Below are 55339 nucleotides of genomic sequence, written 5' to 3'. Positions count from 1 at the left end.
GCTTCACCGGTGCGTTCGTCCCGATGTGGGTGGCGCTGGAAGCGGAAGGTGTAACGGAGGAGTATCGCGAAACGCTGCGCAAGTTCGGCCGCAGCTTTGTCGCCGAGCGCCATGAACAACTCGAGGCGATGATCGGCGACAGCGACTACCTGCTCGGCGACAGACCGACGCTGGCCGATGCGGTGTTTGCCGGCGTTGCGCGCTGGGTGGACTTCCACAAGGCCGTCGACCCACGCGACTATCCCCGCATCCTGGCGCTGCGCAAGCGCATCGAAGCCGATCCCGCGTTTCGCTTCGCGGTAGCCATCGAGGACGGCAAACAGGCGGCAGGCAGTGGCGCGATGAAGGGTCTCGTTCCGCTCGCCGATGTCCTGCGCAACGCAGACGGCGTACTCGCGGCCTGAGACGCATGAGAACTGACTGCGCGCCATGGGTGGTGGCGCGCAATCCCCCTCTCCGCTCAGGGCGTGCGGGGGCTTTCGTTGAAGGCCCGGACTGCTGCAGCGGCGAGGTCGCCGACCGATCTGGAAGGATCTGACATCAAACGAGCCACGATCCCTCCAAGCCTCGCCTTCGCAGCTTCGGCCTCATCTCCGGCAAGATCTGGGTCGCTTCTTACAGTTTCCCATGCTCGGGCGTGGATGGCCTCTGCGATAAGCATCTCTTTTGAATTCAAGACGCCGGGAACACGGAAATCGAGGGGCAGCATAGAAAGGGTCTCGGTGAACCCGCGCTAGATAGTCCTCGCATTCCGAACGGCAAGGGCTCCGCCCTCCGTCGCCGGGGCGGGGCTCGACTGGATTCCGGCTGTCTGCCGCGACCAGCGCGGTGAGAGTGCGAGAGGCACGTCAATCGCACACAAGGGCGAGCCTGACCGGCCCCGAATGTGCATGATGCGGACTAATGCTTTGACAGCACCCGGCGCGACGCGCTCAATCCCGCGGCAACCGGAAACCCTGCCATGCCTCGCCTTGCCTTGACGTCGACTGCTCTCGCCACAGCGCTGCTGCTCGCGCTACCGGCGTCAGCCAAGACGCTGAAGCCCGTCCGCAATGTCGAAGCGACCGAGGATTTTGCCGGCAAGAAGCCCGACAAGGCAGCCAAGGATGTCAGCGGCCTGGCCTGCCTGCCGGCGAATGGCGAGGAGCGGCGCTGCCTCCTGGCGAATGACGAGAACCGCTCGGCCCAGTTCGCTATCCTGACCAAGGGGCGCATCAAGCCTGCCGGCGTGGTCGAGCTGATCGGGGACAGCCCCTCCCCGACCGCGCTCGGCGCGATCCCCGCGTCTCCTTGTCCGACGATCGGCGGTTATGGCGAGTTCGACGGCGAGGCGGTCGCCTACGCCGCGCCCTATTTCTACATCGCCGGTTCGCATGGCTGCTCGCGCAGCAGCAGCGAGTTTCGCCTCTCGTCGTTCCAGCTCGCGCGGGTCAAGGTCGATACGGCCGGCACCCCCATCGGCCAGGTTGAACTGACCTACCGCCTGAGTGATCTGTTGCGTCGTGCCGGCGAGGTTGCGCCCTTTTTCGGCAAGCCCCTGACGGATGGCAACGGCCTGAACATCGAAGGCATAGCGACCGCTCATGACAGGCTCTGGATCGGGCTGCGGGCGCCGTCGCAGAACGGTCGCGCCTTCCTGCTAGAAACAAATCCGGACGAGCTCTTCGCGCCCGGCAATGAACCCGCGCAGGGCACTCCGACTGTGATCGCTTTCCCGGCTGGCCCGAATCGCGGCGTGCGCGACCTTGCTGCACTGCGGGACGGACGCCTGCTGGTCCTGGTCGGCCCTGCGCAGGAACAGGACGTTCCCTATGGCCTGCTGCTGCTTGACCCTGCCGCGCCCCAGTCACCGAGGGATCTCGGCACACTTGCACCGCCCAAGGATGCCAAGGCGGAGGTCGTGACCATTCTCGAGGAAAGGCCTGGTCGCCTGCGCTTCCTGATCGGTTATGACGGCATCAAGAATGGTCGATTCCAGGAATACGAGCTGCAACTGCCATGACTATTTCCTTCCGGTCTTGCCTTGAGGGCGTAGTGACGCGCTATCGCGCCGAGGTCGCCTCGCGGCGTGAGCATCTGTCGCTGTTGCGCTGGCAGATTGCCGCAGGCCATGCGCTCGACGAGCGCGACACCTTTCCGGGCCATGTCACGACCAGTGCGATCGTCCTGTCGCCGGATCACGCCCAGATACTGCTGATCGACCATGTCGTCATCGGTCGCTGGCTGCAGCCTGGCGGCCATTACGAAGAGGCCGAAGCATTCAACCTTTCCGCTGCGCGCGAGGCCATCGAAGAGACCGGCGTCAGCAGGCTTGCCCTGCATCCCTGGCATCGCGGCGACGATCTGCCCTTCGTCATCGACAGCCATGACGTCCCCGGAAAACCCTCGCGCGGAGAGCCGGACCATATCCATCACGATCTGCAATATCTCTTCGTCGCCGATCCCGCGGTGCCGCTCGTCGCGCAGCTCGAGGAAGTTCACGCCGCAGCCTGGAAGCCTGCCGCCGAACTCGCCGGCATTGCGCCGCTCGTTGCGGCCCGCCTCGCTTCGGTTGCGGTGCGATAGCAGTGTCGCTGCAAAGATGTAACTTTATTATATTTTGGGAAGCCGGCGCAGTCTCGCCATTCCCGACCAATTTCGCGAGGATTCTCCCCGCAACGATTCTGGCGGCCAGTTAACGCTCTTGCAAATCATTTGCATCTGATCGATCTTGGGGCATCGATACCCGAGGACTGACTGATGCTGCCGAAGATTGCCGCCGCTGCCCTTGCCCTGAGCGCTCTTTCCGCCAACGCCTTGGCAACCGACCTGCCTACCCGCAAGAGCGTGCCTGCCGCCCAGCCGACGCTCTCAGCCTGCGCCGAGAGCGAAGGCATCCCGACCGACGCTTTCGGCTTCACAACCGGTTCGGACGTGGCGGAGCTCGGTTCGTTCGGGCCGAGCCTGACCTATGGCGGCGCCTTCGGCGCGCGCAGTGGCCGGTCGAACGCCCACGGCGCGCAGCTCCAGGGCTCCTATGGGCTCTTCTCCTGCTTCGAGATCGGCCCCTATCTGCTCGGTGGCTACATCAATGCTTCGGCCGGGGGGATCAGTGCTAATTCAAGCAATAATGGTGCCGGCGTCGAGATGAAATACCGCCTGCTCGGCCGTGACTTGCACGGCATCGGCCTGACGGTGGTGCTCGATCCGAGCGTCAACCGCACTGATCCCGACGGCGCCGGCCGCTTCACCACTTTCAATACCGGCATCCGTCTCTTCGCCGACACGGCGCTGGTGCCAGGCAAGCTCTATGCCGCGCTCAATCTCTCCCAGGACATGACCTGGACCGGCCCCGACCCCTATGGGCGCTCCTCGACCTTTACGGCCTCAGGATCACTGGCCTGGCAGGTCGTCGACGGCCTCTATGTCAGCGGCGAGGTCCGCCATCTGCGGCGCTACAACGATCTCGGCTTCGGCAACGAAGCGGGCTACGCCACATTCGCCGGCCCCGGCATCTACTGGCAGGCGACGAAACAGCTCGCGCTCTCGGCCGCCTACAACATGCAGGTCGCCGGCAAGGCCAAGGGTGAACCCCGTAATCTGGACCTCACCAATTTCAGCCAGCATCCCGTCAAGGTGAAAGCCGCCTACAGCTTCTGATCAGCCTGCATTGGTCAGCGCAGCAGCGATCGGCCGGTCATCTCGTCCGGCTGTTTCAGCCCCATCAATGCCAGCAGCGTCGGCGCGACATCAGCGAGCCTGCCATCGGCCAACGCCTTCGCATCGCCACCGATCAGCATCACGGGCACCGGAAACGTCGTGTGGGCGGTATGCGGCTTGCCGGTCACCGGATCGACCATCAGCTCGCTGTTGCCGTGATCGGCCGTGACGAGCAGGGCACCCCCCATCTGCTCGATTGCCTTGGCAATCCGGCCCAGGCCCGCATCGACGGTTTCGACCGCCTTGATCGCCGCCGAAAGCACTCCGGTATGCCCAACCATGTCGGGATTGGCAAAGTTCAGCACGACGAGATCATATCGCCCCGAAGTGATCGCCGCGACGGCGCGGTCCGTCAGCTCCGGCGCAGACATTTCGGGCTGCAGATCGTAGGTCGCGACCTTGGGAGACGGCACCATCACCCGGTCCTCGCCGGGATAGAGGCGCTCTTCGCCACCATTGAAGAAATAGGTCACATGCGGATATTTCTCGGTCTCCGCCATGCGGACCTGCATCCGCCCTGCCTTGGCGACGGTCTCTCCGAGACCGTTCGAGAGCGTCTGCGGCGGAAACAGCGCCGGCATGATCTTGTCGAGTTCGGCGCTGTAGGAGGTCATGCTGACCGCCCTGGAAAGCTTCGGCACGCGAGCCCGAGTAAAGCCCGTGAAATCCGGGTCGAGTACCGCGGCCAGAATCTCGCGAATCCGGTCCGAGCGAAAATTGAAGCTGAGCAACCCGTCGCCGTCCCGCATGCCGGCATATCCAGCGATCACGGTTGGAACGATGAACTCGTCATTGACGCCCTCCGCATAGGCGCCGGCGACCGCCTCCCCGGCCGTCGCGAAGGCCTTGCCCTCGCCCAGCACCATGGCGCGCCAGGCCTGCTCGACGCGCTCCCAGCGATTGTCGCGATCCATCGCGAAATAACGGCCCGACAGGCTGCCGATCACAGCCTCCTTCGGCAGGGCCGCGGCGAAATCGCGTACATACTCTGCCGCCGATTGGGGTGGGGTGTCTCGTCCATCCGTGAAGACATGGACGCAGACCGGGATACCCTGCCCGGTCAGAATCCGGGCCAGCGCCACGGCGTGATCCTGATGGGCGTGCACCCCCCCGGGCGAGACGAGGCCTAGCAGGTGGCAGGTGCCCCCTGTATCCCTGAGTTTCGCGACAAGCCCGGTCGCGTCCAGCGCCTGCGCGATCGACTTGTCCTGGATCGCCTGGTTGATCCGCGGCAGGTCCTGCATGACGACGCGCCCGGCGCCGAGATTGAGATGGCCGACCTCGGAATTACCCATCTGGCCTTCCGGCAAGCCGACATCGAGCCCCGAAGTCTTCAGGAAAGCGCGCGGCGCACTGGCCCAATAGCGATCGAAATTCGGCGTGTTCGCCAGCTTCACCGCATTATTGGTTTCATCCTCGCGCCAGCCCCAGCCATCGAGGACCATCAGCATCACGGGGCGGTTCGACATGCGGCAACCTGTGGGCATCAAGGAAAAACTGCTTGTGCGGATATCACGCACCGCGCCGCCAACGCGAGTGCTAAGAAGAAGCACCGATCCCCGACCCCACGGCAAGGGAACCGCCCATGGCGCTCAAAGCCCTCGTTTTCGACGCCTATGGCACCTTGTTCGACGTCCAATCCGTTGCCGGCGTCACTGACGAGGCGTTTCCCGGCCATGGCGAAACGATCACCCAGATCTGGCGGCTGAAGCAGCTCGAGTACACCTGGCTCAGGGCGCTGATGGGCCGCTATGAGGATTTCTGGACGGTCACGCGCGACTCGCTCGACTTCACGTTGGCGACACTCGGGCTGGTGGCGACGCCCGATCTGATCGCCAGAATTGCGGCAGCCTATGACGCGCTCGCGCTCTACCCGGAGGCAAAGCAGGCACTCGAGGAGCTTGCGGGCTTCCGCCTCGCCATTTTCTCGAATGGCAGCCCGGCCATGTTGAAGCGCCTCGTCGCCCAGGCCGGAATCGACGAGTTGCTGGAAACCGTGATCAGCGTCGACGAGATCGGCGTCTACAAGCCGGACCCCCGCGGCTATGAGCTGGTAGAGAAGCGACTGGGCCTTGCTCGCGAGGAGATCCTCTTTGTTTCCTCCAACGGTTTCGATATCGCCGGCGCCAAAGCCTATGGCTTCACCGTCGCGCGCATCGAGCGCATTCCCGCAACGGCCTTGCGTGCCGAGCTGGCGGCCCCCGGCGGGATCGGCCCCACGGCACTGTTCAAGGCTCTGCGCATGCAACCGGAACGGCTCGGGGCGGGCGCCGACCTCACTATCGCCAGGCTGACGGATCTTGCAGCTTACGCGACGAAACAGCGGTAAGACCCGCTCGATCACCCTGCGCCAGGAGACCCAATCGATGATCAAGTTCTACTATCATCCGTCGCCGAACCCCGCGAAGATCGCGCTCTTCCTTGAGGAAGCCGGGCTGCCCTACGAGATGGTGCCGGTCGATACCCGGCGTGGCGACCAGTTCAAGCCCGAGTTCCTGGCGATCAATCCCAATGCCAAGACGCCAGCCCTGACTGATGGCGACGTCACGATCTTCGATAGCAACGCGATCCTGCTTTATCTCGCGGAGAAGACCGGCAAGTTCCTCCCCGAGAGCACACCGGCGGCACGAGGCCAGATGCTCTCCTGGTTGATGTTCGTCGCCACCGGCATCGGCCCCTATTGTGGACAGGCCGTGCATTTCACCCGTTTTGCGCCTGAGAAGATCCCCTACGCAATCAACCGCTACTCGCGCGAGGCCGAACGGCATTGGGGCATCATCAACGACCAGCTCGGCAAGCATCGTTACATGCTGGGAGACAGCTACACGCTGATCGACATGTCGGTCTGGGGCTGGTCGACGCGCGCAGCCTTCGCGCTCGGCGAAGAGGCCTTCGGCAAGCTGACCAACGTCAAGCGCCATCTCGATGAGATTTCCGCTCGCCCCGCCGCTCAGCGCGCGGTGGCATTGAAGGATCAGTTCGCCTTCAAGACGGAATTCGACGAGGAGGCGCGCAAGTTCCTGTTCCCGCAGAACGCCCATCTCGTCGCGTGAGCCAAACCCCGAGCGGGCCGGCTCACGCCGGTTCGCTCAGGCCGCGATCACGAAATCGAACCGGCCGAGACGCCCACCTTCGGCAGCGCGGATATCCATCAGCAGCGCGCGGTCGAAGATACCGTCGCGCGCATTGCCGGGCTCGCTCGGGAAATAGAGCTGGGTCGTCAGGACCGGCCCCTGTCCCGCCCGAACCTTCACATGAAAATGCCGTGTCCGGCCGGGATAGAGGCCGGGCATGCGGGTGATGAACTGGTACCGGCCCTGCGCGTCGGTGAACTGGTGGCCTCGGAAGAGAAAGCCCGCATTGTCGTAGTCGCCGCTCGCATTGGCATGCCAGAGATCGACCAGGGCTCCGCCGACCGGGCGGCATTGCGGCGTCAGCACGAAACCGGACAGCACCAGCATCTCGCCTGGCCCATCTCCGCGCAGATCCCGCTTGAGCGGGGAGGACGGCGTGAAATACGGCCCCTCGATCTGGCGCCTGGTAACCGCCGCCCTGCCCTCGCAGGCAGGCGTCATCGGAAGTTCCGTTCCTTCGGCCCGGGCAGGTTCGGGACGAGACAGCGCCGCGAGCCCGGCCGCAGCGAGCGCGGAAGCGACGAGATCACGGCGGTTGAACCCAATTTGCGGCATCGCGCACTCCCATCCCGGATCCCAGTTTGGTGCCCCTCCCCTTGGGGTGAAGACCGGAGCCTTGCCAAAATATGGACGCAGCGTTCCGGGAAAGCAGTGGCAGAATGGCCCGTTTCACGGCACTGTGACCGCCGATTCCGCGTGCTCCGGTCTGGGTCGCGACGCGGCGAAGGAAACCGTATGCCGACCGATATCGAAATTGCCCGCGCAACCGAACTCACGCCCATCCCCAGCATCGCCGAAAGGGTCGGGATTCCCGAAGAGGCCCTTCATCCCTACGGCAAGTACATCGCAAAGATCGATGGCGCCGCGATCCCGGATTTCGAGCAGCGTCCAAATGGAAAGCTGATCCTCGTCACGGCGATCAGCCCGACGCCCGCCGGCGAGGGCAAGACCACCACGACGGTTGGCCTCGGCGACGGCCTGTCTCGCCTCGGCAAGCGTACCATGATCGCGCTGCGCGAACCGTCGCTCGGTCCCTGCTTTGGCATGAAGGGCGGGGCCGCCGGCGGCGGCTATGCGCAGGTCGTGCCGATGGAACAGATCAATCTGCATTTCACCGGCGACTTCCACGCCATCACCAGCGCCCACAACCTGCTCGCTGCGCTGGTCGACAATCATATCTATTGGGGCAATGCGCTCGACTTCGATGCCCGCAATGTCGCGCTGCGCCGCGTCATGGACATGAATGATCGCGCCTTGCGGCAGATCGTGTCGTCGCTGGGCGGCAATGGCAACGGCTATCCACGCGAGGACGGCTTCGACATCACTGTCGCCTCTGAAGTCATGGCGATCTTCTGCCTCGCTCGCGACCATGCCGATCTCGAGGACCGGCTCGGCCGCATCGTGGTCGGCCGCAGCCGCGACAAGCGCGCGATCACTGCCGCCGAGCTGAAGGCGACCGGCGCGATGAGCGTCCTGCTCAAGGATGCGCTCATGCCGAACCTCGTGCAGAGCCTGGAAGGGACGCCAGCCTTCGTCCATGGCGGCCCCTTCGCCAATATCGCCCATGGCTGCAACTCGGTGATCGCCACGCGCGCCGCACTGAAGCTCGCCGATTATGTCGTGACCGAAGCCGGCTTCGGGGCCGATCTCGGCGCGGAAAAGTTCTTCGACATCAAATGCCGCAAGGCCGGCCTCAAGCCGGCCGCGGCGGTCGTGGTAGCGACCGTCCGCGCGCTGAAGATGCATGGCGGCGCAGCCAAGGATGCGCTCGGCCAGGAGAACCTGAAGGCGCTCGAAGCCGGGCTCTCCAACCTGACGCGCCATGTCGTCAACATCCGGAAATTCGGCGTTCCGCCGATCGTCGCAATCAACAATTTCGACAGCGACACCCATGCCGAGCATGAGCTGATCCGCCATTATTGCCGCAACCATCTTGGCGTCGAAGCCGTGATCTGCCGGCACTGGGCCGAAGGCGGCGCGGGCGCCGAGGAGCTGGCGCGCAAGGTCGCCGCACTGGCCGACGATGACGAGGCGGATTTCGCGCCGCTCTATCCAGATGCCATGCCGTTGCGCGACAAGCTGCAGACCATTGCCGAAGAGATCTACGGCGCGGCTGGCATCTCCCACGACGCCAAGGTGGGCGCGCGCTTCGCGGAACTCGAAGCTGCCGGGCATGGACACCTTCCCGTCTGCGTGGCCAAGACCCAATACTCCTTCTCGGCCGACCCCACGTTGCGCGGCGCACCCTCGGGCCACATCGTCCCGGTCCGTGAACTTCGCCTCTCGGCCGGGGCCGGCTTCGTCGTCGCGATCTGCGGGGACATCATGACCATGCCCGGTCTGCCCCGGGAGCCCGCCGCAGAACGCATCCATATCGATGCGGAAGGACAGATCGAAGGCCTCTTCTAAGCTTTTGCAGCTGGATTAGACACTGGCACGGGTGATTTCTACCTTCACCCGTGCAAGCATCGTGACAGAAAAAGGCCGAATCAAACGCGTCGAATCACGACATCCAGTTAGGTTCGGCGGACGCTGTCGGGGCACTGCTCGGGATGAGGGCGAATATCGCGCGGCCGGCCTTCACCTCGGGGTTGAGGGGCCGGGTTCTCGTCTTGACCCTGGCCGCCCTGCTTGCGGTCGCCATCCCCTCGACCGCAGCTTTTCTCTGGATCGTCAACGCGACGGTCGAGAAACTCGGCACGCTCTTCGCCGAGAAGCAGATCCTGTTCGATCGCTATCGCGGGCTGGAATCCCTGATGCGGGAGGTCTCGCTGGCCGAAACGGTGGCGCGCTCCCCAGCCATTCTTGCCTGGGCGGCAGATGAGAACGATCCCGAGAAATCCGCGCGCGGGCTCGCCGAACTTGAGCATTACCGGCTCTCGTTCAAGGATCGCAGCTATTTCGTCGTGCTCGACGGCTCCGGCAACTACTACTTCAACGACAAGCAGAACACTTACGAGACCGCCCGCAGGCGCTACACCCTCTCACGCGAGAACCCGCGCGACGGCTGGTACTACAAGACGGCGGCGCTCGGCTCCGGCTGCCACCTCAATGTCGACCACGACGACAATCTCAAGGTCACCAAGGTCTGGATCAACTGCATCATCAGCAAGGGGGCCAAGCAGCTCGACATCATCGGGACCGGCGTCGATCTCAGCCAGTTCATTCGCGAAGTCGTCGATATCCCGCAGGTCGGCGTGCAGAGCATCTTCGTCGACCGCAACGGCGCGGTGCAGGCGCATCGCGATCCGCGCCTTGTCGACTTTCATAGTCTGACAAAGGACCTCAAGGCCAAGAAGACGATCTTTGCCCTTGTCGACGAAGAAGCCGACCGTGCGGCGCTGACCGGCATGATGGCTGAGGTCGCGCGGGGTGAAGCCCCCGTCCGCTCACGCTTCATGACCGTCAGCGGCCGCGAAACGCTCGTCGGAGTGGGCTATCTCGACCGCCTGGGCTGGTTCAACATCAGCCTGATGGATGTCGACAAGATCATCGATCGAAGGCTGTTTCTTCCGATCGCATTGCTGCTGGCCACCATCCTGATGACTGCCGCCACACTGATGACCTTGCTGTTCAAACGCAGCGTTCTCGACAGGCTGGCGCGGATGGAAGCCTCCGTGATGCGCGTCCGCGCCGGCTCGTTCACACCTTCCGATACTGACGCCGGCCATGATGAGATCGGCCGCCTGTCGCGCGCCCTCGAGGAGATGGCACGCGCGGTTGGCGACAATACCGACCGACTCGAGGCAATGGTACGGGAGCGCACCGAGACGCTCGAGCATCTCGCCCATCACGACCCGCTTACCTCGGTGCTGAATCGACGTGGCTTTGAAGGAGCCTTTGCCCAGGAGCAGAACCGGGCCCTTCGCACCGGGCGCCCGACGGCGCTCGCCCTGGTCGATCTCGATGACTTCAAGACGATCAATGATACCTATGGCCACCAGGCCGGTGACCGGGTCATCATCGAGGTCGTACACCGCATGTCCGCCGTGCTGCGCAACTATGATATTTGTGCCCGCTGGGGCGGCGACGAGTTCATCCTGCTGATCGCCGACAGTTCGCTCGCCTCGCTTTCGGCGATTGCCGCCAAGATCGTCAGCGAGATCAGGGCAGCCCCGATCGAGCTTAATGGGGCGCAGGCGATCACCGCGACCGTGAGCATCGGCGCCTGCATCGTCGGCCCGCTGGAAACCCTGTCGAGCGCGGCCGCCCATGCCGATGCCGCGCTCTATGCCGCCAAGCATGGCGGTCGCGACACCTTCGTCGTCTACGACCCCGCGCTGCACGGCCAGACGGGCCATCCGACGCTGCGGCTCGGCTGATCAGGCGAAGGCGAGCTGCACCTTCATCGCCCGCGACTTGTCGCCAGCCAGCTCGAAGGCCTCGACGGCCCGCTCGACCGGGATCGACGCCGTCAGCAGCGGAGAGAGATCGACGCTGCCCGAGCCGATCATCGCCACGGCCCAGTCGAACTCCTCATGGAAGCGGAATGAGCCCCGCAGATCGAACTCCTTGGCGACCAGCACGTTCATCGGCAGGGTGAAATTACCGCCGACGCCGATCTGTACAATGACCCCGCCGGGCCGCACCACGTCGAACGCACCCGTCAGCGCATGCTGGTTACCCGAGGCCTCGAACATCACGTCGAAGGCCCCCTTCTCCGCGCCGTACTCCGCCTTGAGCCGCTCCGGCTCCGCCATGACGTTGATCGCGCCCGTCGCGCCCATCTTCAATGCCGTCGGCAGCGGACCGTCGACAACGTCGGTCGCGACGATCTCGGAGGCTCCCGCCGCCCTGGCAGCGACCACGGTGAGCACGCCGATCGGCCCGGAGCCGGTCACCAGGACCCGCTTGCCGAGGAGGGGGCCAGCGCGCTTGGCGGCATGGAGGCAAACCGAAAGCGGCTCGGCGAAGGCGGCCTGCGCCGCCAGCACATGCGCAGGCAGCTTCACCGCCTGCCGCTCCTCGACGACGAGCACATCGCGAAACCCGCCCTGGACATGGGGGAAGCGCATGGCGCTGCCATAGAACAGCATGTCGGTGCAGTGTTGCTGCTGGCCTGCCTGGCAGTAGCGGCAACGCCCGCAAGCCCGGCTCGGATTGACGGCGACACGGTCCCCCGGCCTGACCCGCGAGACCTCGCCGCCGACCGCCTCGACCGTCCCGGCGATCTCGTGGCCGAGGATCATCGGCTCGCGCACGCGAATCGTACCGAAGCCACCATGCTGGTAGTAGTGCAGGTCCGAGCCGCAGATCCCGCCCGCCTCGATCCGCACGCGCACATCCAGCGGTCCGAGTTCCGGCACGGGCCATTCCTCGACCCGCAGGTCCTTCGCGGCGTGGATGACGACTGCGCGCATGGCGGTTCTCCCAGGGAAGGCCTTGTCGGATTCGGCCGATCTGCAATTGTCTAATCGATTGAAAGATGCTTACCCAAGCTATGCGGGCCTGCGCAAATCGAATTTCTTCGGCCATACCTGCGCCATCGAGGATACGCCATGTCGCTTTCGCTGTTCAGCCTTGAAGGCAAGATCGCACTCATCACCGGTTCGGGCCAGGGCATCGGCCTCGCCATGGCCGAAGGTCTGAGCGAAGCTGGGGCACATGTCGTGCTCAACGGCCGCGACAAGGGCAAGCTCGAGACCGCACGCGCCGCGATCGCCAATTCCGGCCGCAATGTCTCGATCTCTGCCTTCGACGTCACCGAGCAGCAGGCCGTCGAGGCGGCCATTGCCGCGATCGAGGCCGAGGTCGGGCCGATCGACATCCTGATCAACAATGCCGGCACGCAGAAGCGGGCGCCCTTCACCGAGTTCCCCGCCGAGGACTGGCATTACCTGATCAATACCAATCTCCATTCGGTCTTCTATGTCACGCAGGCCGTGACAAAGCGGATGGTGCCGCGCGGCCGGGGCAAGATCGTCAATATCGGCTCGGTGATGAGTGAGCTCGGCCGGCCCACCATCGTGCCCTACACCGCCACCAAAGGCGCCGTGAAGATGATGACACGCGGTCTCGCCGCCGAGCTCGGCAAACATAACATCCAGACCAACGCGATCGGCCCCGGCTACATCGTCACCGAGCTCAACAAGGCGCTGATCGCCGACGAAACTTTCTCAGGCTGGGTCAAGAGCCGGACGCCCGCCGGGCGCTGGGGCGAGACTAAGGAACTGGTCGGCGCCGCGATCTTCCTCTCATCGGCAGCGTCCGACTATGTCAACGGCCATCTGCTGATGGTCGATGGCGGCCTGACATCGGTGGTCTGACCTCCGGTTCAGCCCGCAGCATTAGCCTCGCTCTGCCGCATCCGGCTCGGCGGCAGACTATGGAAGCGCCCCCAGGCCCGCCGCAATTGCCGAGGTGAAGCAAAGCCGGCGCGTTCAGCGACCGCCTCGATGTCGAGGCGGGAACCGGTCAGCAACTCTCGCGCAACGGCAACCCGCATCCGATTGACATATTCGGTGACGCTCATGCCCGCATGTTCGTTGAACAGGCGCGAGAGATTGCGCGGGCTCGTTGCGGCGGCATCGGCAAGCGTACTCACCGACCAGTCGCGCACCGGGTCGGCCGCCACCGCATCCTGTGCCCGGTGCACGGAAGGGTGGATGTGGTTGCGGCCTTCGAGCCAGGGCGAAAGCTGCGGATCGGCGCCGGCACGCCTGAGATAGACGACGAGATAGCGTGCAACTGCAAGCGCGCAGGCATGCCCCGCCATCCCCGCCACGACATGCAGCATCAGATCGATACCGGCTGTAATCCCGGCACTGGTCAGGCGCTCGCCATCCTCGACATAGAGCCGGTTCTCAAGGATTCGGGCCGCCGGCGCAGCCTCAGCGAGTTCGCTGAGGCAGTCATAATGCGTGGTGCAATCATACCCGTCGAGAAGCCCGGCGCGGCCCGCGAGCAGGGCTCCGGAGCAGATCGAGATGAAGCGGATGCCCGGACGAACCGCCCGCCGCAGCCACTCGACGATCTGCCCCTCCTGGACCGCATCCTCCTCCCGGCTCGACCCCTGATGGCCAAGAGGCGCATCGGCACTGCCGGGCAGGACAAGCAGCGAGCCGTCTGGCAGAGAGGCTGGTAAGGGACCGATGGCTGTCATGCCAAGGCCGATCGAACTCCCGACATCAGGCAGCGGCCCGACATAGGTCACGGTGAAGCGCAAGGCGTCCTGTTCCAGATTGGCCCGGCGCAGCACCTCGATCGGTCCGGCGACATCGAGCAGCAGCACGCGCGGTGGTACGAGCACATAGACCGGCACCTCGACGGGCTGCTGCTCGCGCGTCATGCTGCCAGCTTCTTGCTGCGCTGAGTGAGAGCGTCCTCGACGGTGGCGATGCGCGCAAAGCGATCGGCCAGAACAAGCTCCGTCCGCGCCCGTATTTCGGCTGCGCTCCACTGGCGGCCGGCGGCATCGGTCATCGGGAAGGTCAGGGTCGCCTCGCCGACATAATCGACCTCATAGCCGAGGTCCGACGCGTGGCGGGTCGTGGTCTCGCAGCACTGCTCGGTGCGGATGCCGGAGACGATCACGCGGCGAATGCCATTCTCGGTCAGCCAGACATCAAGCCCACTGCCGACGAGTGCGCTGTGCCGCCCCTTGCGAAAGACGGCATCTGGTTCGAGCGTGAGCGGCGCGAGGGTCTTCACGTAGCCGGAACTCTCGGCGAAGGGACCGGTCGGGTCGACGTGGAAAATCTGGACGACAGGGATGCCAGCTTCCTTGGCTCCGTCGACGAGCGCCTGAAGCCGCGTGATGAAGGGCGACACATAGGTCTCTTCAAAATAGGCACGCTGCCGGAAGGATTCCTGGACATCGATAACGAGCAAGGCGGTATCAGAGGACATTTTGCATCTCCCACTTGAGGTATGGGTTCATGCTAAAGCTCTGAGCAATTGGCGAAATACCAGATCGAGACGAAGGGCGGACAAATCACGCCATGACGATAGACGATGCCTCGCTCTCCCGGCAAGCCGGAGCTAGTCACCGTTTTTCTCCCTCGCCTTCCTCGCCAGCCTCTCGAACTCCGCGCGCATCGCCTCGAGCTTCTCCTCGTCGAGTTCCTCAAGGTCGAGCAGCTCCTCCCGAGCCCCCTCAAGCCGAAGAATAAGCTCGTCGAGCTTGATCTGCATCGCTGCGGTGTCGCGGTTCTGGCTGTTCTGGATGATGAAGACCATCAGGAAGGTGACAATCGTGGTCGAGGTGTTGATCACGAGTTGCCAGGTGTCATTGAAGCCGAAGAAGGGCCCCGACGCTGCCCAGACGATGATGATCGCCAGCGCCAGGAAGAAGGTCTGGGGCTTGCCGGCCAAATGGGCCGTGCTCTGGGAAAGGCGCGTGAAGAAGGAGCGTTCCGCGATCGCAGAGCGGCTCGATGGCATGATTGCTTCCCCCGCATGCGGAACGGTTACGTTCATCAACACGGGGCGGGCCAGTCCGTTCCCGGCGCCTGGGAACGGCTGCGATCCACGTCAGGGGGTCAGGCGCTGGGCGTGCCAGGAGATGTGCTGCGCCATGAAAGTGGAGACGAAATTGTAGGAATGGTCGTAGCCATCCCGCATGTGGAGCTCGAGCGGAATCCCTGCGCTGACGCAGGCCACTTCGAGCAGCCAGGGCCGCAACCCCTCCTGCAGGAAGCCGTCGGCCGTGCCCTGGTCAACCAGGAGGTCCTTGACCCGGTGGCCGTCCGCGATCAGCGCAGTACTATCGTAACGCCGCCAGCCCGCCTCATCGGAGCCGAGATATTTTTCAAAGGCCGGCCGCGACCAACCCGCCGTCGAAGGCTGCGTGATCGGTGCGAAGGCCGAGACCGAATGAAAGCGATCGGGATTTTTCAGCGCGAGGGTGATCGCGCCATGCCCCCCCATGGAATGGCCAAAGATGCCCTGCCTGCTCATGTCGACGGGAAAGTTGTGAGCGACGATCTCGCTCAGCTCTGTGAGGAGATAGCTCTCCATCCGGTAGTTCCGGGCATAGGGCTCCTGGGTCGCATCGAGATAGAAGCCCGCACCGGAGCCGAACTGCCAGTTGTCGGGCTCGTCCGGCACGCCGTCGCCGCGTGGCGACGTGTCCGGGCATATGATCGCGATGCCGTTCGCGGCAGCGGCAGCGCGGTACTCGCCCTTGTCCATGACGTTCTGGTGCGAACAGGTCAGCCCCGACAGATACCAGAGCACCGGAACCGGGCCATCTTCGATCTGTGGCGGCAGGAAGATCGCGAAGGTCATCGGACAGGCGCAGACCGCGCTCTCGTGTCGGAAAACGCGCTGCGAGCCGCCGAAAGCCTTGGAGTTCGAGAGGAGTTCCATGATGTCCCTTTCGGTCGTTCGCGACGCGCAGTCCAAGCCTGATCCACATCATCATCCCTGCCGCGGTGAAGCGGAGATCAGGGATGATGACGGGTTTCCATGGAGGGTCGATGCGGCGGAAGAGCGGCCGGCTCAGTACACGACGACCGAGCGGATCGACTTGCCCTCATGCATCAGGTCGAATCCGTGATTGATCTCATCCAGGCTGAGCTTGTGGGTGATCAGATCATCGATGTTGATCTTGCCCTCCATGTACCAGTCGACGATCTTCGGCACGTCGGTGCGCCCACGGGCGCCACCGAAGGCCGTGCCTTTCCAGACCCGCCCGGTGACGAGCTGGAACGGCCGGGTCGCGATTTCCTTGCCGGCTTCGGCAACCCCGATGACGATCGATTCACCCCAGCCGCGATGGCAGCATTCCAGCGCCTGGCGCATCACGTTGGTATTGCCGGTCGCGTCGAAGGAGAAGTCGGCGCCGCCGCCGGTCAGATCGACGATCGCCTGCACCACCTTGTCGTTGCCGATCTCGGCCGGATTGATGAAGTCGGTCATGCCGAATTTCTCGGCCATGGCGCGCTTGCCCGGATTGATGTCGACACCGATGATCTTGTCGGCACCGACCATGCGGGCACCCTGGATGACGTTGAGGCCGATGCCGCCGAGCCCGAAGACCACGACATTAGCGCCGGGCCAGACCTTGGCGGTGTAGATCACCGCGCCGATCCCCGTCGTCACGCCGCAGCCGATATAGCAGATCTTGTCGAAGGGCGCGTCCTCACGAACCTTCGCCAGTGCGATCTCGGGCAGCACCGTGAAATTCGCGAAGGTCGAGCAGCCCATATAGTGGAAGACCTCGCCGCCATCGCAGGAGAAGCGCGATGTGCCGTCCGGCATCACGCCCTGGCCTTGTGTCGAGCGGATCGCGGTGCAGAGATTGGTGCGGCGTGACAGGCAGCTTTTGCAATTCCGACATTCCGGCGTGTAGAGCGGAATGACGTGATCGCCGACCTTGAGCGTGGTCACGCCGGCGCCGACCTCGCGGACGATGCCGGCGCCCTCATGGCCGAGGATCGCCGGGAACTTGCCCTCCGAATCCATACCCGACAGCGTGTAGGCGTCGGTGTGGCAGATGCCGGTCGCCATCACCTCGACCAGGACCTCGCCCGCCTTCGGTCCGCCGATCTCGATGGTTTCGATGGTCAGCGGCTTTCCGGCCTCCCAGGCAACGGCGGCGCGTGTCTTCATGATCATATCCTTGCAGAGGGCCAGCGCGAACGGCGATGGCGCGTGGGCTGGAAGCCTGGTCAGTGGAGGCGTGTCCCGACTGCGAACGCCTCGGCCAAGCACAAATAGGGCGAAGGGATGGAGGCTTTGTCAACGCGGCCCGACTTGGAGCCTCACAGTCTTGCGGAGTTGCGAAATGCAAACGGCGCGGATCGATGATCCGCGCCGTTCCTTGCGAAGCTGGAGAACCAGATAGTCAGTACTTGCGCACGACGGGCGCCTGGTAGGCGACCGGAGCCGGAGCTGCGCAGCAATCGGGATCGCCGAAATTCCAGCGCATGCCGATGCGGATGTCGTGGCTCTGGATGTCCTTGGCCTTCAGCGGCCCATAGGATTCCGTCAGGAATGCATTTTGAATGCGCCCAGACTGGGCATCGCCCAGATTGAGGTAGCGATACCCAACTTCAAGGGTCAGGTTCTTGTTCACCTCATAGCCGAGCCCCGCCATGAGCGCCCAGGCGACGCCGGAACGGGTGCCGTTGCTCGCGGTGCCCAGCGTCGGGGAAACCGGACCGAAAGGCTCATTGGCAAACACGATGCCCTGTTCGGTCAACCCCGAGATGCGGTTCTGCGCATAACCGATACCGGCGCCGATATAGGGCGTCAGGCAGTTCCAGGTGCCGAGATCGACATAGGCGTTGAACAGGGCCACCATCGAGGAGAGGTTGCCCTTGTAGGTATTTGTCTGGGTGCCATTGGCGAAGGAGTTGAAGAGCTTATCATTGACCCCAATCGTCCCTCCGCCGCGATACTCCCATGTACCATCGATGCGGAACCAATTGTTGAAGCGGTAGCCCACGCCGACGCCACCGAAAAAGGCCGTTTGATCGGTTTTATTGAAAAGCACGCCGCCGACAGCCGCAAGGTCGTCCTGCTGGTACTTGCCGACGGTCTGCAAACCGACACCTACATCACCGCGCAAATACCAACCGGACCCAATCGTCCCGCGCAGGGCAACAGGCTCAGGCGGTGGAGGCAGCAGAGGGGCGAGGTCGGCAGCGGAGGTCACGGCGGAGCCTCCGAAGGCCATGGCGCCCGCTAGTGCGAGAATTTTCAGGCTGCCCATGGCAGAGTCCCTCGAGTTTGCGCGACGCGATACGCAGCTCGCGCGTGTTACCGACGGGAAGGACCCTGGCACGAATTCCTTAAACGACGCTTAACCTTACCGCTTAACCACGAAATCTCGCAGGAACGAGCAAATCCCGCGCAGCCCAAAGATGGAATGCGCGGGGACACGTCCTACCTTCATGATGATCTTTGATCGAAGACGTAGCCGGCCAGCTGCGTCAGGCTGCGGCCTTCGTCACCGCATCGACGATGTCGTCGACAGCGCGCATCACCAGGTCGCGGTCATCGCCTTCGGCCATCACCCTGATCACCGGCTCGGTGCCTGACGGACGAATGACGAGACGCCCGCTATCGCCGAGCATTTGCCTGGCGGCCTCGATCGCGTTGACGACCGGCTTCTCCGTCAGGGGCTGGCCCTGCTTGTAGCGCACGTTCTTGAGGATCTGCGGCAGCGGCTCGAAGCAGTGGCAGACTTCCGAGACCGGCTTGTCCATCCGCTTCACCACCGCGAGCAGCTGCAGCGCCGCCACGAGCCCGTCTCCGGTCGTCGCGTAGTCGGAGAGGATGATATGGCCGGATTGCTCGCCGCCAAGGTTGAAGCCGTTCGCCCGCATATGCTCGAGCACATAACGGTCGCCCACAGCGGTGCGCTCAAGGCTCAGGCCGAGTCCGGCGAGATAGCGCTCCAGCCCGAGATTCGACATCACGGTCGCGACGATGCCAGGCGCCGAGAGACGACCGTCCTCCTGCCAGCTGCGCGCGATTACGGCCATCAGCTGGTCGCCATCGACGGCATGTCCCTGCTCGTCGATGATCAGCACGCGATCAGCGTCGCCATCAAGGGCAATGCCGATATCGGCGCGCAGCTCGCGCACCTTCTGAGCCAAGGCATCCGGCTTGGTCGAACCGACATCCTTATTGATGTTGAAGCCGTCCGGCTCGACCCCGATGGCGATGACCTCGGCCCCGAGCTCCCAGAGCGCCTCGGGCGCAACCTTGTAGGCGGCGCCGTTGGCGCAATCGACGACGATGCGCAGCCCGTCGAGATTCATGTTGCGCGGCAAGGTGCGTTTGGCGAATTCGATATAGCGCGCATGGGCGCTGTCGATGCGCTTGGCACGGCCAAGCATCGCAGCCTCCGAAAGCTGCGCTCCGAGATCGGAATCGATCAGGGCGGCGATCTCGCTCTCGACCTCGTCATTGAGCTTGTAGCCGTCGGGACCGAACAGCTTGATGCCGTTATCCTCATAGGGGTTGTGCGACGCCGAGATCATCACGCCGAGATCCGCGCGCATCGAGCGCGTCAGCATCGCGACCGCCGGCGTCGGCATCGGACCGAGCTGCAGCACATCCATGCCGACCGAGGTGAAGCCGGCGATCAGCGCCGTCTCGATCATGTAGCCCGAGAGCCGCGTATCCTTGCCGATCACCACGCGGTGGCGGTACTCGCCGCGCCGAAACGCGATACCGGTGGCCTGGCCGACCCTGAGCGCCAGATCGGGCGTGATCACGCCATTGGCGCGGCCGCGGATGCCGTCGGTTCCGAAATATTTGCGCGTCATATCCAGTCGATCCAGATGGCGGCCATGATGGGAGCTTCGCGGACAACCGGGGCGCGGTTGCAACCAGCCCGCTCCCGGCCCTGTTGAGTTCTTCTATAGCGGGACATGCGTTCCGCCTTCTCACGTTTTATGACGAATTTTATCATGGGCAACGCCGCCGGAACGAAGACAGGAACGATCGCGCGGGTCTCGTCCCCAACTCGGTCACACGCAACAGCCCCACCTAACCATTGATCGCAGGCAAAGAAAAAGGCGGCCAATATGGCCGCCTTCATGTGTCTGGTCCGACCGAGGCCGTTCAGACCAGCGGCTGCGGCTCCAGACCAGCGTCAGGCTCGTCGCGCTTACGGCCGCGGCCGGCACTCGGCACCGCCGAGCCGCGCGGCGCCGACGGCGTATCGTCAGCATCGCGGGTCGGGCGCTTGCCGGCGATCAGATCGCGGATCTCGTCGCCGGTCAGCGTCTCGAACTCGAGCAGCGCCTCGGCCACGTGGACGAATTCCTCATGGTGTTCGTTGAGGATCTTCTTGGCGTCCAGATAGCCCTGGTGGACGAGTTTGCGCACTTCGCTATCGATCTTCTGCGCGGTCGCTTCCGACACGCTCTGGGTCCGGCCCATCGACATGCCCAAGAAAACCTCTTCCTGGTTGTCGCCATAGGCGACCAGGCCGAGTTCATCGGAATAGCCCATCTGCGTGACCATGGCCTTGGCCATCTTGGTCGCCTGCTGGATGTCGCCGGTGGCGCCTGAGGTGATGTTCTCCTTACCGAAGGTGATCTCCTCCGCAACGCGACCGCCCATGGCCACGGCGAGCTGCGAGGTGAACTCCTTGAACTTCATCGAATAGCGATCGCCCTCCGGCAGGAACTTCACCATACCGAGCGCGCGACCGCGCGGGATGATCGTCGCCTTGTGGACCGGGATGCCGGCCGGGACATACAAGCCCACGATGGCGTGGCCGGCCTCATGATAGGCGGTCAGCTTCTTCTCTTCCTCGGACATCGCCATGGATTTGCGCTCGGCGCCCATCATGACCTTGTCCTTGGCATCCTCGAACTCGGCATGGGTGACCATGCGCTTGCCGCGACGGGCTGCCAGCAGAGCCGCCTCGTTGACGAGGTTCATAAGATCGGCGCCCGAGAAGCCAGGCGTTCCGCGCGCCAGGATCTTGAGATCGACGTCGGGAGCCATCGGCACCTTGCGGACATGCACGCGCAGGATCTTCTCGCGACCGGCGACATCGGGATTCGGCACGACGATCTGGCGATCGAAGCGGCCGGGACGCAGCAGCGCCGGATCGAGCACGTCTGGGCGGTTCGTGGCGGCGATGATGATCACACCCTCATTCGCCTCGAAGCCGTCCATCTCGACGAGCAGCTGGTTCAGGGTCTGCTCGCGCTCGTCATTGCCACCGCCGAGACCGGCGCCGCGGTGACGACCGACCGCATCGATTTCGTCGATGAAGATGATGCAGGGCGCGTTCTTCTTGGCCTGCTCGAACATGTCGCGCACGCGGCTCGCGCCGACGCCGACGAACATCTCGACGAAATCAGAACCCGAGATCGTGAAGAACGGCACATTGGCTTCGCCGGCGACGGCACGCGCCGTCAGCGTCTTGCCGGTGCCGGGAGGACCGACGAGCAGCACGCCGCGCGGGATGCGCCCGCCGAGCCGCTGGAACTTCTGGGGATCGCGCAGGAATTCGACGATCTCCTGCAGATCCTCCTTGGCCTCGTCGATGCCCGCGACATCCTCGAAGGTGACGCGACCATGCGCCTCGGTCAGCAGCTTGGCCTTGGACTTGCCGAAGCCCATGGCGCGACCGGCACCATTCTGCATCTGCCGGGACATGAAGATCCACAGGCCGATGAAGATGACGAAGGGCAATGAATTGACGAGCAGCGCCATGAACCAGGGCGTGCCCTCCGACGGAGCACGCGCCGAGACCTGGACCCCCTTCTGCGCCAGCGTCTTCAGCAGAGCCGGGTCGCCGTAGGGAGCGTAGGTTACGAAGCTGCGGCCGTCCGAAAACGTGCCCGAAATCTCCTGGCCTGCGACCACGACATTGGAAATCCGCCCGGCTTCGCTCTCGTTGATGAGCTGGCTATAGGGGATTTCGTTGGTGCTGGTGCGTTGGCTCGGGCTCTGGAACAGCGTCACGAGCGCCAGAACCAGCAGGAAAATCACCACCCAGAGGGCAAAATTACGGAAGTTCGGATTCATTCTCTGTCCGATCGGGCCGCCCGGTCCAACCGGAAAGGGCCAAGGGTTTCAGGCGTTAATCTAGGAGCGGCAAAGCCCCTTGCCAAGGGAAACAGCAGATTTGAACCAGGCTCATCGCGACGCAGGGTGAACGCCCCGTCTGCGCGCCGGTTCCGGCGCCAGCGTCAGGACACCGTCCCGATCGAGCGCAAGTACACACCCCGATAGTGTCCGCGTCATGGCCGTGCCCCGCCGTGCCGCCTCCAGAAGCGTGAACACGCAGCCTTCCAGCCGCTCGAGCCGCGACAGTTCTGCATTCGATCCAGGCACCAGGGCGAGCGCCTCGGCCATAACCCGCAGGGCAATTTCCTCGGGAAGATCGACCAACGCGCCGAAGCGCAGCCGCGTCACCCCGGTCCCCTCCCCTGCGAATATGAGCGACGGCAGCAGCAGGGCGACGTGGTGCTCTATCGCCGCATCCATGCGCGCCAGCCTCGCAGCCAGGACCGCCAGACGTTCGGCTGTGAGCCCCTCGTCGGCCAGCATCGGCATCAGGGTCCGCCAACGCGCGCGCTCGAACCGCGGATCGGCATTGCTCGGGTCACGAATGTAGGAAAGCCCCCTCGCCTCAGCGGTCGCGATGAGACGCGCTTTCGGCACGGCAAGCAGCGGACGTGCCAGCACTGTGCTATCCTTACCCACCCTGGCCCGCATGCCGGCAAGTCCGCTCGGCCCGGAACCGCGCGCCATCCGCATCAGCAGCGTCTCGGCCTGGTCGTCGAGCGTGTGCGCCGTGACCAGCACTGCACCACCGAGAGCCTCCGCATGTGCCGCCAGCAGGGCATAGCGCGCCTCTCGTGCCCGCTGCTGGATGCCGGTCGTAGGTTTCGGACCCTCCCAGCGCAGGATCGCATGGGGAACACTCAGCCCGGAGCAGAGGGCGCCGACGGCTTCAGCTTCGCTCGAGGACGTCTCGCGCAGGCCGTGATCGACCGTCGCGGCATGAAGCGCGGGCCTAGCGGGCTGCTGCGACCAATCGTGCAACAGGGAAAGCAGGGCAACGGAATCTGGGCCGCCCGAGACCGCAATCAGCAGGCGCGTTTCACCCGCGAGCCCGGCGAAGAGCGCAGCCGCCTCGCCGGCTGAAACCGGAAGATGCTCAGGATCGCTGGAAGCCAGCGCGCTCAAGCGCAGCGAGCGCGGCGCCGTTCGCGCTCGACACCCTGCCGCACGGCATTGGAAGCGGAAGGATAGTCGACGCCGACCTTGGCATAGGTTGCGCAGGCCTGGTCGCGCGCGCCAAGCCCATTCAGCGACATGCCGAGCTTGAGCAGGCTGTCGGCACCCTTGCCGGCGCGCGGATAGTCACGCGAGATCTTGAGGAATTGCTCGGCAGCCTCGCGATAGCGCTGGCGCTGGAAATAGCTCTCGCCGAGCCAGAAGGTGGCGTCGGCGGCAAGCCGATCACGCGGATAGCTCTGCAGGAACTGACGAAAGCCCATTTCGGCCTGCTCGTATTCCTTGCGCAGGACATAGGCATAGGCCGTGTCATAGCTGTCCTTGGGGCTCGGCGCCGCGCCCGTCGCCGCGACGCTCGGTCCGCCACGCGGTCCGCCCTGCGGCAGCGCACCCTGCGGGACCTGTCGGCCGACGCCCTGAAGGTCGAGCGGTCCCTGGCCACCACCGCCCGCCCCGGCGAATTCGTCCTCGATAATGCCTTCCATGCTGCCGAGCTGACGCGGCGCCCCCGAGCCCCCCGGGTGCGTTGAGGGGTCGAAGGCATCATTCCGACGCGGACGACCCGGCTGCGTCGCCGGCGGCTGGGCAGCCGGCCCTGGCGCGGCGCCACCCGGGCGAGCGCCACCGCTGCCGCCGCGCTCGTTCAGGCGGAAATCGACATCCTCCTGGAACTTGCGGAGCTGCTCGGTGAGCCGGCGGTTCTCGAACTGCAACTGCTCGATCTGGCCAGACAGCGCTCGGACCTGGTTTTCCAGTCGCCCGGTGCGCACGGTCAGCTCGGCTGCATCCTGCGCTGCAGCCGGCAACGCAGCCCATGCAATGGCCCCGAAGGCGACAGCAGCCAGCAGTCGCGCCCGGCTGGGTAGAAAGGCAAATTCTCGAACCATCATGAAGACCGGACTGTTTCTCTCAAGTGACGGGTTATCACACGCTGTCACCGCGGCCAAAATATGAAAAGGCCGGCACTTCCGCAAGGAAAGTGCCGGCCTCGATAGATTTCAGAAAGCCGGATGCTCAGACGCCGCCGGCGCCATCGAGCACGGTCACGGAACGGCGATTCTGCGACCAGCAGGAAATGTCGTTGCAGACTGCCACCGGGCGCTCCTTGCCGTAGGAGATCGTACGCATCCGGTTGGCCTGGATGCCGCGCGAGGTCAGATAGTCGCGCACCGTCTGGGCGCGGCGAGCGCCAAGCGAATAGTTGTATTCGCGGGTGCCGCGCTCGTCGGCATGGCCCTCGACGGTGAATGTGTAGCGCGGGTAGCGCTGCAGCCAGGAGGACTGCTTGTCGAGGGTCGAAACGGCCGTCGGCGTCAGGTCGGTCGAGTCGGTCTCGAAGAAGACGCGGTCACCGACATTCACGACGAAGTCCTGGGCGCTGCCCGGGGTGGCCGCGCCGCCGGCTCCAAAGCCGGCTTCGGCGTTCTGGTCCTTGGCGCAGGCGCCCAGTGCGAGCGTGGCGGCGATGGCGGCGGCGAAACGGGCAGTGCGCGGGCTGGCGAGCGAGGCAAGCAGCATGTTGATTCTCCAGGCGGGTCTAGGTTCCGCAATCAGAAAGTCTGAAACTCAGACACATCAATGATGTGTCAACCTAAACGAGACCTTGCCAAATCAAGGCGAAGTGGCGGCATTGCGGCGTATGGTTAACCAATTGCAGCGAAATGCAGCATTCTCCGAGCTGTTGCGCGACAGCAACAGATTGCCGCCTCAGCGCGCCGTCGTCAGCAGCGGAGACCAACTCGGGTCCGAGGCGAAAGCCGGTGTCGGCACCGGCACTTCGACCCGGCCCGTGATATCGACCATGTAGAGCTTGCCGCCCGATTGCCCGCCTGGATCACGGAAGAACATGATGTACTGGCCGTTCGGCGCCCAGTTCGGTGCTTCATTGTGGAAGCCTTCGGTCAGGATACGCTCGCCCGAGCCGTCCGGCCGCATCACGCCGATGGCGAAGCCGCCACCGCCCTGGCGCGTGAAGGCGATCAGGTCGCCGCGCGGCGACCATGACGGCTGCGAATAGGAGCCCTGGCCGAAGGAGATGCGTTTGCCCTCCCCGCCGCCGAGCGCCATCACATAAAGCTGCTGCGAACCGCCGCGGTCGCTCTCGAACACCATCTGGGTGCCGTCAGGCGAGAAGGAGGGCGAGGTGTCGATTGCGCCCGTCGAAGTCAGCCGCGTCGTCGTGCGCGAGCCGATATCGATCATGTAGAGATTTGCGTTGCCGCCCTGCTGCAGGCTGAGCGCGATCTTCGCACCATTCGGCGAGAAGCGCGGGCTCGAGGTCATGTCGGGGAAATTGCCGACGACCTGACGCTGGCCGGTTTCGATATTCAGCACATGCACGCGCGGCTGCTCGCCGGTGCGCTGTGCCATATAGGCGACTTCCTGCGCCACAGGCGAGTAGCGCGGGGTCACGACCGAGACCTCGCCATTGGTCAGGTAGCGGACATTGGCGCCGTCCTGGTCCATGATGGCGAGCCGCTTGCGCCGGTTTTCCTTCGTCCCGGATTCGTCGACGAAGACGACGCGGGTATCGAAGAAGCCGCCGACGCCCGTGACCTTCGTGAAGATCGCGTCCGAGATGATATGGCCGACCCGCCGGCTGTTATTCGGGTCGGTGAAATATTGCTGCCCGTCGATCTGCTCGCCGGTGACGACGTCCCAGAGCCGGAATTCCGCGCGAAGCCGGCCACCGTCGCGCGAGACGCGGCCCGTCACCAGCCCCTGCACGCCCGCGGCCTTCCAGGCCTCGAACTGCGGTACTGCATCGAAGGCCGGGTTCTTGTCGGGGTGGCGCGACTTGTCGATCGGCTGGAAATAGCCGGAACGCTTGAGATTGTTGGTGATCACGCCGGACACCATCACGCCGGCCTCGCCGCCGAAATCGGCGATCGCGATCGGCATGGGCTGGAAAGTACCCTTGCGCAGGTCGATCACCAGTTCCGCGCGCGCAGCCGCCGGCACCAGCAGCGGCAAGGACATGGCCGATCCGGCAAGGGTCAGCGCGTGGCGGCGCGTCAGCCCGGAACGGGTCTGACCGGCGCCCTTGATCATGGAGTTGCGAAACATGGGGGTCACAGCACGTCCCTAGCGTCGAAATTGACGACGACATCACGCCAGTCGTCATAGTAAGCGGCAAATTGAGCAGGAATGCGCAGGGGCGCGCAACGGCGTGTCGCCGTCAGGGCCGAATCGGCCGCGACCCGGAACAGCGGATCGGACGAGGTGTTGATCACGCCCGGCTGGCCCGCGAGCGAGCCGTCGGTATTCAGCTTCATCCGCACCGAAGGCACGACTGCGCCCTTCGCATTCGCGAGCCCGATCGGCACGTTCCAGCATTTCAGGAGCTGGTCCTGAATGATCCCGACAAGCTGCGCGCGCAACGAAGGGCTGAGCTTTTGCGACGAGCCGCGCTCGGTGCCGAGCGACGCGGTGCGGTTCACCTGCGGCGCGGACGAGCCTGAGGACTGAGCCGGCTCCTTCGATTGCAGAAGCTTGGCGATATCGGTCGGGTTGAAGTTCTTGGCGATCTCCGCCTCACGCTTGGCCTTGGCCTCGGCTTCGGCCTTTGCCTTGGCGGCGGCGGCGATCTTGGCCTTGGCCTCCGCTTCGGCCTTCGCCCTGGCTTCCGCCTCAGCCTTTTCCTTGGCCGCCTCGGCAGCGGCCGCCTTGACCTGCGCTTCCGCCTTGGCCCTGGCAGCAGCGTCGGCCCTGGCCTGCGCCTCAGCTTCGGCCTTCGCCTTGGCAGCGGCCTTGGCATCCTCCTCGGCCTGCTTCGCCTTGGAGGCCAGTTCAGCTTCCTCGGCGAGCTTGGCGAGCTCCTCGCGGCGCAGATCCGGCTTTGGCTCAGCCGCAGCCTCTGCCTTCTGCGGCGGCTGCTTCGCCGGCTCCGGCGGCTTGGGCTCCGGCTTCGGGGGCTGCAGCGCAGGGCGGGCTGGCGGCATTGGCGCCGAAGCGTTGTCGTCCGCGGTCTTCAATTCAGCGGGCCGCGTCGGTGGCGCAGGGGTGTCCTGCTTGGCCTCACCGGCTTCCTTGCGCTCGACCGTCTCCGACTGGCGCTCGGCGCGCTGGACCGGCTGTTCCTGCACCTTCTCAGCCTTGCGTTCGCCACGCGTGACCTGGTTCAGTGCACTCGGATCGACCATCTCGACGGCGATCGCCTCTTCGTTCTCCGGCAGGGGATTCGGCGACGAGAACGCCAGCAGCCCCGCGACGAGAAACGTCACGTGGCCGAGAGCGGAGAGCGCGATTCCCGGTTCGGAGGTGGAGAGCTTCACGGCTGGAAATACCTCGCCTTCACGTCGTCAGCGCGTTGCGGGCTCGGTGACGAGCGCCACACGCTTGAACCCGGCTGACGTGATCGTCGACATCACCGATGCGACGCGCCCGTAATCGACCTGACGGTCGCCGCGCACATAGATGCGCTCGTCGAAGCCCTGCTTGGCGAGGCCATGCAACTTCGTCACCAGATCGGGCTCCAGCGTCGGCTGGTCCTGGAGGAAGATCTGGCCCTTGCTGTCGATGGCAATGGTGATCGGCTTCTGGTCGACATTGATCGGCTTCGCCCCGGTCTGCGGCAGATCGAGCGGAACGCCGGTCGCGATCAGGGGCGCGGCCACCATGAAGATGATCAGCAACACCAGCATGACGTCGATGAACGGCGTCATGTTGATCTCGGCGATCGCGCTGTGGCGGCGGCCGCGCCGGCCCCGCCTGCCTCCGGCCTTGGCGCCGGTCGCTGCTGACATGCCCATCGTGCAGCCCCTTATGCCGCCAGCCGCTCGTCGATCTGCCGCGACAGGATCGCGGAGAACTCGTCGGCAAAGGCTTCGAGGCGGTTCTGGGCCTTGGCCACTTCGGCCTGCAGCTTGTTATAGGCCATCAGCGCCGGAATCGCGGCGAACAGGCCGATAGCGGTGGCGAAGAGCGCCTCGGCGATACCGGGCGCCACCACGGCAAGGGAGGAATTCTTGGAGACCGCAATGGCGGTGAAGGAATTCATGATGCCCCAAACCGTGCCGAACAGGCCGATGAAGGGAGCGGCCGAGGCAATGGTCGAGAGCACGAGCAGCTTCGATTCCAGCCGCTCGGTTTCGCGCTGAATGGTGACGTCGAGAACCTTGTCGATACGTGCCGAAAGGCTGGCGACCGAGCGGCCGCCATTCTCGAAGGAGCGCTTCCACTCCCGCATCGCCGCGACGAAGACGGCCGCCATGTCGTTGACCGGCTTGCTCGCGAGATCGCGATACAACTCTTCCAGCGACCGGCCGGACCAGAACACCTCCTCGAAGGCATCCATATCGCGGCGGGTGCGGCGATAGAGCAGCGTCTTGTCGATGATGATCGACCAGCACCACACAGAGGCGCCGAGCAGGCCCATCATGACCAGCTTGACGACGATATGGGCGTGCCAGAACAACGTCCAGAACGACATGTCGATCTGTGGCGCAGCCTGCGCAACCTCGGCGGGGTTCATTCTGTCATCCTTTCAGACGGTCAGCGCGATCGAGCGCTGCTGATCCAATCTCCCGCCGACCAAATCGATGACCGAGGCCACGAATACCTCGCGCCACCACCGAATTTGCGAACTGGGGAACATGCCGTTCCTGTCAATTGCCTTTGAATCCGGCGAAAGATGGGCGCATCCGGGGTTTTCTTCATCAGCGACTCGTGCTGGTCGAGTTAAGCACCCAGCAAGGTTAATGCCGGGTTGACAGCGAAACGAATCGAACGGCGCGCCGCTGCTGCGGGCTCTGGGGCGGCGCGAGCGGATGCGCTGAGCCCCCTGCGCGCGGAGCCTCCTCAAAGCAAAATGGCCCGCGTCGTTGCCGAGGCGGGCCATCTCTGGCGTCAGGTTTCAGGCGGACGCGTCAGGCCGCGTCCTGGTCCGGTTGGCTGCCGGGCCGACGATCGGCCATGAACTGGTCGAACTCGGCCTTGTCCTTGGCCATGCGCAGACGCCCCAGGAAGTCCTGGAACTCGCGCTGCTCGTCCTCAAGCCTGCGCAGGGTTTCTGCGCGGTACTCGTCGAAGGCATGGTTGCCGCTGGACGGCGGACCGCCCCATCGACCCCAGCCGCCGCCAGGGCCGCCGCGTTCCCCCATGCGTTCCCGCATGCGATCCATCTTCTCCTGAAGACGGCTCATCCGGTGCTCGAACCGGTTTCCACCGGCATATCCGCAAGACATGCGTCCACTCCCCCACATGAAGGCCAGGGTCGCAAGACCAAGCGGCCACCACACAATGAAGCCCAGTACCGCAAAGGCGAACCAGGCCCCTCTTCCATATTCATCAAGCCTCGCAACGATCGGCATCGATCCCTCGCGATATCAGTGAGTGTGTATGTTAGTCACATATACATTATGGGAACGCACCCGATCCCTGTCAAGCGGCGGAGGCCGGTTTCAATTCGCTGGTGCCGAGAGGCCGAGCCCTTGCAGATAGATCAGCATATTGGCCTCCAGCAGTTCGGCCGCCGACATCGGCAACGAGCGACGGCCCGCATCGGCCCGCCCGAACAAGGCTGCCACGCCATGCGACATCGCCCAGACATGCAGCGCCATCATCAGCGCCGGCGGCCGGCGCCCCGCCGGAAGGGTCGCGATCAGGGCTTCGCAGGCCGCGCGCAGCATCTGGAACGAACGATCCGCCGCGAGACGCAATTCCGGGCTGGCATCGAGTGGTACGCCAGCCTCGAACATCGCTGAATAATAGGCCGGCTGCTCATGAGCGAAGGCGATATAGGTCTGGCCCAATTGCTGGAAGGCAGTCCATGCATTGGGTCTGCCCTCGTTCCAGGCGCGCGACTGTGCCGCCTCGAAGGCCTGGAAGCCGCGCGTCGCGACATCGGCCATCAGTTCGACCTTGTCGCGATAATGCCGATACGGCGCCGTCGGGCTGACCCCGGCCAGCCGTGCGGCTTCGGCAACGGTGAAGCCGTTCGCCCCCTTCTCTGTGATCAGCTCAAGCGCCGCCCTCACCAGCTCCTCCTTGAGGTTGCCATGGTGATAGCCGCGTCGCTCCGAATCCGGCCGCCGTCCGATCATGTAAGGAGCGCTAACATAGCGGGCGAATGGCGTCGACGATGTTCGCCGCCCATCATGCCTCGAGCCCCAGCCGGTGGCGCAGTGTGTCGGGAATACGCCGAGCCCGACCGCCACCGACGCAGGCGACCTTGACCTCGGCGGTGATCAGCACCTCCTCGCCACGCAGCACGCGCTGGGCAATATCCATCGTCGCGCCGCGCGCAGCCGTCGCCGCGGTCTCGACGGTCAGCATGTCGTCCATCACGGCAGGCTTGAGGAAATCGATCGTCATGCGGCGCACCGCGAAACCCAACGCCGCTTCCCCGTCGAACAGCTCCCGCTGTTCGACGCCGAGCGAGCGGATCAACTCGGTGCGGCCGCGCTCCATGAAACGCAGATAGGAGGCGTGATAGACAACGCCGGAGAAATCGGTGTCTTCGTAATAGACCCGGACGGGAAGCTGGTGGACGGCGCTCATATCGCTGCGGGAATTCCTTGATGATGTTTCCCGACCTTTAGACCGGGCATGGCAGGCGGAACAACCGCGCACGGGCATGATCGACGCGACGCTACCCGGAACCTGTCGCTGTCGCTAAGGTTGCTTCACCGACAGCCTAACAAGGAGAAACGGCATGGCCCAATCGACAAAGGCAATCGAGCGACTTCTCGACAAGTCGGAATACGAGCTCTTTACCCGGACCCAGCGTCGAACCATCGGCGGCGCGACCGATGCCGAGTTGAAGGAGCTTTCGGTCCAGTTGCGCGAACGCCGCGACCGGGCTCGCTCGATCGCCCGCCAGCAGCGGCGCGAGATGCGCCGCAAATCCGAGCCGCAGGGCGCGCGCCCTGCCTCCGACAACAGCGGCACCAAGGCGAAGGCCGACATGCTGACCTCGGCGCTGAAGCGGGTCGGAGCCGAGCGGACGCGCCGCACGGAGAAGCTGCACGCTCCGAGCCAGCGCAGCCTTGCCCGCAAGGCGCTGGCGCTGAAACAGCGCCACGAGGCGGCCAAGAAGCCGCCCGCAAGCCGGCAGGCTGGCGAAGGCATGAAGTCCGTCCCGAGCGGCAAGGCCGGGAAATCCGGCGCGCTCGATCATGCGGGACAACGCTCGGCGATGCACAGATCGAAATTCGCGCGGTAGCAGCCGGTTTCAGCGCGTGCAGGGCTTCTTCATGAAGGAGCCGCACTCATAGGGTTGCGACAGAGCCTCGCGGATGCTGTCGCTCCCATCGCCGATATCGTCGATACGCCAGGCGCCGGCTTCCCAGATCGTCCGGAACCGCACCGTCACCGCCCTTCCGAGGCTCTGGAAGCTGGCTGTGACAAGCGCCTGCCCGTCCGCCGGCTTCCCTGTCACCGCAACACGCAGGTTCTTCACCTCGCCGTCCTGACCGTTGTTGAGGAAGGGATCGGCACCGATATTGCCCATCTCGCCGCTCTCATCCTGATAGAGATCGTCGCGGGCGAAGAGCGCGGCGAGGCCTTTGCTCAAGAGCCTGTCGCGGTGCGGCGGTCGCCATGCCGGTGGCGGAGCTTTGGGGCCGGAGCTGGCAAGGCTACGGATTGTCGCGGCATAGGCCTGTTTGACCGTCGCTTCGGGCGTGGACTCGGCCGCCGCAGCCCATTGCGCGGCGAGCCCCGCAACCACCGTGACGAAGACGGCGATCAAAAGGCTTCGGAGTATTTTCAGCATCACTCGTCCTCGGCCTCGTCCCCGAACAACCCGAATTGCGCCGTCTCGCGGTTTGGCTCCAGCATGCCGAGATCTCGGAACGCATGCGGCGTCAACAAGCGCCCCCGCGGCGTGGACCGGATGAAGCCCTGCTGCAGCAGGAAGGGCTCGATGATTTGCACGTTCATCCTCCTTACAGTCCGAACAGCAGCGCCGCCCCGAAAAGATAGAGCAGCCCATAGATCGGCCACGCGAACGATGCCCAGAGCCATCGTGTTTCCTGCTCGGTAAACTTGAGCCCCAGAGCAGGTTCGATGAAAAGCGTGATCGTCTCCCCCACCAACGACGGATCGACGTCGGCCACCTCGATCGTGAGCCGATTCGCTCCCCGCTCGAAAACCACCCAAGGAGCGACGAGCACTCCTTGCCTTTCAGCAAGGGCAACTCCCCTCCCCGCAGCCGTTAAATGCAAGACAGTCTCGCCAATTGACCAACTCGCCACTCCCCCGACTTTGGCCCGAACCGGACTTTGCCATGCTGGCCGAATATCGAATTCCAACTTGGCATCGAATTCCGGCCGGTTCCGGCCTTGAAACCGAGCAAACATACGCATTCGGCCAGGATTAAGTCGCCACACAGAAACTTCAACGGCCTCGCCGGCGCGTAGCTTCAGCGGAACCACGGCGCCCCGGCTCGCCACTTCGCCCAGCGCAGTGTAAGCGAGTAGTATCAGGCCAAGAGCGAGATAGACGCGCAAGCGCCAACGCCTCACTCCTCGTCCCCGCCATCCCCGAACAATCCGAACTGTGCCGTCTCGCGGTTCGGCTCCGGCATGCCGAGATGCCGGAAGGCATGCGGCGTCAGCAGGCGTCCGCGCGGCGTGCGCTGGATGAAGCCCTGCTGCAGCAGGAACGGCTCGATGATCTCCTCGATCGCATCGCGCGGCTCGGAGAGCGAGGCGGCGATGGTCTCGATCCCGACCGGGCCGCCGCCGAAATTGATCGCGACGGTGGTGAGATAGCGCCGGTCCATCTGATCGAGGCCGATGCCGTCGACATCGAGCAGGTGCAGCGCCTTGTCGGCGACCGAGCGCGTGATCACCGGGTCACCGTCGACGATGGCAAAATCGCGCACGCGCCGGAGCAACCGACCGGCGATGCGCGGTGTCCCGCGGGATCGGCGGGCGACCTCGTTGGCGCCGTCATCCGACATGCCGATGCCGAGCACGCGGGCGCCGCGCGCGACGATGCCCTGCAATTCCTCGACCGTGTAGAATTGCAGGCGGATCGGAATGCCGAAGCGGTCGCGCAGCGGCGTCGTCAGCAAGCCGGCGCGCGTGGTCGCGCCGACCAGCGTGAACTTGGGCAGGTCGATCTTGACCGAGCGCGCCGCCGGGCCCTCCCCGATGATCAGGTCGAGTTGGTAATCCTCCATCGCCGGATAAAGGATTTCCTCGACCGCCGGGTTGAGCCGGTGAATCTCGTCGATGAAGAGCACGTCGCGCTCTTCGAGATTGGTCAGCTGCGCCGCGAGGTCGCCGGCCTTGGCGATGACCGGCCCCGAGGTCGAGCGGAAATTGACGCCGAGTTCACGCGCCACGATCTGCGCCAGCGTCGTCTTGCCGAGGCCCGGCGGGCCGACGAAGAGCACATGGTCGAGCGCATCGCCCCGCGCGCGCGCCGCATTGATGAAGACCTGGAGATTGGCGCGCGCCGCCGCCTGGCCGGTGAAATCGGCAAGCGACAGGGGCCGCAGCGAGGTCTCGCTGTCGTCGTCCCGACGGTCGGCCGTCACGAGGCGGCGGGGTTCACTCACAGTTCAATCTCCAGCTCCAGCGCGTCATGCACCGGGATGTCCCTGTAGCCGGTCTTGATAATCGTCGGAATCACGGAGCGATAATGATCGATCGCCTCGGGATAGAGGCCGGACAGGCGAAAGCCCTGGCGCCGATAGAAGGTCAGCCCGGGCATGTTGTCATTGGTCAGCATCGCCTTGAGCTTCTTGGCACCCGCAGCCCGGGCCGCGGCCTTGACCGCAGCCAGCATCTGGACTGCCACGCCCTCTCCCGGCCGCAGCGAATGCAGGGCGCAGAGATAGGCGGTCTCGTCGCGTCGGGTCCAGCTTGCCAGCGCCGCCGTCTGCCCCGCAGCCGTGAACAACCCGAGCGCATCGATCTCGGTGACGTCGTAGGTGTGCAGGTCGATCATCATCTTATGCGAGCCCCAGACCGCCAGCATCAGCTGCAGCAACTCGCTCTTATCCTCGACGGCGCGGACGATCAGGGCGTCGGCATTGCTCACTTCGCCAGTTCCTTGAGACCCAGCTTGATCAGCTGGGCCGTCCCGGCCTCCTCGCCGGCTGCTTTCGAGGCCGCGGCCACCGCCGCCACGGCCTGGGCCTGTGGATAGCCGAGATTGGACAGGGCAGAGATCGCGTCCGCCACCGCTTGCGGTAGTTTCCTGTCCTCCAATGCGCCCGCGAGCTGCACCACGCCGGGATCGATATGGCCGAAGGCGGGCGCCTTGTCCTTGAGCTCGGCGCAGAGCCGCTGCGCCAGCTTTGGACCGACCCCAGGGGAACGCGCCACGGCCGCCTTGTCGTTGGTCGCGATCGCCGTCGCCAGCGCGCCGGGCTCCAGCGTCGAGAGAATGGCGAGCGCCACCTTGGCGCCGACGCCCTGTACCACCTGCATCAGCCGGAACCAGTCGCGTTCGACGTCGGACAGGAAGCCATAGAGACGGATCGCGTCCTCGCGGACATGGGTCTCGATCGCCAGCGCCGCCGCCTCGCCGGGTTTTGGCAAACGCTGCAAGGTGCGCGACGAGCATTGCACGACATAGCCGACACCCTGCACGTCGAGGATCACGAAATCCTCGCCATAGGAATCGATCAGCCCCTTGAGCTTGCCGATCATCAGAGGCTCCGTCGCATGTGCATGTCCAAGCTGTAGCGCCTCACGAGGCTGCGCGCATCTGCGCGACCAGCGCCCTCATGCCGCGATGCTGCGAATGGCAGATCGCCACCGCGAGCGCGTCCGCCGCATCCGCCGATTTTGTCTCGGCCTTCGGAAGCAGCACCCGGATCATCGCCTGGACCTGCTTCTTGTCGGCATGGCCGACACCGACCACCGTCTTCTTGACGAGATTGGCCGCGTATTCGGCAACGCTGAGACCGGCGATCGCCGGCACCACCAGCGCGATGCCGCGCGCCTGGCCGAGCTTCAGCGCCGATTGCGGATCGCGGTTCACGAACGTCTCTTCGACGGCGACCTCGTCAGGGTCGAACGAGCCGATCACCCGCGCAATGCCGTCATGAAGTTGTCTCAACCGCTCCGAAAGCGGGCTCGCTCCGTCGCTTTCGACGCAGCCGCAGGCAACGAAGGAGAGCTTGGTGCCCTCGCTGGTGATGATGCCCCAGCCGGTCTTCCTGAGACCGGGATCGAGGCCGAGAATCCGAATCGCTTGTGCCATGTCCGCACACTAGTCTGGACACGGTTTGTACTCCATTACCGAGGTTCCACTGAGGAGCGCTGCCGGAATGCCAGGGCATGCGGCGCAGCATGGCCAGGCCTCTATACGCTGCGCGCGGCTTGCTCCTATGCTTCGTCGATTGCGGTCATTCCGCGAGAATTCCGGACGTTTTTCGTTATCGAGAAGATGCCAGCGCAGGAATCCAGGGGAATACGCCATGAGAACGTCGCTCTTCGTCTCTCTCGCCGCATCGCTTGCCCTGTTGCTGCCGCCGTTGGCACTCACGGCGCACGCGCAAGCTCCTACCCCTGCCGAAGCCCGCGCCATCGCCAAGGAAGCCACGATCTATGGCTTCCCGCTCGTCGACAATTACCGCATTCAGCATTCCTATTTCGTCGATCGCAACAGCCCGGAGTTCAAGGCTCCCTGGAACACGCTCGTCAACAACGCGCGGGTCTATACGCCCGACGACAAGGCGATCCAGACGCCCAACTCGGACACGCCCTATTCCTATGTCGGTGCCGACCTGCGCGGCGAGCCGCTCGTCTTCACGGTGCCCGCGGTCGAGAAGGGCCGCTATTACTCCCTTCAGTTCATCGACCAGTACACCTTCGATTTCGCCTATGTCGGCAGCCGCGCCACCGGGAACGGCGCTGGTAGCTATCTGCTGGCGGGTCCGAAATGGAAGGGCGAGAAGCCGGCCGGCATCAAGCAGGTGATCCGCTCCGAGACCGATTTCGCCTTCGTGCTGTACCGAACCCAGCTCTTCGACCCCGGGGACATCGACAAGGTCAAGGCGGTCCAGGCCGGCTACAAGGTCCAGCCCCTCTCGCAGTTTCTGGGAAGGCCAGCGCCAGCGCCGGCGCCGATGGTCGATTTCATCAAGCCGCTGACACCCGAGCAGGAGCGCAGCTCGCTCGAGACCTTCAACGTCCTGAATTTCGTTCTGCAATTTGCCCCGACGCATCCGTCCGAAAGGGCGCTGATGGCGCGTTTCTCGAAGATCGGCGTCGGCGGTGAAAAGAGCTTCGACGCGAATGCGCTCTCGCCTGAACTGCGCCAGGCTCTGCAGGACGGCATGGCCGATGGCTGGGCTGCGTTCAAGCTGCACAAGGAAACAGAGGTCGATACCGGCAAGAGTTCGAGTGCGGACGGGTTTGGCACGCGAGCCTTCCTGAAGAACAATTACATGCTGCGCATGGCAAGCGCTGTCCTCGGCATCTACGGCAATGCAAAGCAGGAAGCGCTCTATCCCGCCTACTTCCTTGATTCCGCCAAGCAGACGCTGAACGGTTCGAAGCGCTACACCCTGCGCTTTGCACCGGGACAGCTGCCGCCGGTCAACGCCTTCTGGTCGCTGACCATGTACGAGCTGCCGGCGAGCCTGCTCTACGCCAACCCGATCAACCGTTACCTGATCAATTCGCCGATGCTGCCTGGCCTGAAGCGCGATGCGGATGGCGGAATCACGATCCATGTGCAGAACGTATCCCCCGGCAAGGAGCGCGAAGCCAACTGGCTTCCTGCCCCCCAGGGGCCGTTCTTCGCGGTCATGCGGCTGTACTGGCCGAAACCGGCGGCGCTGAACGGCAAATGGAAATCCCCACCGCTGCAGCAGCAGAACTGACCGAGAGGGTCGAGATGCACACCAAACTTACGATTTGCGCGTTTGCCGCTACGCTGGCGGTTACGGGCGGCGCGCTCGCGCAGGCGCCGTCGGATCCTGCAGCCCCAGTCGGAGTGGACAATTTCATCCGCGCCGAATCGGACCTCTACATGAGCAACATGGTCAAGGACGGCAGCCTCGGTAAATTCGTGCACCGGCGTGAGCCGGCCGCGATCGACAACCAGACCGTTATCCGCCTCAACCGCGATACGCTCTATTCGGCGGCCGTCTTCGATCTCGACGCAGGCCCGGTCACGATCACGCTGCCGACGGCGGGCAAGCGCTTCATGTCGATGCAGGTGATCAACGAGGACCACTATACCCCGATGGTGGCCTATGGCGCCGGCTCCTACACCCTCGACAGGCAAAAGGTCGGCACGCGCTATGCGGCGGTTGCCATCCGCACCCTGGTCGACCCTGTGGATTCAAAGGACGTGCAGCAGGTTCACGCCCTGCAGGATGCCATCAAGGTCAGCCAGAAGAGCGCGGGTAAGTTCGGCGTGCCGAACTGGGATCAGGCCAGCCAGAAGAAAGTCCGTGACGCATTACTGGTGCTGGGCTCGACGATACCCGATTTCAAAAAGGCCTTCGGCACGAAGAAGGAAGTCGATCCCATTCGGCACCTGATCGGGACCGCAACAGGCTGGGGCGGCAACCCCGACAAGGACGCCACTTATCTCAACGTCACGCCGGCAAGGAATGACGGAACCACCGTCTACAAGCTCAACGTCAAGGATGTGCCGGTCAACGGCTTCTGGTCGGTGAGCCTCTACGACGCCGAGGGCTACTATGAGAAGAACCCCTACAACGCCTATTCGTTGAACAACATCACCGCCAAGAAAAACGGCGATGGCTCGATCTCGATTCAGTTTGGCGGCTGCGACGGCAAGATCCCGAACTGCCTGCCGATCATGAAGGGCTGGAATTACACGGTTCGCCTCTATCGCCCACGCGCTGAGATCCTGAACGGCAAATGGAAATTCCCGGAACCCGTGGCCGCAAGCTGAGCAAGGCGGGCATGCGCGGACGCGCAGTTGATCAGGCGCGCATGACCGCGCGCGATCCTAAGGGCATCGATGACGTGCACATATCGATGCCATCACAAGGAAAGAGTTGATCCCGCCGGGACTTGGGTGATGGTGGGCTGCCCCGCCTGCCTGGCCTCACCTCACCGGACCGATGACCGACCTGCTTTCCGCGCTGTTTCCCAGCCTCACCCTCTCGGGGATAGCCACCCTTCTCGGCGCAACGCTGCTCGGCGGACTGGTGCGGGGCTTTACCGGCTTCGGCTTCGCCATGGTCTTCATGCCGCTGGCGAGCCTGGTGCTCGGCCCCGTCGCGGCACTCGGCCTGATCTGGGTGATCGACCTGCCCTTCGCGCTGCCGATCGCCGCGCGCTCGGCCAAGCGTGCCGAATGGAGCGAGGTCATCCCCTTGCTGATCGCCGCGACGCTGACGCTGCCATTCGGGCTCTGGCTGCTGACCTGGCTGGAGCCGAGGACGATGCGCTGGATCGTCGCCGTGCTCGTTCTCGCCGCGGTGACGCTGATGGCCTCGGGCTGGCGCTATCACGGCAAGCCGGGCATCCCGCTCTCGCTCGGTGTCGGTTCGCTGTCGGGCCTGTTCAACGGCCTCTCCAGTATCGGCGGCATGCCGCTGGCCGTGTTCTGGCTCGGCGCCCAGCGCAACGACCGGCACAAAGCGCGTGCCAACCTCCAGACCTATTTCGGCCTGTCGACCGTGGTCAGCGGTGTCCTGCTCTGGCTGAAGAGCATCATCACGGCCGCATCGCTCGCGATGGCGCTGCCGTTGTTTGCGATCTACGGCGCCGGTCTCTGGGTCGGCACGCATGCCTTCCGGATCGCCTCCGAGGAGACGTTCCGGCGCATCGCCTATCTCGTGATCTTCCTCAGCGCGCTGGTCAGCCTGCCGCTATGGGATGGCATGCTGGGGCGTTGAACCGCCGCGTTCGCCTTCGCAGGCGAGCAGTCGCGCCTTGCCGCACGCGATGAAGGAGCAGGCGTCGTGGCCGGGACAAGCCCGACCATGATTGGCAGGGCTGCTTATGAGCCGAGCTTCGCCATGATCTCGTCGGCGATCTCGAAATTCGCGAAGACGTTCTGCACGTCGTCGTCATTGTCGAGCGCTTCCATCAGCCGCATCATCGAGGCGGCCTTCTCCTCGTCGAGCGGCGCGGTCGTCGTCGGGCGCCAGACGGGCTTGGCCGAAGCCGGCGCGCCGAGCGAGGCTTCGAGCGCCTTGGAGACTTCGTTCAGCGCATCGAAGCCGCACAGGATCGTGTGGCCGTTCTCGTCGCTGACGACGTCGTCGGCGCCAGCTTCGATCGCCGCTTCCATGACCTTGTCGGCATCGCCGGCCTCCGGCGGGTAGGTGACCTCGCCGACGCGGTTGAACATGAAGGAGACGGAGTTGCTTTCGCCAAGAGCCCCACCGGCCTTGGTGAAGTAGGATCGGACGGCCGAAGCGGTGCGATTGCGGTTATCGGTCAGCGCCTCGACGATGACGGCGGCACCGCCCGGGCCATAGCCCTCGTAGCGCACCTCGTCATAGTTCTCGCCTTCATTGCCGGCCGCCTTCTTGATGGCGCGCTCGATATTGTCCTTCGGCATGTTTTCGGCACGCGCGGCGAGCACCGCCATGCGCAGGCGCGGATTCATGTTGGGGTCGGGCATGCCCATCTTGGCCGCGACGGTGATTTCGCGCCCGAGCCGCGAGAACAGCTTGGACCGCACCGCGTCCTGCTTGCCCTTGCGGTGCATGATGTTCTTGAATTGGGAATGCCCGGCCATCGAGGTCAGCCTCTTTTGTCACTGTGGACCTGCCAAGGCGGACCAAACTGGGCCCGGCGAGGCAATCCGCGCCTTATAAGCGGGGCTTTTGCCGGCAGGCAAGCCGCCGGCCTGCCCTGAATGACGATGCTCCTACTGCACTTCCACGGCAGAAGCGCGGCAAGAGCAACGTTAAGCCAATCTTTGCCGAACTGGGTCAGGGTCACTTCAAACCAGTCCCTCCTGCCAGATTGCAGCGCTCCCCACCTCATGAAATCTGTGTCCAGCATAGCTATCGCGGAACAGGACATGCGCTTCCGCGCGTTCCAGATCGGCGCCGATGATCTCGCCCTGCTGCGCCGGCAATCTGCCTTCGCCAAGGAGAGACTGCCGAGGTTGCTGCAGGAACTGCACGTCGAATTCGATCCCTGGCCGGAAACCAGCCGCGCATTGAAGACCCCCGAGGTTCATGAACTCAGGCTGGCGCACTGGATCAGGCTGGCCTCGGGCGAGCTCGGGGATGGCTACCTCCACTCCGCCCGCAGCCTCGCCGCAGCCTTCTATCGTCACGGTGTTCCGGTCTATGCGGTCGCGATCTGCCACACGATCGTCTCCAACGCGATCGGCGCCGAGCTTGGTGTCGACCGCGACGGCCTCCAGAAGCTGAACGGCTTCTGGCAGCACAAGCGCTTCGTCCGCGGCATTGCCCTGAGAGCTGCGCTCAACAAGGCCGTGCAACTGGACCTCGAATTGCTGCTCGAGACCTATGCCGAAGTCCAGCGTGAAAGCCGCGAGCGCACCCGCGCCGAGATCGAGGCCTTCGAGGTCACGGTTCGCGGTGTGGTCGACACGGTCAGCACCGGTGCCACCCGCGTCGAGACCATGGCACGCGCCGTCAGCAACGTCGTGCAGGATACCGGCACGCAGGCCATTGTCGCCGCGCAGGCCTCCGATGAAGCCTCGGCAAACGTCCAGAACGTCGCCAGCGCGGCCGAAGAGCTCTCGATCTCGTTGAACGATGTCTCATCCGAAATCTCGCGCGCAGCGAACATGGCGCATGACGCCAACGCGGCCGCGATGAAGACCGACATCATCGTCAAGAGCCTCGCGCATTCGGCCGAAACGATCGGCGCGGTGGTCGAGATGATCAAGACGATCGCCGCCCAGACCAACATGCTCGCGCTCAACGCCACGATCGAGGCTGCGCGTGCCGGCGAAAGCGGGCGCGGCTTTGCCGTGGTCGCCAATGAGGTCAAGCAGCTTTCGGCGCGCACGGCCCAGGCAACCGACGAGATCGCGGCTCAGGTGCCGGCGATGCAGGCGGCGACGCGCGAGGCAGTCGCGGCAATCGAGAGCATCGTCGCCTTCGTCACGCAGATGGAGCAGACGACGGTGACGATCGCGGGCTCGATCGACGAGCAACGCGCCGCAACGCAGGAAATTGCCCGCAGCGTCAACCTGGCCGCGCTCGGAACGCAGGAAGTCGCGCAGGCCGCCAGCGGGGTCAGCGAGATGGCGCAGACGGCCGGCGCCAATGTCTCGGACGTCCTGAGCGTCGCGGAAAACCTGGCGAAGCAAGCCTCGTCGCTCACCTCCGCCTTCGAGAACCTCGCCCGTCAGGGCCGCACCGTCTGAACGGTTCAGGGCGGGGTGATCAGCCCCGCTCCCAGGCCTCCGGCGTGGCCTCGCTCAGATGCGGCCCCAGCCTGACGGCCCAGACCGCCCGGGCCAGCCCCGTCGCGTCGTCGATATCGACCGCCACGCCAGACAGTGTTCCAGGTCCGGTCGCAGGCTCCAGCCTCGCGCCCGGTACCTTCTGCAGGAAGCGGCGAACCGGCTCCTCCCGGTGCATGCCCAGAACGGAATCATAGTCACCACACATACCGGCATCGGACTGGTAGGCGGTGCCGCCAGGCAGGATGCGCGTATCGGCGGTCGGGGCGTGGGTATGGGTGCCGACCACGAGACTGGCGCGGCCATCGACGAAATAGGCCATGGCCTGCTTCTCGCTGGTCGCCTCGGCATGGACATCGATGATGACGGCGTCGGCGACCTCGCGCAGCGGACAGGCTGCGAGTTCGCGTTCGACCGCGGCGAAGGGGTCATCGAGCGGGTCCATGAACAGCCGCCCCATCACATTGACGACCAGCACGCGCGCGCCGTTGCGCGCCTCGATCACGGTCGCGCCGCGGCCGGGCGTTCCCGGCGGATAATTGGCGGGGCGGACCAATGCGGGCTGGCGCTCGATGAAGACCAGCGCCTCGCGCTGATCCCAGGAATGGTTGCCGAGCGTCACGGCATCGGCCCCCGCGGCCAGAAACTCGTCGCAGATCGCCTCGGTAATGCCGAAGCCGCCGGCCGAGTTCTCGCCATTGATCACGACGCAGTCGAGCTTCCAGCGCTCACGCAGGCCGGGCAGGCGCTCCTGAACCGCAATGCGACCGGGGCGACCGACGACGTCGCCGAGGAAAAGAAAACGCATGACGGGAACCCTGAACGAAGAAGGAGCGCTTCACTGACGCGAACGCGAACGCGAATCAACCGCAGCGGATGGTTTCACGCTCGGTCACGATCCAGTCGAGCTTGCGGTCATGGGGCTCATCGGGAACAGCCGCGATCTCCTGCGCACCATAGGCGAGGCCGATCGTAGTGACCGCTCCGAGCTCGGTGAGCGTGCGGTCGTAATAGCCTTTGCCGTAGCCGATGCGGTAGCCGCGGCGGTCGAAGGCCGCAAGCGGCACAAGCAGGATGCTCGGCCTTGCCTGCGGCTGTTGCGGCTCGGGCACCAGCGTACCGAAGCCACCGGGCACGATCGGCTCCCATGGCGCCCAGCTCCGGAAAATCATCGCGCCATTGACGATAGCCGGCAGGCAGAGCGGAACGCCCCGCGTGTGCAAGGCTTCCAGAATCGGGCGGGGGTCGGCCTCGGAGCGCATCGGCCAATAGGCCGAGACGGTTCCGCCTCCAGCCAGCGCCGGCAGCGCCAGGACGCCGGCGACGATGGCCTGATCCCATTCGAGCCGGTCATCGATCTCAAGCGCGTCACGGCGCGCGAGCGCCTCGATCCGCAGCTCGCTCTTGCCGCGGAGCGGCGTCGTTTGAAGGTCAGTATGCATGGGGAAAGTGCGGAGCCACCTTGGCCGTGGAGTTTTCGATCCCGGGACACCTACTAAGTAGGTGGGCGCCATATGTCTGGGTCCAGGGACCCAGTCAGGGACAGCTCCCGAGGAGATCGTATGGGCCCGGGAATACATACTCTCACGCACCGGGCAGCCCCGCCAGAACTATGTAGGACGCTCGCCGGCAAAGCGCCAGTGGCGAGTTGCAGCCGGCGCACAGGATGCTGGCTCACGCCGAGATGAACTCTCGCATGTCCCGGGTGAGCTGCTGCAACGTCGCCTCGAACGGCAGCAGGTCGGTGTCGATGATCAGGTCGCTGAAGGGACGTTCCGCATAACCTTCATGCAGCATGACGCGGATGCGCTCACGCTCCTCCTCGTCGAATGCGCGGCCGCGTGCCGCCGATGTGATACCCGCATAGGAGGCGCGCAGGCTGATGAAGAGCGGGCGAACGCCAGCATCCGTGAAATGACGCCTGTAGAAGATCCAGGTGCTGCACCCCAACGGATAGGCGATCACGACAACTGGCTGAACCGCGAGGATTGTCAGGCCAGTCCTGACCACGGATCGGCTCGTCTGCAGGATTGAGCCATACCAGGGCAGATCCGGATCCGAATGGTCGTCACCGTCGATGAAGCCGCCACCGAGCTCCGCGGCCAGCCCCTTGCCGAGTGTCGTCTTGCCGGCGCCGATCGGGCCGCTCAGGAAAATCGCATAGTGCTGCATCGCCGCTGTTTCACCCAGAGAACGCCCCGGGGCAATCGTCGGCCCCGCAGGGCTACTGCCAGGCCGCCCGCACCAGTCCGTGCTGGATCACGCCGTCGATCGGATCTGGATAAGCGATGCCGTGCCTCGAGGCTTCAGCCGACTGGGCTTGGGATCAGGCTGCGCGCCACGCTTTCGATACGCTCTGCCGCAGTGACCAGCGCTTCGGCGGCGCGCTCCTCGACCTCGCCCAGGCGCTGATCGGCAGAGCCGGCGTCGCCGCGCACAGCCGCGAGCATGTTCTCCAGCGTCGCGACGCGTTCCTTGAGCTCCGACACCTCGTCGGCAACCATCAGCGCGGCCATCACATGCAGACGCATGTCGCCGATCTCGCCAAAAGCCTGGCGCATTTCATCGATCTTGCCGTCATAGAGATTGGCGAGCCCTTCGAGATGGGCTTCCTCGCCGTCGCCGCAGGCCATGCGATAGGCCTTGCCCGCGATCGTGACATTCACCTGCGGCATCACGCCCTCCGTATTCAGTGCTCGCGCGCCTCGGCGCGGGCGATCACGTCACCCACCGCGCCCAACGCCTTCTCCAACCTGCGTTCGACGTCGCCCGCCGCGGTTTCGACCTGGCCGACGCGCGCGATCGCGCCATCGAGCTCCGCTGCGAGCCGGGCCCTGTCATCCTGCATCAAGGTCAGCTCGGTTTCGAGATTGGCCCGTCCGCGCTCCGCCTCGATGCGTCGGCGCGCAGCCGCCTCGAGTTGCGCGAGTGCGCTATCGAGTCGCGCAAGCGCATTGTCCAGCATCAGGCTCGCCACGGTCGTCTCCTCCCTTTCAGTTCGAAGCCGGCTCCATGATTCGCGAGCCTAAAGCAGGATATGAGCAAGTGGGAAACGCTTTCGGGCAGATATTCGCAGCTCTCAACTGTGATAGCAGCCCCCTGATGAATTGACTCCGGGAGAGCGGGCATCCTATCGAGCACCCGCACGAAAACGATGCCCCGAAAGCCTACCGGACCGTCGCCCTCATGCCCTTCCGGCATGGTTCGGACGCGGGACGCGCCCTTCCGCCCGCCGGAGCCAATGACACCATGACCACGATCGACCGCGCCCAGCACGACAAGCTCGCCAACGCCATTCGCGCCCTGGCAATGGATGGCGTCGAGCAGGCGAAGTCCGGCCACCCCGGCCTGCCGATGGGTGCAGCCGACGTCGCAACCGTGCTGTTTACCCGCGTCATGAACTATGACGCCGCCGATCCGCGCTGGCCGGATCGCGACCGCTTCATTCTCTCGGCCGGTCACGGCTCGATGCTGCTCTACGCCCTGCTCTATCTCACGGGCACGCCGGGCATGGAGCTCGACGACCTCAAGAAGTTCCGCCAGCTCGAGTCGAAGACCCCGGGGCATCCCGAGAACTTCATGACTGTCGGCGTCGAGACCACCACTGGCCCGCTCGGCCAGGGTCTCGCCACCGCAGTCGGCATGGCCATGGCCGAGCGCATGCTCGCCGCCGAGTTCGGCAAGAAGGTCGTCGACCACAAGACCTATGTCCTGGCCTCCGACGGCGACCTGATGGAAGGCATCAGCCAGGAAGCGATCGCGCTTGCCGGCCACCACAAGCTCAACAAGCTGATCGTGCTTTGGGACGATAACGGCATCTCGATCGATGGCCCGCTCTCGATCTCCGACTCGGTCGACCAGGTCGCGCGTTTCAAGGCCTGTGGCTGGCGCTCCGAACGCGTCGACGGCCATGACCCCGACGCGATCGAGGCCGCGATCCGCCGCGCCCAGAAGTCGAACAAGCCGACCATGATCGCCTGCAAGACCGTGATCGGCTTCGGCGCACCGAAAAAGGCCGGCACCTCCAAGGCTCATGGCGAGCCGCTCGGCGCCGAGGAACTCGCAGCCGCGAAGGCCAAGCTCGGCATCACCGGCGCGGCCTTCGAGATTGCCCCCGACATCCTCAAGAGCTGGCGCGCCTTCGGCTCTGCCGGCCACCTCGCCCACAAGGACTGGCTCGCCCGGTTCGAGGCGCTGTCGCCACGCAAGCGCGCCGAGTTCGAGCGCCGCCTCGCCCACACGATTCCGGGCAAGCTCGACAAGGTGATCGTCGCCCACAAGAAGGCCCTTGCCGCCAACCCGGTCACCGTCGCGACCCGCAAGGCCTCCGAACTCGCCCTCGACGTCATCGTGCCGGTGATGCCGGAGCTGGTTTCCGGCTCGGCCGACCTGACGCCATCGAACAACACCAAGGCGAAGGGGCTGGAAGACTTCACGCTCAAGACCCCGAAGGGGCGCTACATCCGTTACGGCATCCGCGAGCACGGCATGGCTGCCGCGATGAACGGCATCACCCTGCATGGCGGCTTCCGCACCGCCGGGGGCACCTTCCTGGTCTTCGCCGACTACGCCCGCCCCTCGATGCGTCTGGCGGCCCTGATGGGCCTGCCGGTCGTCTACGTCATGACCCATGACTCGATCGGCCTGGGCGAGGACGGCCCAACCCACCAGCCGGTCGAGCATCTCGCCTCGCTTCGCTCGATGCCGAACATGCGCGTGCTGCGCCCGGCCGACGCGATCGAGACGGCGGAAGCCTGGCAGATCGCTCTTGAGCGGACCGGAGGGCCGACCGTACTGGCGCTCTCGCGCCAGAATCTCGCGCAGCTCCGCACGGATGGCACCGCGACTAACCGTTCGGCCAAGGGCGCCTATGAGTTGCAGGCAGCCGAGGGCGGCAAGGCGCAGGTCTCGCTCTTCGCGTCCGGCTCGGAACTCGAGATCGCCGTTGCGGCCCGCAAGCTTCTGGCCGAGAAGGGCGTCCGCGCCCGCGTCGTCTCCGTGCCCTCGCTCGAACTGCTGCTCGCTCAGGACGAGGCGACGCAGAACCAGATCATCGGCGAGGCCCCGGTCAAGATCGCGATCGAGGCCGCCGTCCGCTTCGGCTGGGATGCGGTGATCGGCCATGACGGCATCTTCGTCGGCATGGCCTCCTTCGGCGCCAGCGGCCCCTATAAGGACGTCTACAAGCATTTCGGCATTACGCCCGACGCAGTGGTCGAAGCCGCATTGAAGCGGCATAACGGCTGAGTTTTACTCGGACACTTGCGTTTGGCCATGCTTTGGCCGATTTGCCCGCGTGAATAACGGCCAACCCGCCGTGAATCGGCGAAGGAGAGGATTGAGATGACGGTCAAGGTGGCGATCAACGGCTTCGGCCGCATCGGGCGCAATGTTCTGCGCGCGATCATTGAGTCGAAGCGCAAGGATATCGAGGTCGTGGCGATCAACGATCTCGGCCCGGTCGAGACCAACGCCCATCTCTTCCGCTTCGACTCCGTCCATGGCCGCTTCCCCGGTACCGTGACAGTCTCCGGCGACACGATCGATGTCGGCCGTGGACCGATCAAGGTCACGGCGATCCGCGATCCCAAGGACCTGCCGCACAAGGCGCTCGGCGTGGACATCGCGCTGGAATGCACCGGCATCTTCACGACCCGCGACAAGGCGGCCGCCCATCTCGCCGCCGGCGCCAAGCGCGTGCTGGTTTCGGCGCCCTGCGATGGCGCCGACCTGACCGTGGTTTTCGGCGTCAACAACAACGCCCTGGCCACGGACCATCTCGTCGTCTCGAACGCCTCCTGCACGACGAACTGCCTCGCGCCAGTCGTGCGCGTGCTGCAGGACGCGGTCGGCATCGACAAAGGCTTCATGACCACGATCCACGCCTATACCGGCGACCAGCCGACGCTCGATACGATGCACAAGGATCTCTATCGCGGCCGTGCTGCCGCGTTGTCGATGATCCCGACTTCGACCGGCGCCGCCAAGGCGATCGGCCTCGTCATTCCCGAGCTGAAGGGCCGTCTCGACGGGACCTCGATCCGCGTGCCGACCCCGAACGTCTCGGTCGTCGACTTCAAGTTCATCTCGAAGCGCAAGACCACGGTCGAGAAGATCAACGAAGCCATCATCAAGGCCTCGAAGCGCGGTCCGCTCAAGGGCATCCTCGCGGTCACCGACCAGCCGAACGTCTCGATCGACTTCAACCACGACCCGGCTTCGTCGACCTTCGCGCTCGACCAGACCAAGGTTTTGGACGACAAGTTCGTTCGCATCCTGGCTTGGTACGACAACGAGTGGGGCTTCTCGAACCGCATGAGCGACACTGCCGTCGCGATGGCGAAGCTCATCTGACGCAACGGCCGGCGGGACCCCGCGCGCTGCCGGGCCCCGCCTGACCCTTCTCGAACGAACGGAACGCGCATGACCAAGATCGAGCCGACCGTCGCCGCGCCGGCGAGCCTCTCCGAACCCTCCATCGCTGCGCCCGGCGCATCGGGAGCAACGGTGACGGCTCTCTCCGCAGCCAGCCGGACCGAAGAGGTGGCGCCGACCGCGGAGCCGCGCAAGCTCGACCAGCTCTCTCGCATCGAAGACAAGGCGGCGCGCATCGAGGAGAAGTTTGCCCGCTACGAGGCCGTCTTCACCCGAGCCGAAGCCTCGCTGGAGCGCAGTGCGGCCAAGGTCGAGACCGCGACCGGCGCCATGGACTTCGCGGGAATCCGCCAGGAGGTTGCGGCGCTGCGCGAACGCGTCGACGCGACTCCTCGTTCGGCGACCCTGTTCACGACCGCCCTCGTCACTGCCGTTCTCACCGTGCTGCTCACCATCCTGGTGCTGAAGTTCGGCGTGCCGGGCCTGTTTCCGGGACTTCTGCCACGATGAGCTTCCGCACGCTCGACGACGCCGATCTCGCCGGCAAGCGCGTGCTTGTCCGCGTCGACCTGAACGTGCCGATGGACGCCGGCAAGGTCACCGACACGACACGCATCGACCGTGTCCTGCCCACCATTCGCGAGATCTCGCAGAAAGGTGGCAAGGTCATCCTGCTCGCGCATTTCGGCCGGCCGAAGGGTCGCGATCCCAAGGATTCGCTGAAGCCGGTCGCCATGGCGCTTGCCCATCAGCTTGGCCAGCCGGTGATCTTCGTCGATGACTGCATCGGCGAGGACGCCGCCAAGGCCGTCGCCGCGGCCAAGAGTGGCGAAGTCCTGCTGCTGGAGAACACCCGCTTTCATGCGGGCGACGAGAAGAACGACGCCGCCTTCGTCCGGGCGCTCGCCGCCAATGGCGACATCTTCGTCAATGACGCCTTCTCCGCTGCCCACCGTGCCCATGCTTCGACCGAGGGCCTCGCCCATGTGCTGCCGGCCTATGCCGGTCGCACCATGCAGGCCGAGCTGGAAGCGCTGAGCGCCGGGCTCGACAATCCCGCCCGCCCGGTGATGGCGATCGTCGGCGGCGCCAAGGTCTCGACCAAGCTCGAGCTGCTCGGCAACCTGGTGAAGAAGGTCGACGTCCTCGCCATCGGCGGCGGCATGGCCAATACCTTTCTGGCCGCGCGCGGCGTCAATGTCGGCAAGTCCCTCTGCGAGCATGATCTCCTCGCTACCGCCCGCGAGATCGAGGAGAAGGCCAGGATTGCGGGCTGCGAGATCATGCTGCCGGTCGATGCGCTGGTCGCCCGTGAGTTCAAGGCCAACCCCGGACACCGCGTCGTGCCGATCACCGAGGTCGCTGCCGACGAGATGATCCTCGATGCTGGCCCGCTCAGCGTCGCCGAGGTCGTGCTCAAGCTCGACACCGTCAGGACGCTGGTGTGGAACGGCCCCTTCGGCGCCTTCGAGCTGCATCCTTTCGACACGGCGACGGTCACAGTCGCCAAGGCTGCGGCCGAGCGCGTCAAGGCCGGCTGGCTCGTGGCCGTCGCCGGCGGCGGCGACACCGTTGCAGCAATGAACCATGCTGGCGTCGCCGACGACCTGTCCTATGTCTCGACGGCGGGCGGCGCCTTCCTCGAGTGGATGGAAGGCAAGGTCCTGCCGGGCGTCGAGGCGTTGCGGGCGCGGTGAGCCGCAACGTCTTCATTTTCCTGTTCCATCTCGGCGTGGCGGGTCTGGCGGGCCTCTCGGTCCATGTGCTTGCCGACATCGTCGGTTGGCCGGGGCCGCGCTGGTTGCCGATCGCCATGGTTGCGCTTCTGGCTGCGGGCCCGGTGGATCACTGCGCCTCAATCATTCATAGGCGTATGTTCGGCTGAGCGTTCCTCGAACGCTTTTGTCAGAAAGCAGAGATCTGACACCGCTGGGCTGGCCATGATGACCAAGGCCGCACCGGCGATTCCTCCGAGTGGTCGCGCCGTGTTTAAGACGCGCGGCCACGAACTGCATTCACGCTGCGGCCGCTTTCGCTTTGCCATGACGGGTCATCCGCACTAAATCCTCCCCGAACGCTCTAAGCCCAAAGGGAGGACCATCGTGGCCCGCATCACGCTTCGCCAACTGCTCGACCATGCCGCCGAGAACGATTACGGCGTGCCCGCCTTCAACATCAACAACATGGAACAGGCACTGGCGATCATGGCCGCAGCGGACGCGACCGATGCGCCCGTCATCATCCAGGCCTCGCGCGGCGCCCGCTCCTACGCCAACGACATCATGCTCAAGCACATGATGGACGCCGTCACCGAGATCTATCCGCATATCCCCGTCTGCGTTCACCTAGACCACGGCAACGAGCCGGCGACCTGCATGACCGCGATCCAGGCCGGCTTCACCTCGGTGATGATGGACGGCTCGCTCAAGGCCGACGGCAAGACCCCGGGGGACTGGGACTACAATGTCGGTGTGACCAAGACGGTGACCGAGATGGCTCATCTCGGCGGCATCTCGGTCGAGGGCGAGCTCGGTGTGCTCGGCTCACTGGAAAGCGGCGAAGGCGAGAAGGAGGACGGCCATGGCTTCGAGGGCAAGCTCTCCCACGACCAGCTCCTGACCAATCCAGAGGAGGCCGTGAAATTCGTCGCCGAGACCAAGGTCGATGCGCTCGCCATCGCCATGGGCACCTCGCACGGCGCCTACAAGTTCACGCGCAAGCCCGACGGCGCGATCCTCGCCATGCATGTCATCGAGGAGATCCACAAGAAGCTGCCGAACATGCATCTCGTGATGCACGGCTCCTCCTCCGTGCCGCAGGACCTGCAGGACATCATCAACCAGTATGGCGGCAAGATGCCCCAGACCTGGGGCGTACCGGTCGAGGAGATCCAGCGCGGCATCAAGCACGGCGTGCGCAAGATCAACATCGACACCGACAATCGCATGGCCATGACTGGCCAGATCCGGAAGATCCTCTCCGAGCATCCCGGCGAATTCGACCCGCGCAAATATCTGAAGCCCGCCATGGAGGCGATGACCAAGCTCTGCACGCTGCGCCTGCAGGAGTTCAACACCGCCGGACAGGCCTCGAAGATCAAGCGCGTCGCCACCACCGCCGAGATGGCCAAGCGTTACGCCAAGGGCGAGCTCGACCCGACCTTTGCGGGCAGGGCCGCGTAAGTCACACCGCTCGGACGGACGGACGGATCGGCGCGGCGCGGCGCAGAGTCGCGACCCAGGCCTGAACCCACCGAACAGAAACGCCCGGCCTTTCGCCGGGCGTTTCACTTTGAAAAGGGAGCCGTGGCAGCTCCGCGACAGGCGCCGCGGACATGAGCCGGTTTCGTCCCTGCCCTTCCGGGCGCCGTGCTTTTCTGGTTCAAGGAAAGGCCCGTCTGGCCGCGCACTCCCTGCGCGGCTTACCTTACTGCCGCGGTAGTGCCCGATGTCGATCGTCTTTTCCGCGCTGGTCGCGGTCTTTGTCGGCTTTGCCGCCTCCGTCGCGGTCGTGCTTGCCGCGGCGCAAGCCATTGGGGCGACACAGGCACAGACGGTGTCCTGGATCGTCGGGCTCGCCATCGCCAAGGGGCTCGCCAGCATCTGGCTGTCCTGGCGCCATCGGATGCCGATCATTTGCGCCTGGTCGACACCCGGCGCCGCTCTGATCGCGGCCGCAAGCGGCTTTGATCTCGCAGCCGCGATCGGCGGTTTCCTCGCCGCTGCGGCGCTGATGATGCTGACCGCCACTTTCCGGCCGCTCGGCGCGCTGATCGAGCGGATTCCGATGACCATCGCCTCGGCCATGCTCGCCGGCGTCATCTTCCGCTTTGTCGTCGCCGTCTTCGACGAGATGAAGCTGCAACCCGCCCTTGTCCTGACGCTGCTCGCCGTCTTCCTGGTCGCGCGCCTGATCAACCCGTTTCTTGGCGTCATCGCCGCGCTCGCTGCCGGCCTGGCGCTGAGCTTTGGAACCGGACTCGCAACCCTGCCCGGCGGCGACATTGCGCTGACCGAACTCGTCCTGACCTGGCCGCGCTTCGACCTGACCGCGATCATCGGCATCGGCATCCCGCTCTATCTCGTCACCATGGCCGCGCAGAACCTGCCGGGCTTCGCCGTGCTGCGCGCCGCCGGCTATCATCCGCCGACTGCGCCCAGTCTGTTCGTCACCGGGCTGATGTCCTTCATCACGGCGCCGACCGGCGCGCATATGGTCAATCTCGCAGCGATCAGCGCCTCGATCTGCACGGGCGCCGACACTCATCCCGACCCCAAGCAACGCTGGAAGGCCGGCATCGCCTACGGCCTGTTCTGGCTAGGCATCGCCGCGACGGCCGGGCTGCTGCTCGCGCTCATCATCGCCATGCCCAAGGCGCTGATCGTCGCGGTCGCGGGGCTCGGCCTCATCGGCTCGCTGACAGGCGCGCTCGGCCAGTCCATGGCCAAGGATTCCGAGCGCTTCGCCGCCGTCATCACCTTCGCCGTTGCGGCGTCGAGCCTCTCGCTTTTCGGTGTCGGCTCCGCCTTCTGGAGTCTGGTCGCCGGGCTTGCGGTCTTGACATTGGACGCTCTCGCAGGCCGTTTGCGCGCAAGATCATGACCATGACAACCTCACAGACCCGCCTCATGCTCGTCACTCCGCCCGTCGCGGATGCCGAGGCCATGTCATTCCGCCTGATGCAGGCCTTCGCCGGCGGCGACGTCGCCGCCGTGCTGCTCCGCCTCACCGAGGGCGACGACCGCAGCCGGATCGAGCGCGTCAAGCGCATCGCCGGGCCCGTTCAGTCGAACAGCGTTGCGCTCGTCGTCGAAGGTTCCGCGCTGATTGCGACACGCGGTGGCGCCGATGGCGTGCACCTGGTCGACGGCCCGGAGGCGATCCGCGAGGCTCGCTCCAGCCTGCGCGACGAACGCATCATCGGCGCCGGCGGCCTGCGCGCGCGCCACGACGCCATGGATGTCGGCGAGGCTGGCGTCGACTACGTGATGTTCGGCGAACCGCGGCCTGACGGCTCGATGCCGCCTTTGCCGGCGGTCGTCGAGCGCGCCACCTGGTGGGCGGAGATCTTCGAGACGCCATGCGTCGCCTATGCGCCTGACGCGGCATCCGTGCCGGCACTTGTCGAAACCGGCGCCGAATTCATCGCGCTCGGCGAATGGGCCTTTGGCGAAGATCAGGACATCCGCGCCCTTGTCGAGGCCGCCAATGCAGCGATTGCCGCCTGCGCAACCCGGAAGGCCGGCCGGTGAGACGCCTTCGGCGCAACCTGCTGCTCGTCGGGCTGGCGCTCGCGCCGGCCGGGCTTGCGTCGGCCGCCGATATCGACCTTGCCTATGGCGCCCTTCAGGCTGGCCATTATCGCAGGGCTCAGGAGGAGGCGCTGAAGCGCGTCGAGGCCGATAACACTGACGCTGCTGCCATGACACTGCTCGGCGAAATCTATCGCCAGGGTCTCGGCGTCCCGGAGAACACCACGGCCGCCACCGAATGGTACGAGCGCGCAGCCGAGCGTGGCGACATCAACGCCGTCTATGCGCTCGCAATCGCGTTGCTCGACCAGCGCAGCAGCAAGCGCGACCCCGCCAAGGCCGGCCAGCTGCTGGAACGTGCCGCCGCAGCCGGGCATCCGGCCGCCAACTACAACCTGGCCCTGGCGCTGCTCGCGACAGGCCAGGAGGCCGACGACAAGCGGGCTATTGCCGCTCTCGAAATCGCCGCGAAAGCCGATATCGGCGATGCCGAACACGCACTGGGCGTGCTCTACAAGCAGGGCCGCGGCGTGCCGCAGGACAATGCGAAGGCCGCCGAATGGATGGCGAAGGCGGCACAGAGCGGCAATGTCGCGGGCGAGATCGAATATGCGATCATGCTGTTCAATGGCGAGGGCGTCGCCACCGACGAAACAGCTGCCGCCAGGCTCTTCCTGCGCGCCGCCTACAAGGGCAATGCGATAGCGCAGAACCGCATCGCCCGTCTCTATCTGGCTGGCCGCGGCATCGCTCCCGACAGTGCCGAGGCCGCTGCCTGGCATCTCGCCGCCAGGGCCCAGGGCCTCGACGATCCCATGCTCGACCAGTTGCTTGATCGCATGACACCTGAGCAGATGAACCGGATCGCACGCGTCGCCGCCGACCGGATCGAGGGCACGGCCTTGACTACGCCGAGCCAGCCGAGCAAGTGACGGCAGAATTTCCAGGCCGGAGCGATGGCGCTGCCGGCCTTCTCGCGTTCAAGGCGCGCATGAGGTTTTAGATGATCCGCTCTCCCCTGATGACCGTGATGACCGACGCCGTGATGAAGGCGTCCCGTTCGCTGAAGCGCGACTTCGGCGAAATCGAGAACCTGCAGGTGCTCGCCAAGGGCCCGGGTGATTTCGTCTCGAAGGCCGACCACAAGGCCGAGAGCATCCTGCGCGAATCGCTGGAGAAGGCCAGGCCAGGCTACGGCTTCGTCATGGAGGAGAGCGGCGTCGTCCACGGCACCGACGAGAGCAACCGCTGGCATATCGACCCGCTCGACGGCACCCATAACTTCCTGCGCGGCATTCCGCATTGGAACATCTCGGTGGCGCTGGAGCGCGACAACCAGTTCGTCGCGGGCATCGTCTATGATGCAGCCAAGGACGAGCTCTTCATCGCCGAGAAGGGCAAGGGCGCCTATGTCAACAACCGCCGGATGCGCGTCTCCGGCCGCCGTGAGCCGACCGACATGCTGATCGGCATGGGCGTGCCGCATATCGGCAAGGGCGGCCACCCGCTCTTTCTGCGCGAGCTCGGCGCCGTCATGACGCGCTTTGCCAATGTCCGCCGCATGGGCTCCGCTGCGCTCGACATCGCCTATGTCGCGGCCGGCCGGATGGACGCTTACTGGGAACGCGGCCTCAACACCTGGGATTTCGCGGCGGGCGCCGTGATGATCCGCGAGGCTGGCGGCACCTTCGGCACCCTCGATGGCAAGCAGCCGACCAGCGCCAAGGATATCATCTGCGGCAACGAAGTCGGTGAACAAGCGCTTCGCGCCGCGCTCAAGACGGCTGGCTGACATACAGCTTTGATCTTTCACGCTTGATCATGGCGCAGCGGGAGGCGACAGTCTGCCTCCAGCGTTGCGGCCGTGGACAGGGGTGACCGGATTCGGGTCCACCCCGCTTACGGCCTGATGGTTGATGA

General features: G+C 64.9%; 60 protein-coding genes and 1 other RNA gene (1 of these 61 running past the window's edge). 24 read left to right on the top strand and 37 right to left on the bottom strand.

Translation table 11 applies throughout. The annotated features are described in order from the left end of the window. The 4 genes from AB4118_RS02635 to AB4118_RS02620 all read left to right on the top strand — a co-directional run. On the top strand, positions 1-404 hold the 3' portion of the coding sequence (locus AB4118_RS02635) for a glutathione S-transferase family protein (RefSeq protein ID WP_441488246.1). The gene continues 325 nt to the left of window position 1, outside the view; only the last 404 of its 729 coding nucleotides appear in the window; its start codon lies beyond the left edge, outside the window; its stop codon occupies positions 402-404. 557 nt (positions 405-961) lie between these two features. Continuing rightward, a complete protein-coding gene (locus tag AB4118_RS02630) occupies positions 962-2002 on the top strand; it encodes a DUF3616 domain-containing protein (protein WP_441488245.1) in 1041 nt (346 codons plus the stop codon). 32 nt (positions 2003-2034) lie between these two features. Further along, positions 2035-2565 (top strand): NUDIX hydrolase, encoded by a 531-nt coding sequence (locus AB4118_RS02625; protein ID WP_441488244.1) that lies wholly within the window; start codon positions 2035-2037, stop codon positions 2563-2565. Between the two features lie 174 nt (positions 2566-2739). Next, positions 2740-3639 (top strand): hypothetical protein, encoded by a 900-nt coding sequence (locus AB4118_RS02620; RefSeq protein WP_441488243.1) that lies wholly within the window; start codon positions 2740-2742, stop codon positions 3637-3639. 14 nt (positions 3640-3653) lie between these two features. Here the strand turns inward: AB4118_RS02620 and gpmI are convergent, their stop codons facing one another. Beyond that, positions 3654-5168: a 2,3-bisphosphoglycerate-independent phosphoglycerate mutase gene (gpmI, locus tag AB4118_RS02615; RefSeq protein ID WP_441488242.1), complete on the bottom strand. Its 1515-nt coding sequence runs from the start codon at positions 5166-5168 to the stop codon at positions 3654-3656. Positions 5169-5284: 116 nt separating this feature from the next. On the opposite strand from gpmI, the gene AB4118_RS02610 reads away from it, so the two are divergent. Together AB4118_RS02610 and AB4118_RS02605 are read left to right on the top strand one after the other, a co-directional pair. After that, a complete protein-coding gene (locus AB4118_RS02610; protein ID WP_441488241.1) occupies positions 5285-6028 on the top strand; it encodes a haloacid dehalogenase type II in 744 nt (247 codons plus the stop codon). 37 nt (positions 6029-6065) lie between these two features. After that, positions 6066-6752, top strand: coding sequence for a glutathione S-transferase family protein (locus AB4118_RS02605; protein WP_441488240.1), 687 nt, complete (start codon positions 6066-6068; stop codon positions 6750-6752). Positions 6753-6788: 36 nt separating this feature from the next. On the opposite strand, the gene AB4118_RS02600 is transcribed toward AB4118_RS02605, so the two are convergent. Continuing rightward, complete coding sequence (locus AB4118_RS02600) at positions 6789-7388, bottom strand: dioxygenase family protein (protein ID WP_441488239.1); 600 nt, start codon at positions 7386-7388, stop codon at positions 6789-6791. A gap of 180 nt (positions 7389-7568) precedes the next feature. On the opposite strand from AB4118_RS02600, the gene AB4118_RS02595 reads away from it, so the two are divergent. Both AB4118_RS02595 and AB4118_RS02590 read left to right on the top strand, forming a co-directional pair. Beyond that, positions 7569-9242 carry a formate--tetrahydrofolate ligase gene (locus AB4118_RS02595; protein WP_441488238.1) on the top strand — a complete coding sequence of 558 codons (1674 nt, stop codon included), beginning with the start codon at positions 7569-7571 and terminating at the stop codon, positions 9240-9242. A gap of 143 nt (positions 9243-9385) precedes the next feature. Further along, entirely contained in the window at positions 9386-11155 is a 1770-nt protein-coding gene (locus AB4118_RS02590; RefSeq protein ID WP_441488237.1) for a GGDEF domain-containing protein, read from the top strand. Here AB4118_RS02590 and AB4118_RS02585 read toward each other — a convergent pair whose 3' ends face one another. Continuing rightward, entirely contained in the window at positions 11156-12193 is a 1038-nt protein-coding gene (locus AB4118_RS02585; protein WP_441488236.1) for an L-idonate 5-dehydrogenase, read from the bottom strand. Positions 12194-12331: 138 nt separating this feature from the next. On the opposite strand from AB4118_RS02585, the gene AB4118_RS02580 reads away from it, so the two are divergent. Next, complete coding sequence (locus AB4118_RS02580) at positions 12332-13099, top strand: SDR family oxidoreductase (protein WP_441488235.1); 768 nt, start codon at positions 12332-12334, stop codon at positions 13097-13099. A gap of 8 nt (positions 13100-13107) precedes the next feature. Here AB4118_RS02580 and AB4118_RS02575 read toward each other — a convergent pair whose 3' ends face one another. The 20 genes from AB4118_RS02575 to ybgC form a co-directional block, all read right to left on the bottom strand. Further along, positions 13108-14121 carry a GlxA family transcriptional regulator gene (locus tag AB4118_RS02575; RefSeq protein WP_441488234.1) on the bottom strand — a complete coding sequence of 338 codons (1014 nt, stop codon included), beginning with the start codon at positions 14119-14121 and terminating at the stop codon, positions 13108-13110. Then, a complete protein-coding gene (locus AB4118_RS02570; protein WP_441488233.1) occupies positions 14118-14681 on the bottom strand; it encodes an isochorismatase family protein in 564 nt (187 codons plus the stop codon). Before AB4118_RS02570 ends, AB4118_RS02575 begins: the two co-directional genes overlap by 4 nt. A 132-nt stretch (positions 14682-14813) precedes the next feature. Further along, positions 14814-15215 (bottom strand): low affinity iron permease family protein, encoded by a 402-nt coding sequence (locus AB4118_RS02565; protein WP_441488232.1) that lies wholly within the window; start codon positions 15213-15215, stop codon positions 14814-14816. Positions 15216-15305: 90 nt separating this feature from the next. Next, a complete protein-coding gene (gene fghA / locus AB4118_RS02560) occupies positions 15306-16142 on the bottom strand; it encodes an S-formylglutathione hydrolase (RefSeq protein ID WP_441488231.1) in 837 nt (278 codons plus the stop codon). Positions 16143-16274: 132 nt separating this feature from the next. Beyond that, positions 16275-17387 (bottom strand): S-(hydroxymethyl)glutathione dehydrogenase/class III alcohol dehydrogenase, encoded by a 1113-nt coding sequence (locus AB4118_RS02555; protein WP_441488230.1) that lies wholly within the window; start codon positions 17385-17387, stop codon positions 16275-16277. A 235-nt stretch (positions 17388-17622) separates the two neighbouring features. Further along, entirely contained in the window at positions 17623-18492 is an 870-nt protein-coding gene (locus tag AB4118_RS02550) for an outer membrane protein (protein ID WP_441488229.1), read from the bottom strand. A 220-nt stretch (positions 18493-18712) separates the two neighbouring features. Then, positions 18713-20056 (bottom strand): phosphoglucosamine mutase, encoded by a 1344-nt coding sequence (gene glmM / locus AB4118_RS02545; RefSeq protein ID WP_113513340.1) that lies wholly within the window; start codon positions 20054-20056, stop codon positions 18713-18715. Next, on the bottom strand, positions 20053-20331 hold the full coding sequence (locus AB4118_RS02540) for a hypothetical protein (RefSeq protein WP_441488228.1): 279 nt from the start codon (positions 20329-20331) through the stop codon (positions 20053-20055). Before AB4118_RS02540 ends, glmM begins: the two co-directional genes overlap by 4 nt. A gap of 23 nt (positions 20332-20354) precedes the next feature. Then, positions 20355-22280: an ATP-dependent zinc metalloprotease FtsH gene (gene ftsH / locus AB4118_RS02535; RefSeq protein WP_113513338.1), complete on the bottom strand. Its 1926-nt coding sequence runs from the start codon at positions 22278-22280 to the stop codon at positions 20355-20357. A 111-nt stretch (positions 22281-22391) separates the two neighbouring features. Then, positions 22392-23447, bottom strand: a complete 1056-nt coding sequence (gene tilS / locus AB4118_RS02530; protein WP_441488227.1) for a tRNA lysidine(34) synthetase TilS — start codon at positions 23445-23447, stop codon at positions 22392-22394. Beyond that, positions 23444-24388, bottom strand: coding sequence for a tol-pal system protein YbgF (ybgF, locus tag AB4118_RS02525; protein ID WP_441488226.1), 945 nt, complete (start codon positions 24386-24388; stop codon positions 23444-23446). The genes tilS and ybgF overlap by 4 nt, the downstream gene beginning before the upstream one ends. A 124-nt stretch (positions 24389-24512) precedes the next feature. Next, positions 24513-25016: a peptidoglycan-associated lipoprotein Pal gene (gene pal / locus AB4118_RS02520; protein ID WP_069879425.1), complete on the bottom strand. Its 504-nt coding sequence runs from the start codon at positions 25014-25016 to the stop codon at positions 24513-24515. 189 nt (positions 25017-25205) lie between these two features. Next, a complete protein-coding gene (tolB, locus tag AB4118_RS02515; protein ID WP_441488350.1) occupies positions 25206-26549 on the bottom strand; it encodes a Tol-Pal system beta propeller repeat protein TolB in 1344 nt (447 codons plus the stop codon). Between the two features lie 20 nt (positions 26550-26569). Beyond that, positions 26570-27772, bottom strand: a complete 1203-nt coding sequence (gene tolA / locus AB4118_RS02510) for a cell envelope integrity protein TolA (RefSeq protein ID WP_441488225.1) — start codon at positions 27770-27772, stop codon at positions 26570-26572. A 27-nt stretch (positions 27773-27799) separates the two neighbouring features. Beyond that, positions 27800-28249: a protein TolR gene (gene tolR, locus AB4118_RS02505; protein WP_069879422.1), complete on the bottom strand. Its 450-nt coding sequence runs from the start codon at positions 28247-28249 to the stop codon at positions 27800-27802. 11 nt (positions 28250-28260) lie between these two features. Further along, complete coding sequence (gene tolQ, locus AB4118_RS02500; protein ID WP_043238377.1) at positions 28261-28971, bottom strand: protein TolQ; 711 nt, start codon at positions 28969-28971, stop codon at positions 28261-28263. A gap of 12 nt (positions 28972-28983) precedes the next feature. Further along, positions 28984-29337: a hypothetical protein gene (locus AB4118_RS02495; RefSeq protein ID WP_441488224.1), complete on the bottom strand. Its 354-nt coding sequence runs from the start codon at positions 29335-29337 to the stop codon at positions 28984-28986. Between the two features lie 28 nt (positions 29338-29365). Then, positions 29366-29809 carry a DUF2852 domain-containing protein gene (locus AB4118_RS02490; RefSeq protein WP_113513332.1) on the bottom strand — a complete coding sequence of 148 codons (444 nt, stop codon included), beginning with the start codon at positions 29807-29809 and terminating at the stop codon, positions 29366-29368. Between the two features lie 90 nt (positions 29810-29899). Further along, positions 29900-30541, bottom strand: a complete 642-nt coding sequence (locus AB4118_RS02485) for a TetR/AcrR family transcriptional regulator (protein ID WP_441488223.1) — start codon at positions 30539-30541, stop codon at positions 29900-29902. A 52-nt stretch (positions 30542-30593) separates the two neighbouring features. After that, a complete protein-coding gene (ybgC, locus tag AB4118_RS02480; RefSeq protein WP_441488222.1) occupies positions 30594-30998 on the bottom strand; it encodes a tol-pal system-associated acyl-CoA thioesterase in 405 nt (134 codons plus the stop codon). Positions 30999-31152: 154 nt separating this feature from the next. Between ybgC and AB4118_RS02475 the strand changes: the two genes are divergently transcribed. Then, a complete protein-coding gene (locus tag AB4118_RS02475) occupies positions 31153-31662 on the top strand; it encodes a hypothetical protein (RefSeq protein ID WP_441488221.1) in 510 nt (169 codons plus the stop codon). A gap of 9 nt (positions 31663-31671) precedes the next feature. On the opposite strand, the gene AB4118_RS02470 is transcribed toward AB4118_RS02475, so the two are convergent. The 7 genes from AB4118_RS02470 to ruvC are packed head-to-tail and all read right to left on the bottom strand — an operon-like array spanning position 31672 to position 35663. Continuing rightward, entirely contained in the window at positions 31672-32214 is a 543-nt protein-coding gene (locus tag AB4118_RS02470) for a DUF3828 domain-containing protein (protein WP_441488220.1), read from the bottom strand. Beyond that, on the bottom strand, positions 32214-32375 hold the full coding sequence (locus tag AB4118_RS02465; RefSeq protein WP_441488219.1) for a Holliday junction DNA helicase RuvB C-terminal domain-containing protein: 162 nt from the start codon (positions 32373-32375) through the stop codon (positions 32214-32216). The genes AB4118_RS02470 and AB4118_RS02465 overlap by 1 nt, the downstream gene beginning before the upstream one ends. Positions 32376-32386: 11 nt before the next feature. Next, positions 32387-32950, bottom strand: a complete 564-nt coding sequence (locus tag AB4118_RS02460) for a hypothetical protein (protein WP_441488218.1) — start codon at positions 32948-32950, stop codon at positions 32387-32389. 11 nt (positions 32951-32961) lie between these two features. Then, the gene (gene ruvB / locus AB4118_RS02455; protein ID WP_441488217.1) at positions 32962-34008 is read right to left on the bottom strand and encodes a Holliday junction branch migration DNA helicase RuvB; all 1047 of its coding nucleotides are present in this window, start codon (positions 34006-34008) and stop codon (positions 32962-32964) included. Then, positions 34005-34493 carry a hypothetical protein gene (locus tag AB4118_RS02450; RefSeq protein WP_441488216.1) on the bottom strand — a complete coding sequence of 163 codons (489 nt, stop codon included), beginning with the start codon at positions 34491-34493 and terminating at the stop codon, positions 34005-34007. The genes ruvB and AB4118_RS02450 overlap by 4 nt, the downstream gene beginning before the upstream one ends. Then, complete coding sequence (gene ruvA / locus AB4118_RS02445) at positions 34490-35107, bottom strand: Holliday junction branch migration protein RuvA (protein ID WP_441488215.1); 618 nt, start codon at positions 35105-35107, stop codon at positions 34490-34492. The genes AB4118_RS02450 and ruvA overlap by 4 nt, the downstream gene beginning before the upstream one ends. A gap of 40 nt (positions 35108-35147) precedes the next feature. Beyond that, positions 35148-35663, bottom strand: coding sequence for a crossover junction endodeoxyribonuclease RuvC (gene ruvC, locus AB4118_RS02440; protein ID WP_441488214.1), 516 nt, complete (start codon positions 35661-35663; stop codon positions 35148-35150). Positions 35664-35880: 217 nt separating this feature from the next. On the opposite strand from ruvC, the gene AB4118_RS02435 reads away from it, so the two are divergent. From AB4118_RS02435 to AB4118_RS02425, 3 genes are all read left to right on the top strand, one after another. Then, a complete protein-coding gene (locus AB4118_RS02435) occupies positions 35881-37290 on the top strand; it encodes a DUF1254 domain-containing protein (RefSeq protein ID WP_441488213.1) in 1410 nt (469 codons plus the stop codon). 14 nt (positions 37291-37304) lie between these two features. Then, complete coding sequence (locus AB4118_RS02430) at positions 37305-38336, top strand: DUF1254 domain-containing protein (RefSeq protein ID WP_441488212.1); 1032 nt, start codon at positions 37305-37307, stop codon at positions 38334-38336. A gap of 172 nt (positions 38337-38508) precedes the next feature. Next, positions 38509-39288, top strand: coding sequence for a sulfite exporter TauE/SafE family protein (locus AB4118_RS02425; RefSeq protein WP_441488211.1), 780 nt, complete (start codon positions 38509-38511; stop codon positions 39286-39288). 104 nt (positions 39289-39392) lie between these two features. On the opposite strand, the gene AB4118_RS02420 is transcribed toward AB4118_RS02425, so the two are convergent. Next, positions 39393-40139, bottom strand: coding sequence for a YebC/PmpR family DNA-binding transcriptional regulator (locus AB4118_RS02420; protein WP_069879409.1), 747 nt, complete (start codon positions 40137-40139; stop codon positions 39393-39395). A gap of 288 nt (positions 40140-40427) precedes the next feature. Here AB4118_RS02420 and AB4118_RS02415 point away from each other — a divergent pair, with 288 nt between their 5' ends. Continuing rightward, entirely contained in the window at positions 40428-41753 is a 1326-nt protein-coding gene (locus tag AB4118_RS02415) for a methyl-accepting chemotaxis protein (RefSeq protein WP_441488210.1), read from the top strand. Between the two features lie 19 nt (positions 41754-41772). Here the strand turns inward: AB4118_RS02415 and AB4118_RS02410 are convergent, their stop codons facing one another. The 6 genes from AB4118_RS02410 to AB4118_RS02385 all read right to left on the bottom strand — a co-directional run bounded on the left by AB4118_RS02410 (position 41773) and on the right by AB4118_RS02385 (position 44769). Continuing rightward, the gene (locus AB4118_RS02410; RefSeq protein ID WP_441488209.1) at positions 41773-42600 is read right to left on the bottom strand and encodes a TIGR00282 family metallophosphoesterase; all 828 of its coding nucleotides are present in this window, start codon (positions 42598-42600) and stop codon (positions 41773-41775) included. Between the two features lie 55 nt (positions 42601-42655). Beyond that, on the bottom strand, positions 42656-43234 hold the full coding sequence (locus AB4118_RS02405; protein ID WP_441488208.1) for a 5-formyltetrahydrofolate cyclo-ligase: 579 nt from the start codon (positions 43232-43234) through the stop codon (positions 42656-42658). 8 nt (positions 43235-43242) lie between these two features. Then, a non-coding RNA gene (gene ssrS, locus AB4118_RS02400) (6S RNA) lies at positions 43243-43397 on the bottom strand. A 69-nt stretch (positions 43398-43466) separates the two neighbouring features. After that, positions 43467-43964, bottom strand: a complete 498-nt coding sequence (locus AB4118_RS02395) for a hypothetical protein (protein WP_441488207.1) — start codon at positions 43962-43964, stop codon at positions 43467-43469. Between the two features lie 134 nt (positions 43965-44098). Beyond that, on the bottom strand, positions 44099-44467 hold the full coding sequence (locus AB4118_RS02390) for a cell division protein ZapA (RefSeq protein ID WP_069879404.1): 369 nt from the start codon (positions 44465-44467) through the stop codon (positions 44099-44101). A gap of 14 nt (positions 44468-44481) precedes the next feature. Further along, positions 44482-44769, bottom strand: a complete 288-nt coding sequence (locus AB4118_RS02385) for a DUF4164 family protein (protein WP_371331978.1) — start codon at positions 44767-44769, stop codon at positions 44482-44484. Positions 44770-45041: 272 nt separating this feature from the next. Between AB4118_RS02385 and tkt the strand changes: the two genes are divergently transcribed. The 10 genes from tkt to AB4118_RS02335 all read left to right on the top strand — a co-directional run bounded on the left by tkt (position 45042) and on the right by AB4118_RS02335 (position 55211). Further along, complete coding sequence (gene tkt, locus AB4118_RS02380; protein WP_441488206.1) at positions 45042-47039, top strand: transketolase; 1998 nt, start codon at positions 45042-45044, stop codon at positions 47037-47039. Between the two features lie 96 nt (positions 47040-47135). After that, positions 47136-48146, top strand: a complete 1011-nt coding sequence (gap, locus tag AB4118_RS02375) for a type I glyceraldehyde-3-phosphate dehydrogenase (RefSeq protein WP_441488205.1) — start codon at positions 47136-47138, stop codon at positions 48144-48146. 69 nt (positions 48147-48215) lie between these two features. Continuing rightward, the gene (locus tag AB4118_RS02370) at positions 48216-48677 is read left to right on the top strand and encodes a hypothetical protein (protein WP_441488204.1); all 462 of its coding nucleotides are present in this window, start codon (positions 48216-48218) and stop codon (positions 48675-48677) included. After that, a complete protein-coding gene (locus tag AB4118_RS02365; RefSeq protein ID WP_441488203.1) occupies positions 48674-49864 on the top strand; it encodes a phosphoglycerate kinase in 1191 nt (396 codons plus the stop codon). Before AB4118_RS02370 ends, AB4118_RS02365 begins: the two co-directional genes overlap by 4 nt. Beyond that, a complete protein-coding gene (locus AB4118_RS02360; RefSeq protein ID WP_441488202.1) occupies positions 49861-50052 on the top strand; it encodes a hypothetical protein in 192 nt (63 codons plus the stop codon). The genes AB4118_RS02365 and AB4118_RS02360 overlap by 4 nt, the downstream gene beginning before the upstream one ends. A gap of 217 nt (positions 50053-50269) precedes the next feature. Beyond that, on the top strand, positions 50270-51349 hold the full coding sequence (gene fba, locus AB4118_RS02355) for a class II fructose-bisphosphate aldolase (protein WP_441488201.1): 1080 nt from the start codon (positions 50270-50272) through the stop codon (positions 51347-51349). A gap of 265 nt (positions 51350-51614) precedes the next feature. Further along, positions 51615-52769 (top strand): benzoate/H(+) symporter BenE family transporter, encoded by a 1155-nt coding sequence (locus tag AB4118_RS02350; RefSeq protein ID WP_441488200.1) that lies wholly within the window; start codon positions 51615-51617, stop codon positions 52767-52769. 2 nt (positions 52770-52771) lie between these two features. Further along, positions 52772-53419, top strand: a complete 648-nt coding sequence (locus tag AB4118_RS02345) for a thiamine phosphate synthase (RefSeq protein WP_441488199.1) — start codon at positions 52772-52774, stop codon at positions 53417-53419. Continuing rightward, positions 53416-54351: a tetratricopeptide repeat protein gene (locus AB4118_RS02340; protein ID WP_441488198.1), complete on the top strand. Its 936-nt coding sequence runs from the start codon at positions 53416-53418 to the stop codon at positions 54349-54351. Before AB4118_RS02345 ends, AB4118_RS02340 begins: the two co-directional genes overlap by 4 nt. 71 nt (positions 54352-54422) lie before the next feature. Next, a complete protein-coding gene (locus AB4118_RS02335) occupies positions 54423-55211 on the top strand; it encodes an inositol monophosphatase family protein (protein ID WP_043238440.1) in 789 nt (262 codons plus the stop codon). Positions 55212-55339 lie beyond the last annotated feature (128 nt).

Origin of the sequence: Allobosea sp. 2RAB26, from assembly GCF_052115465.1 — a bacterium.
GTDB lineage: Bacteria > Pseudomonadota > Alphaproteobacteria > Rhizobiales > Beijerinckiaceae > Allobosea.
This window is presented reverse-complemented; position numbering and strand designations above follow the sequence as displayed.

Excerpts from the sequence above, each read along its gene's own strand:
- AB4118_RS02555 (WP_441488230.1), bottom strand. The coding sequence starts at position 17,387 with ATGAAGACACGCGCCGCCGTTGCCTGGGAGGCCGGAAAGCCGCTGACC.
- tolR (WP_069879422.1), bottom strand. The coding sequence starts at position 28,249 with ATGGGCATGTCAGCAGCGACCGGCGCCAAGGCCGGAGGCAGGCGGGGC.
- AB4118_RS02495 (WP_441488224.1), bottom strand. The coding sequence starts at position 29,337 with ATGGCCCGCCTCGGCAACGACGCGGGCCATTTTGCTTTGAGGAGGCTC.
- AB4118_RS02435 (WP_441488213.1), top strand. The coding sequence starts at position 35,881 with ATGAGAACGTCGCTCTTCGTCTCTCTCGCCGCATCGCTTGCCCTGTTG.
- AB4118_RS02550 (WP_441488229.1), bottom strand. The coding sequence starts at position 18,492 with ATGGGCAGCCTGAAAATTCTCGCACTAGCGGGCGCCATGGCCTTCGGA.
- AB4118_RS02335 (WP_043238440.1), top strand. The coding sequence starts at position 54,423 with ATGATCCGCTCTCCCCTGATGACCGTGATGACCGACGCCGTGATGAAG.
- AB4118_RS02630 (WP_441488245.1), top strand. The coding sequence starts at position 962 with ATGCCTCGCCTTGCCTTGACGTCGACTGCTCTCGCCACAGCGCTGCTG.
- AB4118_RS02475 (WP_441488221.1), top strand. The coding sequence starts at position 31,153 with ATGGCCCAATCGACAAAGGCAATCGAGCGACTTCTCGACAAGTCGGAA.
- AB4118_RS02405 (WP_441488208.1), bottom strand. The coding sequence starts at position 43,234 with ATGCATACTGACCTTCAAACGACGCCGCTCCGCGGCAAGAGCGAGCTG.
- AB4118_RS02470 (WP_441488220.1), bottom strand. The coding sequence starts at position 32,214 with ATGCTGAAAATACTCCGAAGCCTTTTGATCGCCGTCTTCGTCACGGTG.
- ybgF (WP_441488226.1), bottom strand. The coding sequence starts at position 24,388 with ATGATGGTTCGAGAATTTGCCTTTCTACCCAGCCGGGCGCGACTGCTG.
- AB4118_RS02580 (WP_441488235.1), top strand. The coding sequence starts at position 12,332 with ATGTCGCTTTCGCTGTTCAGCCTTGAAGGCAAGATCGCACTCATCACC.
- tolQ (WP_043238377.1), bottom strand. The coding sequence starts at position 28,971 with ATGAACCCCGCCGAGGTTGCGCAGGCTGCGCCACAGATCGACATGTCG.
- tkt (WP_441488206.1), top strand. The coding sequence starts at position 45,042 with ATGACCACGATCGACCGCGCCCAGCACGACAAGCTCGCCAACGCCATT.
- AB4118_RS02430 (WP_441488212.1), top strand. The coding sequence starts at position 37,305 with ATGCACACCAAACTTACGATTTGCGCGTTTGCCGCTACGCTGGCGGTT.
- AB4118_RS02610 (WP_441488241.1), top strand. The coding sequence starts at position 5,285 with ATGGCGCTCAAAGCCCTCGTTTTCGACGCCTATGGCACCTTGTTCGAC.
- AB4118_RS02420 (WP_069879409.1), bottom strand. The coding sequence starts at position 40,139 with ATGGCCGGGCATTCCCAATTCAAGAACATCATGCACCGCAAGGGCAAG.
- pal (WP_069879425.1), bottom strand. The coding sequence starts at position 25,016 with ATGCTGCTTGCCTCGCTCGCCAGCCCGCGCACTGCCCGTTTCGCCGCC.
- AB4118_RS02565 (WP_441488232.1), bottom strand. The coding sequence starts at position 15,215 with ATGCCATCGAGCCGCTCTGCGATCGCGGAACGCTCCTTCTTCACGCGC.
- AB4118_RS02605 (WP_441488240.1), top strand. The coding sequence starts at position 6,066 with ATGATCAAGTTCTACTATCATCCGTCGCCGAACCCCGCGAAGATCGCG.
- AB4118_RS02490 (WP_113513332.1), bottom strand. The coding sequence starts at position 29,809 with ATGCCGATCGTTGCGAGGCTTGATGAATATGGAAGAGGGGCCTGGTTC.
- AB4118_RS02575 (WP_441488234.1), bottom strand. The coding sequence starts at position 14,121 with ATGACGCGCGAGCAGCAGCCCGTCGAGGTGCCGGTCTATGTGCTCGTA.
- glmM (WP_113513340.1), bottom strand. The coding sequence starts at position 20,056 with ATGACGCGCAAATATTTCGGAACCGACGGCATCCGCGGCCGCGCCAAT.
- ftsH (WP_113513338.1), bottom strand. The coding sequence starts at position 22,280 with ATGAATCCGAACTTCCGTAATTTTGCCCTCTGGGTGGTGATTTTCCTG.
- gpmI (WP_441488242.1), bottom strand. The coding sequence starts at position 5,168 with ATGTCGAACCGCCCCGTGATGCTGATGGTCCTCGATGGCTGGGGCTGG.
- AB4118_RS02620 (WP_441488243.1), top strand. The coding sequence starts at position 2,740 with ATGCTGCCGAAGATTGCCGCCGCTGCCCTTGCCCTGAGCGCTCTTTCC.
- AB4118_RS02395 (WP_441488207.1), bottom strand. The coding sequence starts at position 43,964 with ATGCAGCACTATGCGATTTTCCTGAGCGGCCCGATCGGCGCCGGCAAG.
- AB4118_RS02590 (WP_441488237.1), top strand. The coding sequence starts at position 9,386 with ATGAGGGCGAATATCGCGCGGCCGGCCTTCACCTCGGGGTTGAGGGGC.
- AB4118_RS02370 (WP_441488204.1), top strand. The coding sequence starts at position 48,216 with ATGACCAAGATCGAGCCGACCGTCGCCGCGCCGGCGAGCCTCTCCGAA.
- AB4118_RS02350 (WP_441488200.1), top strand. The coding sequence starts at position 51,615 with ATGTCGATCGTCTTTTCCGCGCTGGTCGCGGTCTTTGTCGGCTTTGCC.
- AB4118_RS02345 (WP_441488199.1), top strand. The coding sequence starts at position 52,772 with ATGACAACCTCACAGACCCGCCTCATGCTCGTCACTCCGCCCGTCGCG.
- AB4118_RS02365 (WP_441488203.1), top strand. The coding sequence starts at position 48,674 with ATGAGCTTCCGCACGCTCGACGACGCCGATCTCGCCGGCAAGCGCGTG.
- AB4118_RS02570 (WP_441488233.1), bottom strand. The coding sequence starts at position 14,681 with ATGTCCTCTGATACCGCCTTGCTCGTTATCGATGTCCAGGAATCCTTC.
- ybgC (WP_441488222.1), bottom strand. The coding sequence starts at position 30,998 with ATGAGCGCCGTCCACCAGCTTCCCGTCCGGGTCTATTACGAAGACACC.
- tolB (WP_441488350.1), bottom strand. The coding sequence starts at position 26,549 with ATGATCAAGGGCGCCGGTCAGACCCGTTCCGGGCTGACGCGCCGCCAC.
- AB4118_RS02600 (WP_441488239.1), bottom strand. The coding sequence starts at position 7,388 with ATGCCGCAAATTGGGTTCAACCGCCGTGATCTCGTCGCTTCCGCGCTC.
- AB4118_RS02415 (WP_441488210.1), top strand. The coding sequence starts at position 40,428 with ATGCGCTTCCGCGCGTTCCAGATCGGCGCCGATGATCTCGCCCTGCTG.
- AB4118_RS02540 (WP_441488228.1), bottom strand. The coding sequence starts at position 20,331 with ATGAAGGCGGCCATATTGGCCGCCTTTTTCTTTGCCTGCGATCAATGG.
- AB4118_RS02585 (WP_441488236.1), bottom strand. The coding sequence starts at position 12,193 with ATGCGCGCAGTCGTCATCCACGCCGCGAAGGACCTGCGGGTCGAGGAA.
- AB4118_RS02595 (WP_441488238.1), top strand. The coding sequence starts at position 7,569 with ATGCCGACCGATATCGAAATTGCCCGCGCAACCGAACTCACGCCCATC.
- AB4118_RS02410 (WP_441488209.1), bottom strand. The coding sequence starts at position 42,600 with ATGCGTTTTCTTTTCCTCGGCGACGTCGTCGGTCGCCCCGGTCGCATT.
- gap (WP_441488205.1), top strand. The coding sequence starts at position 47,136 with ATGACGGTCAAGGTGGCGATCAACGGCTTCGGCCGCATCGGGCGCAAT.
- AB4118_RS02390 (WP_069879404.1), bottom strand. The coding sequence starts at position 44,467 with ATGCCGCAGGTGAATGTCACGATCGCGGGCAAGGCCTATCGCATGGCC.
- AB4118_RS02425 (WP_441488211.1), top strand. The coding sequence starts at position 38,509 with ATGACCGACCTGCTTTCCGCGCTGTTTCCCAGCCTCACCCTCTCGGGG.
- AB4118_RS02485 (WP_441488223.1), bottom strand. The coding sequence starts at position 30,541 with ATGATCGGACGGCGGCCGGATTCGGAGCGACGCGGCTATCACCATGGC.
- fghA (WP_441488231.1), bottom strand. The coding sequence starts at position 16,142 with ATGGAACTCCTCTCGAACTCCAAGGCTTTCGGCGGCTCGCAGCGCGTT.
- ruvA (WP_441488215.1), bottom strand. The coding sequence starts at position 35,107 with ATGATCGGCAAGCTCAAGGGGCTGATCGATTCCTATGGCGAGGATTTC.
- ruvC (WP_441488214.1), bottom strand. The coding sequence starts at position 35,663 with ATGGCACAAGCGATTCGGATTCTCGGCCTCGATCCCGGTCTCAGGAAG.